The organism is Bacillus sp. EKM202B (assembly GCF_011066025.1).
In the GTDB taxonomy this organism is placed as follows: Bacteria; Bacillota; Bacilli; order Bacillales; family Bacillaceae_G; genus Bacillus_A; species Bacillus_A toyonensis.
In genome coordinates this window covers 173,014-230,684 of sequence record NZ_JAAMNK010000008.1, presented here as the reverse complement: position 1 = coordinate 230,684, position 57,671 = coordinate 173,014, and the positions used below count along the sequence as shown (strand labels likewise).

Below are 57,671 nucleotides of genomic sequence, written 5' to 3'. Positions count from 1 at the left end.
CCATGAAGTAAAACTTGTGAAAGAAAAGGAATCTTGGAAAATAGATTGGACGCCAGATTTCATTTTCCCAGGTATGAAAAAAGATTACAAAGTACGTATGCAAATAGAACAAGGAAAACGCGGAGAAATATACGATCGAAATGGAAAAGGGCTTGCAACGAACGGTAAAGCGTCTGAGGTTGGAATTATTCCAGAGAAACTAGGTGAAACAGCAGCGCAAACGAAAGAAATAGTAGCACAATTACTTGATATGTCTACAGAAGAGGTTGAACAAAAGCTCACAGCGAAATGGATAAAACCAGACTCCTTTGTACCAATTGGCATTTTAAAAGAGGGAACCAGACAGAATGATTATATTGAATTAGAAGGAGTTTCATCTCGCCCAATAAATATTCGTACGTATCCATTAGGAGAAGCAGCGGCACACTTAACAGGATATATAGGAAAGGTGAATGCAGAGGAGTTAAAATCGCTTCAAAAAAAAGGTTATCAAGCAGATGATTTAGTGGGTAAGACAGGTTTAGAAAAAGTATTAGAGAATAAATTGCGTGGTGAAAAGGGTGGACGCGTATTTATGGAAGATGAAAACGGGAAAGAGATTAAAAACGTAGCAAAAAAAGAAGCAAAAGAAGGGGAAAATGTTACGTTAACAATTGATGCTGCAATTCAAGAAAAAATCTTTAATGAGATGAAAAATGAAGCAGGATCTAGTGCAGCGGTCAATCCTAAAACGGGTGAAACAATCGCACTTGTAAGTAGCCCTGCTTATAATCCAAATATAATAGTTAGAGGAGCGTCAAAAGCCCAAAGAGAAGCATGGAATAACGACTCTAAACTGCCAATGATGAATCGCTTCACAAAAGCATTTGTACCAGGTTCTGTATTTAAAACGATTACAGGTGCAATTGGTTTGGAAACGAAAACATTAAATCCTAAAGAAGAATTTAAAATTCAAGGATTGAAGTGGACAAAAGATTCATCGTGGGGAAATTATTATGTAACACGTGTGAAGGAAGCTAGTCCAATTGATTTTGAAAAGGCAATGAAGTACTCTGATAATATTTATTTTGCTCAACAAGCTTTGAAAATGGGGAAAGAACAGTATGTAAATGAATTTAAGAAGTACGGATTTCATGAAAAATTACCAATCGAATACGAATTTCCTATTTCAACAATTGCAAAAGATGGGATAAAAAATGATATTCAACTAGCAGACACAGGATATGGACAAGGACAAGTATTAATGACGCCACTTCATTTAGCATTAACATATGCACCGATTGTGAATGAAGGGAATATTCCGTTGCCTCATCTGTTAAAAGAAGCAAAAGTAGCGGGGAATTGGAAAGAAAACGTGGTCTCTAAAAAGAATCAAGAGATAGTAAAGAGTGCATTAATAAAAGTTATTAATGACCCTGACGGCGCTGGGAGAATTGCTAAGGTTGATGGTGTAACTCTTGCTGGTAAAACCGGTACAGCAGAACTGAAGGAGTCGAAAGAAGCAGACGGAAAAGAACTTGGATGGTTTGCAGCGTTTGATGCAAATGCGCCAGACATGATTGTTACCATGATGATTGAAGATGTAAAAGGAAGAGGGGGCAGTAATGTTCCAGGCGAAAAAGTAAAACATGTTTTTCAGAAATAACACTAGATTATAAGGTGAAATCTTTTACTATATATATTATATGTATGCTTAACTCAATAGTATAAATTGGGCAAAACAAAGAACAATTAAGTTTTAAAAAAAGCATTCTCCCTACTTGAGAATGCTTTTTCTATGTTATTGTGGTTCTAAAAAGTTGATATCTTATCATTTTCATTATTTAAATCAAATTCTATTGTTTCAAAAGTGATTTTTGAAATAGTATTTGCAAGTACGGGCTGAATATAGAGTCTGTCATCGAAGAGAATGTAAAGGTGATTATGTAATAAAATGTATTGCATACCTTTACATTTTTCAGGAGAATTCTTCTATCAAAAAAAGATAAACAATGGAACAAATGAAACTTGTATCATGTCTATATATTGAAACCATATTAAAAGTGAGGGCAGTTTTATGTTTATTCAAATAAGTTTGAGGTGTGGAAATGGAACAGAAGTTTATTGGAAAATGTAATCATGATGAGCTTGACTATGTTATTAAAGACTATTGGCAAGATGTATGGAATTATTCATTTATTATTACGAAAGATCCACACTTATCAGATGACATCACACAAGATGTCTTTATAAAGGTTTTTAAACATTGGCATTCGTTTCGAAAGGAGTCATCTATTAAAACGTGGATATTAAAAATTACAAGAAATACAGCGATAAACTATTTGAAATCCTCTTATTTTAAAAGGATATCTTTAGTGGGATTTTTTAGTGACGACAAGCAGTCTTCCTCGGCAGAACAAGAGTTTTTTAAGCAAGAGGAACTAAATGAACTGTGGGATGTTGTATTAAAATTACCTAAAAAACACCGTGAAATACTAATACTGGACACGAAATATGAATTATCTTATGAAGAAATGGCTGAAACATTAGGTGTATCAATTGGAACAGTCAAATCTAGATTAAGCCGAGCGAGAAGCAAAGTTTCAAAACTAATAGGGGAGGGTAGTAGTGATGAACAGTAAAAAAAATCCTGACTGGTATAGTAAATTGAAAAAAGGCCCAATGGAGCATCGGAAAGATGAAGAAGAATTTATTTATAAAATAAAGCAATCGGTATATCAAAATAGTGAAGTAGATTCTGTAACAAATAAGAGACCATTTCGTAAAAAAGCATTGTCTGTTGCAGTTGTTTTGGTTTGTACTATGTTATTTTTTATTGTTCAACAACCTTGGCTTGATGACAATAAATCACCGGTACAAAGTAGTACTCAAATTAAGCCGAAAACAAAAGATGAGTCTGCTCAAGATCCATCATTAAAACAATTTATGAATGATTTATATCAAAGCACAAATTCAAAAAATGAAAATGATTTGTATAGAGCATTAAATGATGAAGTTCTATTTAAAGGGAAGAGTTATAAGAAGGATGAATTGAAGTTTGATGAAGACATTTTTCATGAGTTGCAAGTCGCTCTTACAATGGGGGGAGAATTTGCAAATGATACAAAAAAAGTATACAAAGTACCAAGTGGTTTGACAGAAAGTAACCAACCAAAGCAAGCGCATTTTATATATGCAACTATTACTGGAAATAAAACAAAAATTTTTGCTGAACCAAAACGAGAATCACAAGTTTTATATGAAGTATCTAATGAAATGGTAAAAGCTTGGATTCCAGAAAAAGTGCAAAATGATGGATATATAAAAATATCGACAATTAACGGCAATACTGGATATGTGCAAAAAGAGTATGTTTTAACTGATATTAAGTATTCATTTATGTTCGAAAAGAATGATAATGGTGAATGGAAAATAATAAATATAGATTCTATTTGGTAAAAGAGGAAGGTTCACTTTAATGAACCTTCCTCTTTGCTATTATTTTCTTTTTGAAGTGTATGCCAAGAATCTAAAATTTCTGATGTCACGAGAGCAGCGATGTTTTTTTCTGAATTACTACCAGGAATAACGACAGAAATGGCGATTTGTGGATCTTCAGTAGGAGCATATGCAATGAAAAGAGAATGATTTATCATTTTTTCTTGCTCATTCGGAAAACCTGTAATACCCGTTTTACCTGCGACATGAAAGGGTAAGTTTTTAATCTCCTCTATATTTTGACTCATTCCGCCTTGCACGACACTCCAAAACTTCATAGGATAACGATTTGAGCTTTCTAAAATTGGTTTAAACTTTTTTGTTTCCTTACCGTCTGGACTCATAATAGCACTTACGATTTGAGGTTTATATTTATCACCTTTACTCGCCAAAGTTGCTGCATATTGAGCGAGTTGAAGAGGGGTATGCACTTCATTTCCTCCCCAAGAGGCATTTAATAAAGCGGAGATTCCATTTTCAAACTTATTAGATGGATGGAATTCATATTGTCCGTCTTCTTCAAAGGGTAAATCAATCCCGGTTTTAGAACGTAGGCCGAATTGCATTAAATAATCTGTCCATATATGTGCCACTTTTTCTATATTCCCATTATTTTGGTTGAATAAGGGCAGAGCTACTTTTGCTGTCATAAATGTATTAGATGAATTAATGATAGCCTGCCTCGGTGTAATTGCACCTGTTGGCGTTCCAGGTGCATTCGTAATGTTATTTTGATTATCATACTGAAAAGTACCCTTATCTAAATAAGTATCTTCAGGTTGAAAAAGCTTTTCGTTTAATCCAATTAAAATAGTAAGAGGCTTTATAGTAGAGGCCATATTTACATAAGATTCACCGTACTTTAATTTTTGAATTGCTTTATTTTGCGAAAGTGATTTAATGTTTTCATTTTTAGATGATACATGTGTATGTAATGTATTTGGATTAAAAACTGCCGAGTTGGCCATAGTTAAAATTGCGCCAGTTTTTACATCGGTTACTACAACATAACCAGCTTTAGCAGCAGGTGTTTTCTTAATTTGAGATCTTAATGCTTCTTCTGTTTTTTGCTGCAATTCAGTGTCTAAAGCTAGCTGGACATCTTTTCCTTTTTGTACTTTTGGAATGTTCCATAAGAACTTTTTATTATTCATTTTAAAAATCAGAGTTTTTCCGGGTTTTCCTTTTAAATCATTTTCATATTGAAGCTCAATCCCACTTTTCCCAACAGGTCCATACTTAGAATTAAGGTCATTTTTTACATACCCAATTAGCTGTGAACCAATTTCGTGTTTAGGATAATATCGAATCCATTCATCTTTAATTATTACATTATCGGGTTTGTTCTTGTTTATGAATGTAAGTTCACTCTCATTTATGTCAGAGTATAACGGTATATCATTCATAGTCTGCTTTTTACAAGATTGTTGTAAGTGTGATTTTACGTCCTCTGCAGAAATGTCATGTTGAAACTCGTTTGAAAATTGATTAAAAAAAGCTAATGTGTTTGATGTATCTTGATTTGATAGCTTTTCATCATTAGAAGTGCAATATAGAGACTTAACTTTCTTATTTGTAGCTAGTATTACACCATTTTGATCAAAAATTTTTCCTCTTTCAGCTGAAGAAGTTGCGATAGTAATTGAAATGAAGTTGATTTTTACTAAAAGTAGTAAAATCAAACCTACAATAGAAAGAACCGCAAAAAATCTCCATCTTTTTGTATGTAACATATAACCCTCCCTTATGTAGCCTATTTCATCTTATAGTTAATTATTTTTTTTGTAAATGTGGAACAATTTTATTATTTAGGTTGTCTATTAAGTATTACAGCATGAAGAAAGGAATAATTAGTATGAAAAGTTACTAGCAAGTCTATGTGTAAGCTTAATATGAGTCATTATACAGTTTAGCATTTCTAATGCAAGTGATAAAAAAAGATAGAAAACAGGAAAGGAGATGTATCAATTACGCGGCTAAACGAAAGGGACTTGACGCTTACAAGGATGTATAAAAAAAGATAAGGCACTATTTATAACTGAATGGTGGTTTCTAATATATAGGGAACGTATTTATTTACTAAGTATTAGTGAGGAGTTCCGGAAGAATTATATGGAGGGTTTATGAAAAAACAAAAAGAAAAGAAGCTGCAGACATATATATCTATACGATTGAATATAATGTTCCTTTGCATATTTCTACTATTCTCAGCCATTATTATGCAGCTAGGAAAAGTACAAATCGTTGAGGGAGAGGCTTATAAGAACCAAGTGGAAAGCAGTCAAAATGAAACAACTAGTATACCCGTTCCACGTGGACAAATTCTAGATCGAGAAGGGAAAGCAGTCGTTAATAATAAATCTCTTCGCACAATTACGTATACAAGGGTGAAGGGGATTACGAGTGAAGATATTTTAAAAACAGCAAAAGACTTGGCGAAAGTACTTGAAATGCCTGAACAAGATATAAGTAAGTTAACCGAAATCGATAAAAAAGATTTCTGGATGCAGTTGAATAAGAAACGTGCAGAGACAAAGATTACTAAAAAAGATATAGAAAAGTTTAAAGAAAAGGGAATAGAGGGAAAAGAGTTAGATAAAAAAATTGATGACTTAAGACGAAGTCGCGTTACAGAAGTAGAATTGGCAGAATTAACAGCACAAGATTTAAAAGTGTTAGCTATTAAAAGTAAAATGAGTTCAGGTTATCAACTGACACCACAAATTATTAAAAAAGATGTAACAGATGAAGAGTATGCACGGATAAGTGAAAAGCTTGTGGAGTTCCCAGGAGTAGATGCAACGGTTGATTGGGAACGTAATTATGTAAATGGTAATTTATTTCGTTCCGTGTTAGGTAATATTACAAGCAGTGAAGAAGGATTACCGAAAGAAAACTTAGATTCTTATTTGGTACGTGGATATAACCGTAATGATCGTGTAGGAAAAAGCTATATTGAACAACGATATGAAGATGCATTACACGGTACAAAAGAAGAAGTGAAAAACATTACTGATAAATCCGGAAATATTGTTAGCACAGAAATAATCTCTAAAGGAAAAAGTGGTAATAGTTTAACATTAACGATTGATATGGAATTACAAAAAAAAGTGGAAGAAAGTATAGAGAAAAACTTGAGAGCTTTTAAGAGTTCAGAGCCACTGTTGGACCGAGCTTTTGTCGTCATGACGAATCCAAATAATGGACAGATTTTATCTATGGCAGGCAAAAAGATTGTAGAAAAAGAAGGGAAAATAGAGATTGAGGATTTGGCTTTAGGTAACATGACAACTTCGTATGAGCTAGGGTCAGCTGTAAAAGGTGCTACTTTATTAACTGGATATGAGACAGGGGCAATACATCCAGGAGATCAATTTTATGACGCGCCCATGAAATTTAAAGGTACACAAGCTAAGAAATCATGGAATGTATCTGGATTTGGTAATATTAATGATTTAAGAGCTTTACAAGTATCTTCGAATGTATACATGTTCCAAACGGCCTTACAAATCGCAGGGGTTAATTACGTACCAAATGGTACGTTGGATATTAAACAAGAAGCATTTGATACGATGCGCTATTATTTTAAACAATTTGGTTTAGGTGTCCCAACAGGTATTGATTTACCGAATGAAATAACCGGACAAACGAGAACGGTAGATAGTCAACCTGGGTTTTTACTAGATTTTTCTATCGGTCAGTATGATACGTATACGCCATTGCAATTGGCACAATATATTTCAACAATTGCGAATGGCGGTTATAGAATGCAACCTCAAATTGTACAAGAAATACGAGAACAATCAATAAAAGAAGAAGAGGTTGGCAAAGTTATACGCTCTATAGAGCCTGTCGTATTAAATCGAGTTGATATGAAGACAGAACATATTGATCGGATAAAAGAGGGGTTTAGATGGGTATTCCAAGAAGGTGATGGAACTGGCGTGAAACATTTCAAAAATGCTCCATATAAACCAGCAGGAAAGACAGGGACAGCTCAAACTGTATATGGAGGAGATGATCCAATTGGTAGAAATGCAAAAGGAGAACGTATGGAATGTTACAATTTAACATTAGTTGGATATGCTCCATATGATAATCCAGAAGTAGCATTTTCTATAGTAGTCCCATGGCTTCATGATGATAAAAGTGGAATTAATTCTATAATTGGAAAGGAAGTTTTAGATGTATACTTTGATTTAAAAAAGCAACGTATACATGGTGAAGCTACTAATACAGATAGTTCTAAGCAAAATTAGAGTACTTTTCTCAGGGAAGAGACCCTGTTTATATAAAGCCATTTATAAGTAAAAAAATGAAATGTGAAATAAGAGATAGCGGCGATCATAGCTACTATCTCTTATTTGTTAATAACTCTCATACTAGCTATAAATTTTTTTCGGTTTATGGAACAAATTTGGTTCCGTGATTGTCTATTATGTGTACGTATAAAAAGGTGCTGAAAATTTGAAAGGAATGATGATTTTGAAAAACAAGAGGATGCTAAAAATAGGAATGTGCGTTGGTATATTAGGTTTAAGTGTTACAAGTCTAGAAGCTTTTACAGGAGGGGCATTGCAAGTTGAAGCGAAGGAAAAGACTGGACAAGTGAAACATAAAAATCAGGCGACGCATAAAGAGTTCTCTCAACTTGAGAAAAAATTTGATGCTCGATTAGGTGTATATGCGATTGATACTGGTACAAATCAAACAATCTCTTATCGACATAACGAAAGATTTGCCTTCGCATCAACCTACAAGGCTTTAGCGGCAGGAGTATTACTACAGCAAAACTCAATTGATACATTAAATGAAGTCATAAAATTTACGAAAGAAGACTTAGTGGATTATTCACCTGTTACAGAGAAACATGTAGATACTGGAATGAAACTAGGAGAAATTGCTGAGGCTGCTGTTCGTTCAAGTGATAATACTGCAGGGAACATTTTATTTCATAAAATAGGCGGACCTAAAGGATATGAAAAAGCGCTTAGACAGATCGGGGATCGGGTTACTATGTCTGATCGCTTTGAAACAGAATTAAACGAAGCTATTCCAGGAGACATTCGTGACACTAGTACAGCGAAAGCAATTGCTTCGAATCTTAAAGCTTTTACGGTCGGAAATGCACTTCCGGCTGAAAAACGTAAAATTCTTACAGAGTGGATGAAAGGAAATGCTACAGGAGACAAACTTATTCGTGCAGGCGTACCAACTGACTGGATAGTTGGAGATAAATCAGGAGCTGGAAGTTATGGTACACGAAATGATATTGCTATCGTATGGCCGCCAAATAGAGCACCTATTATCATCGCAATTTTATCTAGTAAAGATGAGAAAGAGGCTACCTATGATAATCAACTAATTGCAGAGGCAACTGAAGTGATAGTTAAGTCTCTTAAATGATAATTCCTCAATTCTTTATGTAACGTAATTGAAAATATGAACCTAGAAAGCGATTCTTTTCATGTGAAAAGAATCGCTTTTTTGTATTCCTATAATGAATAGTAAGTAAATAAGCAAATATTGTTATTTTATGATAATTTATCCGTTAAAAAGTGCATGAGGGGAGTTTTCTCCTGTGATGTTCGTAGTAACAAAAATATTATTTATACGATAATAATATTTTTGGCGTATGTATGCTAGTTACTCCTAGATGGATATGTAATTTTACATATCCATCTAAAAGACACATATGCGTCAATCACTATTAAATTATATTGAAATTATTTTCGGATGAGGGATTCATATAGGCTTTAGGGAATAAAAGGATTTTTATGTTTAATTATCATAGTATAATTATTTCACTTTATGAAATGAAATTTGATTTAACTTTTTTAAATATAATATTTTATAATTTGAATAATAAATATCTGAAAAATCAAATTTAATAAAAGCGATTTTCTGGTTTACTTATGAAAAACATAGTGTTTAAAATGAGGGGGAAGTAAGGTCCTTATATTCTTTCAAAAATAAATAAAAAACGAGATGTAATTACTTTTTTGAAAAAATCTCTAACCTCAAGTATGTGTGAAGAAATCCTAACGTTATGTTGTACAACATTTACGATTAAAACTGTAAAAAACAATAGTGAAGAGGTGTACGGAATGAAGAATAAAATTATGACAGGATTTTTAATAACATCAATCGTTACTGGAGCGACTATTCCTATGAATACTCTCGCAACGCCAACCGTTCAGGCAGAAACGAAACAAGAAAATATAGATATATCCTCAGCATTACGAAAAATAGGTGCACACTCCAAATTAACACAAACCTTTATAGATGGAGCCTTAGCAAATCCGAATGTGCAACTTGAAGAAGTTCCATCTTTAAATACAACTCAATTTCTAATTAAACAAGATATGAAAGAGTGGTCATCAGAACTATATCCAAAATTAATTCTACTAAATTCAAAAAGTAAAGGATTTGCAACCAAATTTAATAGCTATTATCCAACATTAAAAGGATTTGTAGATAATAAGGAAGATAAAGAAGGGTTTTTAGATAGACTGGAAGTTCTTCAAGATATGACTATAACAAACCAAGAAAACGTGCAACGTCAGATTAATGAGTTAACAGATCTTAAACTACAGGTAGATAAGAAACTGAAAAATCTTGATACAGATGTGGTAAAAGCACAAAGTGTACTTAGTTTAGAGGGAACAGGAAAAATAGACAAATTAAAAAATGAAATGCTAAATACAAAAAAATCAATTCGAAATGATTTACAGCAAATAGCATTATTACCAGGAGCTTTAAATGAACAAGGGCTAAAGGTATTCCAAGAAATTTATAGTCTATCAAAAGATATCATTGAACCGGCTGCTCAAACCGCAGTAGTGGCGTATAACAAAGGAAAAGAAATAAACAATGCTATTGTAGAAGCAGAGAAGAAAGCAGAGCAGGAAGCAACAGAAAAGGGAAAATCAGCTATAGAAATTGAAGCTGCAAAAAAGAAGCACGTGAAGCGATAGAGAAAAGTAAAAAAGGTGAAATTGCTGCAGCTGCAGTTACAAAAACGAAAGAGTATGATCTTATGAAAGTGATTGATCCCGAAAAAATTAAAAAAACATATAGTACCTTTGCCGAAATTAATAAACTAACAGCAGAGCAAAGAGCATATTTAAATGATTTAGAGAAACAAAATCAGAAATTATATGAATTAACAACTAAATTAACAGTAGCAGATTTACAAAAATCAATGATTCTTTTCATGCAAAATGATTTGCATACATTTGCTAATCAAGTAGATGGGGAAATTGAGCTAATGAAACGTTATAAAGAGGATTTGAATTTAATAAGTAATAGTATTACAAAATTATCGACTGAAGTTGATACTAATAACACTCAGTCTCAAAAAGATACATTAAGACGACTAAAAAATGTAACAAATCAACTCGAAGAACAAGTTTATAAATTTTAATATTAAGAAATTAAATTTAATAAAAAATTATAATGCAACTGAAAATAAGGAGGAGAATCAAATAATGAAATTTCCATTTAAGGTCATAACTTTGGCCACGTTAGCAACGGTTATAACTGCTACGAATGGTAGTACTATTCATGCACTTGCACAAGAACAGACAGCACAAGAACAGAAAATAGAAAATTATGCGTTAGGACCTGAAGGGTTAAAGAAAGTGTTGGCTGAAACAGGCTCTCATATTCTTGTAATGGATTTGTACGCAAAAACAATGATTAAGCAACCGAATGTAAATTTATCCAACATTGAATTAGGTTCAGGAGGGGGAGAATTAATCAAAAACATTCACCTGAATCAGGAACTGTCACGAATCAATGCAAATTACTGGTTAGATACAGCGAAGCCAAACATTCAAAAGACAGCACGTAATATTGTAAATTATGATGAACAATTTCAAAATTATTACGACACACTAGTAGATACTGTAAAAAAGAAAGATAAGGCAGGCCTCAAAGAAGGAATAGGGGATTTAATCGGTACAATTCATACAAATTCAAATGAAGTTACGGAAGTTATTAAGATGTTAGAAGCTTTTAAAACAAAGTTGTATACAAATACTGTAGATTTTAAAAATAATGTTGGAGGTCCAGATGGACAGGGGGGATTAACGGCTATATTAGCGGGAAAACAAGCGTTAGTCCCACAACTTCAGGCCGAAATTGAGAATTTACGTTCTACGCAGAAAGCACATTTTGATAATGTATTAGCCTGGTCAATTGGTGGTGGATTAGGAGCAGCTATTTTAGTTATTGGAACGATTGCAGGAGCGGTAGTAATTGTTGTGACTGGTGGCACAGCGACACCAGCTGTTGTTGGTGGTCTAGCAGCTCTAGGGGCAGCTGGTATTGGTTTAGGAACAGCAGCTGGTGTTGAGGCATCGAATCATATGAACTCCTATAATGAAATTTCGAATAAAATTGGAGAATTAAGTATGAAAGCGGATCTAGCTAACCAAGCAGTTATTTCACTTACTAATACAAAAGACACTTTAACATATTTGTATCAAACAGTTGATCAAGCAATTATGTCTCTAACAAGTATTCAGCAACAATGGAATACAATGGGAGCAAATTATAAAGATTTATATGATAATATCGATCAAATGCAAGAACATAAACTTTCGTTAATACCTGACGATTTAAAGGCTGCAAAACAAAGTTGGAATGATATTCATAAGGATGCAGAATTCATTTCAAAAGACATTGCATTTAAACAAGAAAAAACAAACTAAAAATATATATGTATAGGAGGAATTAAAGTGAATAATAATTTTCCATATAAACTACTTGCTGTATCGACGTTTTTAACTCTGACAACAACTACTGTAGTTTCTCCAGTAGCAGCTTTTGCAAGTGAAAGTAAAATAGAACAAACGAGTGCTGAAGATATATCTCTTTCTGTAAACAGCGAAAAGATGAAAAAGGCTTTGCAAGATGCTGGGATATTTGCAAAATCCATAAATGATTACTCTTATTTGTTAATTAATAATCCAGATGTTAACTTTGAAGGAATTGATATTAAAGGATATACAAATCTACCTAGACAAATTCTACAAGATCAAAAGAATGCTAGAGAGCATGCTTCAAAATGGGATTCACACATAAAAAAACAACTTTTAGATACACTGACGGGGATTGTAGAGTATGATACTAAATTCGACAATTATTACGATACATTAGTAGAAGCGATTAATGAAGGAGATGCAGATACATTAAAAGAAGGCATTACAGATTTACAAGGTGAGATTAAACAAAATCAAGCATATACACAGAATTTAATACAAGAACTAGCTAAGTTAAGAGATAGTATTGGAGAAGATGTTCGAGCATTTGGAGGTCATAAATATATCTTGCAATCGATTTTAAAAAACCAAGCATCTGGAATAGATGAAGATGAAAAACGCCTAAATGATGTTTTAGAGCAAGTAAGACATTTTAAACAAGTAGAATCAGATGGAATAATAACTGTATCAGTTCCTTCAATCCCTACATGGATTGCTGGCGGTATTATGATAGGGGTAGCAAGAGATAATTTAGGTACGTTAGAGCCGTTGTTAGCACAATTACGTCAGACTATAGACTATAAAGTAACGTTAAACCGCGTAGTTGGTGTTGCGTATAATAATATTAATGAAATGCACGATGCAATTGGATCCGCTATTAATGCTCTTACCTATATGTCTGCACAATGGCATGATTTAGATTCTCAATATTCAGGAGTGCTTAGTCATATTGACAAAGCGTCCCAAAAAGCAGATCAAAATAAATTTAAATTCTTAAAACCAAATCTGAATGCAGCGAAAGACAGTTGGAAAACATTAAAAGCAGATGCGTTTACATTAAAAGAAGGTATAAAAACATTAAAAATGGATCCTGTTTCTTCAAAAAAATAGGGGAATACGGTTTTTGTTTCAATGGCATTTATACAGTCATAAAATGATTTTTTGTTCTTTATAAATTGAAAAGACAGAGGTGTAATTGGGCCTCTGTCTTCTATTTTTATTGAAATATTTCTTAGTGTAGTGAAGGCTCTTACATTAAGAGTAAATAAATATATGTATAACTCTATCCTATATGTAAAAAGTAGTTATACAAGTTTAAACTTTTAAGGTAAATGATTTTTATGAATTTTTCCATAAATAATAATCTATGATTAGTAAGCTTTATATTCTTATTTTACTAATTGAATACTTTTATACAATTAGATGGAAGTTAACAATACTGAATCAAAACATAATAGGTTGTTATTGATGAGTTTATCGCAAAGTTGTTATTTTATGTGTCATCAAATAACATTTATAAACAATTAGAAATAAAGAAAAGGAGATTAGTATGAGAAAAAATAGAGTATTAGATACAACATAAATAGCGTAAATAATTTTTGGTGTAAAAAAATAATAAATAAAATAATAATCCTTACATGCACTAAGGAAAAATGAGGGAGATAATATGGGGAATAATTCAAAATATAAAACTAGAAAAATACTTGCAGCTACTGCTACAGTAACTATGCTTGCGACTGGAATGATTTCTTCATCGGATGTCTTTGCAGAGGAAAGGCAGCAGCAAAAAAAAATATCAACATCACTGCAAGAAGAAAAATCAGTTAAATTAGAAAATAGAACATATACAGTCCCAGGAAAAGGGGATGTTGAGGCACTAAAACAACAGGAAAGAAAAAGTATGGCATTTAGCCCATATGAACCAACTGGTTTATATGCAAAGCCAAATGAACAAATAACGATAAATGTAGAAGGAAATCAAAATATTCAAGCATACATTGGAACGTATTCGTATGATGCTTCTTGGAGAGAAGATTCTAAAATAAAATCATTTACATTAAAACCTGGTATAAACACAATCCAATCTCCAAATGGGGGGATGATTTATTTTTATAATAAACAACAAGGTGGCACTATTCGAACAACAGTCACAACAGGTGGAACGACTACTCCTTTCTTTGAACTAGGCAAGCATACGAAACAAAATTTAATAAACATGCTGGACCAATATCCAAATGCACATGCAGTGGAGTTAAAAGGAGAACGTGTATTAATTACGGCCAGCCCGGCACGTGTTAAGAAATATTTGTTAGGTTCTAATACAGATCCTGTACAACTCTTAAAAAAGATGGATGAAGCTACTCGAATTCAAGACAAAGTGGCTGGATTATCTGAAGAACAAGTAGATAAACATTATATTCATTACGTAGAAGAAAATCATTCTCCTGATTATTATATGTATGCAACTTCTTATCGAACCGCATATGTAGGAGACGCAATCCAATACGTGTTAGATATTAATAAATTTATAAAAGATGGTTGGGGTCCATGGCATGAGGCAGGGCATTTGAGACAGCAATCACCTTGGAAGTTTTATAATATGACAGAAGTACAAAATAATATTTACAGCCTTTCTGTAGAAAAAGCATTTACATCTAATCAACCTTTTAGATTACAACAAGAGGGTGCTTATACTAAGGCATTTCAATACTTAGAACAATCTAATAAAAATTATGATGAAATTAGTGATGCTTTTGTTAAGCTTGTTATGCTTTGGCAACTACAGTTAGCATATGGAGAGGATTTCTATCCTAAATTGCATCAATTGTATAGAGACATGCCTTCAAATGAACTTCCACAAACTGATGAAACTAAAAAACAATTATTTATGATTTCAGCATCAAAAGTAGCTAAACAAAATTTGATTCCTTTCTTTGAGAAGTGGGGATTACGTCCAAATAACGATACCATTCAAAAAGTGACTGCATTAGGATATCCAGTTTTAACAGCAGAAATTTGGAAGGGTACGGATTCTAATCCAATTAAACCAGATATGCCTAATGGAATTAATATTTTAGAAGGAAAACAGTTTGCATGGTCACTAAAAGGAATTAGTGATTTCGAGTTTGCTAAAATCAATTTCAATAAGTCGACAGAAGAAATGCAAGTTGACTTAAAAACAGGCGTACCACATCATTATTTTAATGAAACATATGCGAGTATTAAAGTACAAAATGCATCAGGGAAAGTAGTATACAAGAAAGACATTTATGGAAACAAACAACAAAGTGCTGAATCGCAAAAAGTCCCAGTCAAAATAGGAGATTATATTGAGTTAACACATCTAGAAGGTGTGCATAGAGCTACTCTCATAAATGTAGATAATAGTAAACAAGAGAGCTTTGGAAAAAAAGCAATGTATGAAGTTACAAAAGAGGGCTTGAAAAAAGTAGAAAAAATGCCAGAAGTAACAATTTTAGATGGAAATCAATTTGCATGGTCACTAAAAGGAATTAGTGATTTGGAGTTTGCTAAAATCAATTTTAATAAGTCGACAGAAGAAATGCAAGTTGACTTAAAAGCAGGCATACCGCATCATTATTTTAATGAAACATATGCGAGTATTAAAGTACAAAATGCAACAGGAAAAGTAGTATACAAGAAAGACATTTATGGAAACAAACAACAAAATGCTGAATCGCAAAAAGTTCCAGTCAAAGTAGGAGATTATATTGAGTTAACACATTTAGAAGGTGTGCATAGAGCTACTTTCACAAATGTAGACAACAGTAAACAAGAAAGCTTTGGAAAAAAAGTTATGTACGAAGTTACAAAAGAAGGCATGAAGAAAGTAGAAAAAATGCCAGAAACAACGGTTTTAGACGGAAATCAATTTGGTTGGTCTTTAAAAGGATATAGTGATAGAGAAATCGCAAAAGTAGATTATAATAGGGCAACTGAGAAAATGCAGGTGAAGTTAGAAGCAGGCGTACCACATTCTTACTTTAATAATACGTATGCAAGTATTAAAGTACAAAATTCATCCGGTAGTATTGTGTACAATAAGGAAATAGTGGGAAATAGACAACAAACTGCCGAAAGCCAAACCGTGCCCGTAAAAGTGGGAGATTACATTGAGTTTACCCATATAGAAGGGGAAGCAGTAAAGGAAAAGACACGCGCTACACTTATTAACCTTGAGAATAATAAACAAGAATATATAGGCAAAAAAAGAACCTATCAAGTTACTTCAACGGGATTAAACAAAATAGATTAACATGAAGAACATTTAAATTATTAGTAAGAAGCCAAATAGTCGTTCATTATGAACGGCTATTTGGCTTTTGGAGCACTTTAAGTTTAAGTGTAAGCAATAGAATAAATATAATGCTTATACTGGCATGGATGATGTTGTTATTAATTGGAGGATTATTTCCAAAAAAACGAAGTAGTACAAAGAAAACGCTAAAGTTTGAAGCTGTTTATTATAAACGAAAAGGGAATTAAACGGATAGTTGGTTTAAATAAATATAAAACTAGTTAAGTTTGGATAGATACATAGGGTAAACTGAATTTATAAGAGGAAAAATAGCTAAAAATTATGTTGGAGAATAGAGCAATGTCTAGGAGCTATAAATTTGAGAAAAAAGAAACAGAATAATAAGGTAAATGAAAGAACTTATTCATGAAATTGATGAAAATGCCTTTGTCACTGTATATGATGTTGCGGAAGTAAAAGGAGGAAACTTTAAAAAGCAAGATATCCATTAAGGGTATTAACAAAGTTAAATATTTTATACATAGTTGATTATTGAAAAAGATGAAACCCACATTTAGATAGAAATCTGATACGTAATAAGGGGGACAACAGTAAGGCATAAGGGCAGTACTTTTTGTTTTTTAATAATTGATTATTATTTTTTGTAACTTTTTATGGATATGATATCTGATAATAATTAGTTATTGATATAGAAAAGCAAGAAATTTGAAATAATCTAAGGGGATAAGTAATAAAATTTCATTGATAACAGAATAGGATATTTAAACTAACAATGATTTATTAAAGCCACATTAAACGAAAACATTATGCACAAATATGTTGATGTGTATCTATTATATCAAGGTACATAAAACAAAAACTAAGATGTTCGTACGAACTCGAAAAGCTGAAATTCCTTAATTTAGGAATTTCGGCTTTGATATTATGTCATGGAGTTACAATTGGAATGGAATCTGGCATATATACTGCACTAGAGTTAAAAGTTCTTCAGTTCCTTAAATTAGAAACTTGTACTTGAATAGGCTAGTCTAATTTCTAATGGTCCCAGTATCTTTTATTTTGACGTGTGTCTTTACATTTATTTTAGCCTCTGCTAACGCTTGCAACCAATCTCCTTTTCGTTTTTTCCACTCTTTATATTGAAAAGCTCTAGCATATAGGGATAATCCGATTGGATCAATTTTATTCTGCTGTATTTCATTCAACATATTTTGTAAATTCTTATTAATTTCTTTTTGAATAGCACTTTCTAAATTATTTATATTTTTTTTATTATCATAATGCTCCTTAATTAAATTCACATTGGTTTTTTCTATTAAAGCTACATTAGCATTTATATGGAGATTAAATACAAACTTTCCGTTTTGAAAATTAACATCCACCTTCCGTGTCGCATTTTGTACCAAGATAGAAGTGTTTGGTTTTTTGTTGGATTTTTTAGGAGGAAGCACAAGGTGTAGTATCATTCGGCCGCTATTTTTCGACTTATTTATAAGATTGAAAAATTTAACGTCTTTTTTAGGGATATGAGTTAAATATTTTCCTTGTCGATTTAAAAATGCAATGCCTACTGTGTCGATTTCATTCTTTGTTTTCTTGATAATCGGAACAGTTTGTGTCATTCCTTCTTCATTTCGTTCTCTCATTAATTGTTGAATTGTAGAAGAGACGGATTGATTATTTTGAATTGAAGATTCAATTACACCATTTATATAAGATGGCAGTGATGGTTTACTAGGCTTATGAACTTTAAAAATTTCTTCTGTAGGTCCATCTACAAGTACTACTTTAGCATTAATGGTAGCGTAAGGATCACGGTAAGAAGAATCAAGTTCCTGTAACCAATTTGATTCTTGTGCTAATTTTTTCCCAATTAAAATAATTTCAGCTTTTGAGGCTGTCATATAGCCCGTTAACTTCGTATCTATCTTACTGAATCCATTATATACAGTGGATGCCTGTGTCCAATGCTCTATAGTACTTTGTTGCTGTTTATGATGAAAGAGTGGGATGCTTGTGCCAACTTTTATGTCTCCATTAGGGGTTCTATCCAAGCCAATTAATAGGATTAATGAAACCTTCTCAAGAGGAATTCTCTGACTACAACCAATCAAATATACACAACAAATTACAATCCATATCCATTTTCGAATCAAAGTTGTTTCCTCCTAGTAACCCAAGCAAAAAGAATGCTGTAAGCGAAAAATAAGATTGGTAATAGAATAAAGAAAATGATATTTAAGATATCCATAAGAGAATATATAAATAAATATTGATCCACATTTGGATTTAGAAAAATAAATAAGCCGACTATTAATACCATAAAACCAACCAACGCCCAATTGCGAGCGTTTTTTTGAAGTGAAATGGTCACAGACTCAAAACTGAAAAATAAATATGGATATATTGTAGTGGAAAATACAATTAAATAGTAAGCGATATATATAATTTCTAATCGTTCTATGAAAGAAAAACGAACTCCTTTTAACAGATGAAATACTGGCCAAATTACGTCTTTTATCCCCTCAGGACTAAAGTATATATAAGAAAGAATAGTCACATAGAGATAGAAAAACATGGTTCCAGTATTCGCTATTAGTAGTCCCTTTATAGCTTGTTGTTTTTTTTGTAAGAACGGATATATATAATATGCAATTTCTAAGCCGGCATAAGGGGTAATGGTTTCTTTTGTTGCCTTTACAATAGGGTATAAGCCATCTTTAAAAATAGGTAGTAGATGTAAAGGAGCATACATACTCTTTAATGAAAAAAGAAGAAATAGTGGCATCCAAGTAGTGAAGAAGAAAACAAGCATAGAATAACTAGTAAGGGCCCTTAACCCACTTAGGGCTAAAATAATAAAAGGCAATAGTAATAATATGGTGATTTGATAAGCAGGAGTGGAAGGGAATATCCACACTTTTACAATATCAGTTGCCTTTAATAAAGTATTAAAGCCAGCAAAAAATAGATAAAAAGCATATAAAAGAAAAAAAATTGTCCCTAGCCATTTACCAAAGTATGTTTTTAAAATCTGTGAGAAATTTTTGTTAGGATTTTTTTGTAACATTAATATAATAAATACGCCAATTATAGAAGTAGTTATCCAACCCAGAATGATAGAAATCCAGCCATCTGTGCCAGCGGTAGTAGCAAGTGGGCTCGGCATAATTAACATACCTGAGGCTAGTTGCAGTGAATGAATGAAAACAATAAATTCAAATAAAGTTATGTTTTGGAATTTAAGATTCCCCATGCGAACCACCTTCTTTTTTCTTTTTTTGTTTCGGCTGTCCAGTACTCGAGCGGGTGGTGATCATAGAAATAGGAAATCTTACAAAGGAATCTTTTAACTCTTGGAGACGAAATGGTGCTATTGGCAATCCGTATGGTGAACCATAGGAAGTTAGTGAAACAAAATGAGCAAATAAGAGCATTAATCCACTAACAATACCTACAATGCCATAAAAGTATGCCAATAACATCATTGGAAAACGAATAAGGCGTATAGAACTTGATAAATCGTAATTAGAAACAATAAATGATGCAATGGCTGTAATAGATACGATAATAACCATAACGTTACTCACAAGACCAGCTTGAACAGCCGCCTGCCCAATTACAATTCCTCCAACGATCCCAATAGTTTGTCCAATTGGTTGTGGTAAGCGAATACCAGCTTCACGTAGCATTTCAAGTGTAATTTCCATTATAAATGCTTCCAGCAGGGGAGAAAAAGGGACTTTGACTCTTGACGTTGCAATAGAAGTGTATAAATCTAAAGGAATGATTTCAAAGTGAAAAGAGACGATAGCAATATAAATTGCGGGTAAAAAAATCGCTATAATAAAACCAGCAAATCGTAATAAACGAAAAAACGATGCAATGAGCCAATGAATATTATAATCATCGGGGGTTTGAAAAAATGCAATTAAATTCATTGGAACAATCATTGCACCAGGGGATCTATCCATTAAGACTGCTACTTTTCCATCAAGGATATGATTTGAAATCGCGTCTGGGCGTTCGCTTAAATAGGCCTGTGGAAAAGGAGTCCAATTTTGATCTTTTGTATAATTAGATAGTTCTCCAATGCTCAATACCGCATCCGTTTTAATATTACAGATTCTAGTTTCTATTTCTTGGACTACGTCTACGCTTGCTACATCACCTAAGTAAATTAAATAGACTAAAGAAGTGGCTCGTTCTCCAATCGTCAGCTTTTTGATTTTTAACTCTGTAGAAGGAATATATCGACGAATTAGGCCTATATTTTTTGTGGCATTCTCAATAAAACCATCATGTGAGCCTTTAATAGTAACTTCTGAAATCGGTTCTTGAATGGATCTCTCTGCCCAGCCTTTTGTATTTATTAGAAGTGACCGCTTTTCTCCCTCCATAAACAGTACACATTGACCCTCAAGTAATCCTTCTTTAATTTCATTCCATGTATATACTATTTTGGTATGAGTAGCAATAATATTAGAATTAAATATTTGACTGTCTTCCTTTACTTCTTGTAATAATGGTGTAACAACATTGCTTTTTAATGCGACACCATCTGTAAGGCCTTCAAAATAATATAATAAAATATTCGTTTTTGTTTTTAATTGCAAAGGATGTTCAATCAAATCTGCACTAATATCAAAGATGTTATTTAGTGTATCTTTAAGTCTTTGTAAGTTACTCGTTTGGATCTTTTCAATGGATTTATCTGTCTTCGTTTCTAAGGTCTCTTCATTTAAGGACAAAATTGACACCTCTTTAATATATAACGATTAGTTGTATTTATTATTTTTATATGATTGAATTTTATTCACTAATTTAAACTGATTGGGAACAAGAATAACTAAATTTGATGTGCAATATTATAAATGCAATAATTGAGAGCCAAAAAGTAGATGTAATCTGTGTGGAAATCTAAGTATCAAGATAGAATTGAAATTTGAATCATTATAATAAAAAAGAACCTTCGATAGGTTCTTTTTTATAGTTGGTAAATATATTGTCAACAATAGATGGCGTTAAAGGAAGTAATTTAGATGCTTTTATGCTACTCAGCTGAATTTTGTAGGAAGAATTCTTTTTTCATACCTCAATGCTCAATAAAAAAGGACATTTCATTTATTTGGGTGTTCTAGTGTATTTGAATTTTGCGTGCTAATAAATTTTGTTTAGGGACAAAATGTGTTTTCTTAATTATCAGAAAAATTAGCGCAACAAAATTCTTATTGGTTATTTTGGTAAGTATCAAATATTTCTTTGGCCTTATTTTCTTGAAAGTACCGTACGTTTATATGTTTCTAAGGGAAAGAAATACTATCATTTTTATTACCATCTATTGTTTGATTAAGATGTTAACATGAAATTGAAACGTTTACAACCAGAAAATAAAGAAAAAATAGTAAAATACGACTTTTTTCGACAATTATTCTTTACTTATATAATATTTTTATAGGAAAAGGCATAGGGAAACGTACCTTTTCCTATAAAATGTATTGTTAGAATTAGAAATAACTAAAGTAGTAATAATAGCCTAAAATTAAAATGAAATTCTGTGATAAAGTTATAATTTTTATTTTTGGACCCCAAGTGTTTTAAACTTTAATCCATTTTGCGTTTCTCCCTTTTGTAACCAGCTTAATATGGCCAAATAATTGCAATGAATTTAAAGCTTTACTGATTGTACTCTCTGCAATGTCTGGATATGTGTTACGAATACTCTCCTTAGTAAAGGGTTGTTTTTGTTTAAGTATATAACCCTGAATTCTCTCAACTTTAGTATGTTTACATATAGAATCTAGAACTGTGTTATGAAGATCTTTGTAAGCCTCTAAAATAATAGTTAAAAACGTTTTTAACCAAAAGCTACTATTATGTTCCTCGCAATACCAATTCACAGAAGATTTATAAATCGAATTGTAATATTCAGATTCGTTTTTCTTAATATATTTATCCAAACATACATATTTTACAAATGTATGTCCACTCTTAATTAACAGCAATTGCATTAACATAAATGCCAGCCTACCATTACCTTGATTGAAAGGGACTATGCAATAAAAATTTAATATAAAACGAGCTATCAATAAAAGCGAATGGAGCCCCTTACTAGTATTTAATGAGTTGTATTGATCACATAATTGCTCCATAAACTGTGGAATAAGTTCATGCGGAAGAATGCGGTAACTATTCAAGTGCATTCCATGTTCTGGAATTCCTGGAATAATAAAAGGTTTTTCACGCCATTTGGCACTGTCCGAGGTAATGTAATGTATAAGTTGAAAATGCAATTCCTGTATAGTTGCTGGATTGATTAATAAAGTACAGGAATTTTTATGTACAAAAGAAAGTGTTTGATAATAACAAAAAATAGCATCTTCCGAAATATTTTGAGGTACTATATCATCTAAAATAAGTTCTTTTAATCTTTTATTAGGAACTTTTATATCCTCATAAATAGTAGTGAAATTTTTTATGTAATGTAGTGGTATAGTTTTTTCTAAACTATTAAATATGTCAGGGTTTTGTTCCTGATAAGCAGCTAATTTTCCTTTCAATTCGCTAATTTCACTTATTAAATGTATTAACCTCCTTTTTAATTCAATATTCTTATACTTATCATCAAAAAAGTCTCTCATTTTTGTTCCCCCTGTAACCCCTTAACACGTTGTTGCATACATCTGTCCATTCTAAAGGTATTTCACGACATTATTATAAAATAATGACATTTCCGTTCTGATTTTGAATATATTTCAGAATCTATAATTTTATTTAACAATTAAAATATGGAAATTATAAAGAAGAATCATTAGGATTCAATTTTAATAGGCATAATCCTAACATCAAATGTACAAATGTACAATAAAAAAATAAAAAATATAAAACTATCGACTCTTTTGAAAGATTATTTAAAAGAGTTTTAAGTAATTGTTGGTTTAGATGCACTTTAGTTTAGGAGTAAAGATTGAAGTGGTAATAAAGTTTTTCAAAGGTAATCAATAAGTAGATAAACTATTAATTTGTGACAATTATGTGCCTGATCTATTATTTGCTATTATGAGAATTCTAAAATTAAATCCTAACGAGCTGAATTTTCTATATTTAGCATATGGATTAGGAGAGACGTGTTGATGAAATGTATCATTTTATATAGAAAGATGTAACGTTTAACACTTGTATTGTAAAATATTTTGACATACGTTAATTTAAATATTAGGTACAGGAACATTTAATAAAAACTCAGTACTAAAGTACCCTTTAAACGTTTCACCCTAAAAACGTTTATTTTTTTATATTTCAAGCACACTGAAGTTTACCCTTTGTTTCTGTACCTTATTAGATAAAAATAATATAATAAATTAGTGGTATTTGATAGGAAATGTCTATAAATGTATTACAAGAAATTATGTTAAGATGAATATTTTAAGTTATTTTATGGATAGTTAAGGTTTAGTTTGAATTAGTAGGGGGATATGTCTAAGATTAAACGATCTATGTGCATTAACCATATAAATCAAACCATATTATTTATGGTGTTTTTTAAGGTTCAGCAACTATGTGTCAACTTAACATTGGTAATGTCGTATTTGTATGTTGTATAACAGAAGTGTGAAGTCTGGAAGAAACTGATATAATCGGTGTCTTCCAGACTTTTTTTACTTTTTGGTAACATAAAAAGTTAAATTTTTCCTACATGAGATAATTCTCTAAAATAATATTTGAATTTTTTGTGAAATTAAACGAAGTTTTTATTCTTCTTTTAATACATAATGTTACAAAATAGAGTTATTGTATTTACTTTATTTTTATAAGAGATTAAAAATATTAATAAATGTACCAATTTATGAGAGATATTAATATATTAATTAGCGATTTGTTCGTTTATCCCTATATTGCTATTATATTAGCATAAACAATATATTGGGGGGACAATAATGAATTTGAAATTAATATCTAAATTAGAAAGATTAAGAAAAAGTAAAAAAGGAATTGGTGCTTTTGTTCTGGCTGCAGGGGTGACGGCAATTACAATGGTTCCTCAAAGTGCGTATGCACATGGGTTTGTTGAAAAGCCAAGTAGTCGTGCTGCTTTATGTAGTCAGAATTATGGGGCATTAAACTTAAATTGTGGAAATGTAATGTACGAACCTCAAAGTCTAGAAGCACCTAAAGGATTCCCAGATGGTGGACCGATTGATGGAAAAATTGCTTCGGCAGGAGGATTGTTTGGAGGAACTCTTGACCAACAAACATCAAGTCGCTGGTTCAAAAACACAATTAAGGGTGGAGCAAATACATTTACATGGAAATATACAGCGGCACATTCTACAAGCAAATGGCATTATTACATTACAAAAAAGGGATGGGATCCTAATAAACCATTAACACGTGCTGAATTAGAACCAATTGGAACTGTGAAACATGACGGCTCGGCCGCATCAAATAATTTAACACATACAATTAATGTACCAACTGATCGTAATGGTTATCATGTTATTTTAGCTGTATGGGATGTAGCAGATACGTCAAATGCGTTTTATAATGTAATTGATGTAAATTTAGTAAATAATGAAACTCCTGATACAGTAGCTCCAAGTCAACCAACTGGATTAAATGCGTCTAAAGTTGCTGCCAATAGTGTTGAAATAACATGGAAGGCCTCTACTGATAATATAGGTGTAAAAGAATATCAAGTGTTACGCAATGGAGAAGTAATTGATACGGTACCAGGTACAACTTTTATTGATAAAAAACTAAAAGCAGATACGGAATATACCTATACAATAAAGGCATTAGACACTGCTGGAAACATATCAAAAGAAAGTGAAAAACTAAAAGTTAAGACAACAAATGAAACTCCAGATATAGAGGCTCCGACTCAACCGAAAGGATTACATAGTATGGGTACAACAGCGACAACTGTTGATTTGATGTGGAGTCCATCTGAAGATAATGTAGGTGTTGACCATTATATTGTATATAGAGAAAGCGCTGGGGTTATGAATAAAATTGGGACAGCGGATAATACATCCTTTATGGATAAAAATTTGAAGGCTAATACATCGTACAAATATGTAGTGACGGCGGTTGATTTAGCTGGAAATGAATCTAGTAGAAGTGATGTTTTGAATGTAACTACAAAGTCAGAGGATTCCACATATGAAAAATGGGATGCAAGAAAAGCATATACTAAAGGTGATAGAGTAGTATATGAGGGAAAAGTATATGAAGCGGTTCAAGATCATCAAGGAAATGGCGACTCAAATTGGATTTTTGCCCTATCGCTTTGGAAGCCAGTTATGAATAAATGATAAGCGGGAAAAGGTAGTTAACATTTTTGCACTTCTTTTTGAAAAGTAAGGGTCGTTTTAAGTATGGATTATCTAATGGTTTAAATGATATGTGAATAAATTTAATCACTTAATGTTTACGAAATGAAATCAAAAAAGAATCCCAATGGTATTCCATCAAAAAGGAATTCAGTTGGGATTCTTTATTTTCTAATTTGTAATAGCGTATATTTTCACTGTAAATTTGTTAGTGGCACCAATTGGACTTGCAATATAATATTTAGTATTCGTGTAAGCTTCGGTCCTAGATCCATGTGAAATATTTTTCCAACGAGTAGAATCTGTACCTAGGGAAACATCAATCATTACATTGAAAGAAATAGTAGAAGGATGATCTTTTTCTGAAGGCTCAATAATCCATTTTAATTCCTTAGTACCTACAGGTAAACTATCAATTTTAAAGTTTTGACTGGATCGATTTTGTTGTCCGGATAAAGGACTAGATTCGGATGAAATTTGCGAAATTAATAGTTCTTTTTCATTTGAATGTGTACCATTTAATTTAATGATACTATCAATTAAACCTGGTCCAGGAAAATCAGCTGCGATAATACCAGCATGTTTTATTTCACCTTGATGCAAGAGTTCGGTCCCAAGTGTATTCATCCCACCATAATATACTTGCCCATTTCTATCGCGAGGGAAATCACTCCACTCATTAGTGAAATTCGTTTGAATCAACTTAGGACTACTATCAGTATTTCTATTCTCTTTTCCGCTTGCAACAAACCAAGGATATACATTATTTAAAAATGCTGCTGCACCACCTGTACCACTAAAATGGTTGAGATATATTTTTCCGTTATTAAAGTTAGTATTTGCATTTTGTAGATGGCTTTTTACCGCATTCCATTTTCCATATATTTCGTCTGGACCACTTCCAATTTCAAATTTATCTTGTATATTCAAACTTTCGTAATCAATACCGTACAATTGAGAGGATGTAAAGTTTTGTAAGATTACAATTTTACCCCGGATATCTCCTAAAGTAGGGTTGTTTCTATCAGAAGTTTGTACGGAATTAGGATCCCAAAAATATGAAGCATTAACGTTTTTATATTTTAAAAATATCTCCTCAAATGATAGTGATCCACTTTCAGGAGTAGTTTCTTCTTTTAAGCGCATTAAAATTGTTTCTGTCGGATAATCTTTTAAAAATTGAATTGCCTCTTTTAATACATCTTCAAACATTGCTTTTTGATTTACAATCCCATGGTACATTGCAAAAGAATCTTTTACACGTTTAACACGCATATCTACATATCGAATTCCAGAATTTAATTGTTGAGGTAGACTCATAGTTTGATTTCTTGTCAAATTTTCATCAAGAAAACTTGCTCCATGTAAAGCCATTGTACCGTGAGTCCCTGGAATAGATATTTTACTTAGTTTTGTTGAATCTTCTACTTTCGACATCCACGATGGATTTTGATATACTATATTGGATTCATAGGAATAACCTGGATGACTATCAGCTAAAATAGGAGATGGTGTACTTAAACTTGCTAGTGTAAAACATGTGAGGATGCTAATTTTAAAGAAATTTATTATTTTTATTTTGTTCATTTTATCTCTCCTGACCTTTAAACAATAGATTAAGATGATTTTGTACTATATTTATTGTTTTCATTTTGAAGTAATGAAATTTTGTGTTTGAAAATAATTAAAAATAGGGGGAGTAACTTATTTGAGACTTTAATAATTTGTTGTTATGAATTGTACTTAATAACCAAACGGATTCTTAAAGAATCGAAGTATAGACTCGAAAAAACAACCTTTTATCGTATTGTATACAAACAAAACAGAAGCCTTAAAAAAGACTTCTATTCTGTGACATATAATGAATGATAAGGTGGTTAACAAATCAAGATAATGTGACTGAGTGGTAAAAATCTATTTATAGCTGTTTCAGAATCTCTTATAACAAGGTTACCTACGAAAAATGGGCTTCTGCAAGGCTAATAAAAATTAAAAAGTTCTACTCATTAAAACTTAAACTAACTACAGTTGCGATAGATTGGGCTGCATGTTCCCAGCTTCCATCTATAACTTTTCCAAGCTGCTGACCAAGTGCATTTAAATCATTTGGGTTAACTGGAATCCCATTATAGGCAGCAAGAATTGATAAAAGTGGAGCAGCAAATGGTGTCCAACCACCTCTATCAATATTAAATACAGGCTTATCTATTACCTTTCCATCTTGCACTGTAAACTCATAATAAAATTGATCATCTGGACGAAAACTTAAATGATGAGAAATTTGCCCTTTAACATATTTTTTTCCAGCACCTAGATTTACTACTTCTATTTCTTTTACGTTAAATTCATGCTCAAATACTTTTATTTTTTTGACTTCTGGGCCATTTAAGGCAGCATTAACGGCTGTTTCCAAATTATTTTGTGCAAATGGTTGAATACTCACTTGTGCCTCTTTTTGTTGGATAGGAGCCTCTTTTTCAGCAGCAAACACCGATGTAGTCGGTAGTGCACCTGTAGCTAATGTAGCTGTAAGTGCTGTTGTCATCATGATTTTTCTTTTCATTTTCATAGTTTTCCTTCCTCTCTTAAAGTTATGATATATAATCTTTTAAAGACTGACATGGTGCAATATATTATTTCATAATGCACGCAAAAAATAGTTTAAGAATTATGTGAAACTATGTCAGGAAATTAAAGTTAATTATATATTCATTTACAATGATATCTATCTACACATTTTTTTCAATTTTCCGATAAATCAAACGTTAATTACTTCTTAAGAGTCAATTTAGCACTGTGTTTATCGATACAAATCCTATAAACACATTAAATTCATAGTGAAAATAATATATTTGATATTAAATGTCTTACATAATGCGATAAAATTTCACAATTTTTTATCATTATATACAGAAAAAGGTAACGGGAAATAAGCGATATGTAATACTTATCATAGGTGTGAATTATGTGAATCTACCCATTGTAACAGCTAAGATGTTAGATCTTGTCTTTCTTAAAAATATTACTTATCTGAATTCGTGAAAAGTATTTTTAATGGATTAGTTTTATCTTCATTTTTTCCTTCTACACAGAAGTATTGTTAGTTGAAATTTATCGAAATTCCTCTGTTTTTAAAGATTATCGTAATCGGGAAAAATATAAAAGAAAGTGCGGTGTTTGTGAGTTTCGATATGTTTGCGGGGGATCACGTTCTAGAGCATATGCGCGATAACAGGAGAGTATATGGACAGTGAACCTTTCTGTGTATACATTCCAAAATCCTTGCGAAAACAGAAAAAGAGTGTATAAAAACGGGACATGAGTAAGAGTTTACTCATGTCCCGTTTTTTTGGTTTTATAATTTGATGTAATGACATATATTATTGTTTATTTCATTATTATTTCTTTTTATATAGGTTTATCCCACTATTTTGGACAGTAACCCTCTTACCTTAGAGTTAAAAAAAGGAGAAAGAGTTGCGATTAAAAACTAACTGACCAAAGTCACAACTTATAACAAAAAGGTTAAAAAATAGAATGCAGTGATTTCACTCACAGCTTTTGTTTTCAACACAGTTTATCTTTAAAGGAAAGAGTGGTTTGAAAAATATTTCATTCCACTTTTCGAGAGTGGTAATTTCATGATTGGTGGGGAGAGGAATTATCACTGGAGGAGCTATCCCGTTGATAAAAGTTTTACATTATAGATTTAATGTTATGTATCCTTTTTATTAACGTTGTTAATAAAAAAATCAAGTGTGAGGTGTTGGTAAAATGAAGTTGATTATTCCAAAACAGCATGGAGCTTGGGGCATGCTGTTAATTCCGTTTGTTTTGGGTATTTTAATGGGCAAATGGACATGGTATCATATACCTCTTTTTTTAGCATGGTTATTTGTATATTTGGCTACATATCCTTTGTTAATGTATGTAAAACAGCCAAGAAAGAAAGGCTACTTACAATGCTTCTTTACGTATTTGAGTGTGACTTGTGTATGTGCAATCATTGCTCTTTTCTATGAGTGGCGTATAGTGTTTTTTTCTATTATTATGATTCCATTTTTTTTCATCAATATTTACTTTTCTAGCCAGAAAAAAGAAAGAGCTTTACTAAATGATATATGTGCTATTCTTCTATTTTGTATAGGAGGGATCATTAGTTATTATTTCACAATGAAAACAGTTGATAAAAACATATTTATGATAGTAACTATATCTTTTTTATATTTTATAGGAAGTACATTCTATGTGAAAACGATGATTCGAGAAAAAAAGAATCTAACGTATCGCTTTGTTTCATGGGGGTATCATACTATCCTTGTGATCGCTAGTTTAATTGCATCACCGTGGGTTAGCATTATATTTATACCAAGTTTGATACGTTCTATAGTTCTTTATGGTAGAAATATCTCTATTTTAAAAGTGGGCATTTTAGAGACTATAAATTCTATTTACTTTTTCATTACAACAATATTAATTTTTAAATACTTTATTTTATAAAGGTTAATAGTTTCTTGCAGTTATTATATTAAAGAAGCAATTTAGAGTGTCTGGAATTAAATCAAGGTTGCATCCAATTTTCTTCCTTAAAATAACTTTTATTCAGATACAAAAAGGAGTGTTTAATTAATGACATTTTATCAAGTATTATCACCTTATTATAATGAAATTTTTCCAGCAAATGAAAAACAAATAAATTTTATTACCTCTTATTTAGAAAAGGGACACTCTGTGCTTGATGTTGGGGCAGGAACAGGGAATGTAGCCGAAGCGTTGGTCAAAAGAGGTATGACCGTGACTGCGATGGAACCCGAGAAGAAGATGGCAGCTAAAATTTGTGAGAAAGCTAAAATCCACGAAAGGAAATTCTATGTAAATACATTTGGAATGCAACAAATAGACAATGTATCTGGGTTATTTGAGGGTATTTATTGTATTGGGAATACTCTTGTTCATTTAGATAATATTGAAGAAATTAAAGATTTTATTCGAAAATCTTTAGAAAAACTAAAAACAGGTGGGAAGTTTATTATTCAAATTGTAAATTATGAAAGAATATTGATTCAAAAACAGTTCATATTTCCTGAAATTCAGAAGGAGCAGTTCTTGTTTAAACGAGATTATAAAATTGAGGGAGAAAAAGTAATATTTACTGCAACATTGAATGTAGATGGTAAAGAATTTTCAAATAGTATTTCGCTGTATCCAATTACAAAGAATCAATTACTACCTATAATAAAAGAGTGCGGTTTTCAGTCAGTAGAGATTTACGCTAATTTTGAAAAACAAATGTATTCAGCTGATGGTCCCGCTCTAGTAATTGTGGCTATAAAATAAATATTTATGGAGGAATACCTTAGTCTTATTTTTGCTAAGGTATTTTTTATTGATTTTAAAAAATGTGATTCTAGTCCTCTTTTTATTGTAGCAAGATTTATATAATCTAACTGTACATCAAATATATTTGAGGAGGAATAAAATTATATGAACAAAGAAATTAAGCTAACCGAGGATATATATTGGGTAGGGAAAGTTGATAATAGAGAGGTTCCGTTTCATCGCTTAATCTTAGCGAAAGGAACGACTTATAATGCATATCTTCTAAAAACTGAAAAGCCAACAGTGATTGATACAGTTGATTTAGAATTTGGAAGGGAATTTGTAGAATCTTTAAGTAAATTAATTGATCCAGAAGAAATTCAGTATATTGTAGTGAATCATACTGAACCCGATCATTCAGGAGGTTTGGCAGCATTAGCATCAAGAGCTATAAATGCTACAATCGTATGCACGGAAATTGCAGTACCGGAAATACAAGAAATGTATAAGCTGCATCATCGGAAGTTTTTAATTGTAAAAGATGGTGATACGTTAGATATTGGTGGAAAGACATTAAAATTTAAAGAAACTCCATATCTTCATACAGAAGAGACGATGATTACCTACTGCGTGGAGGATAAGATTTTATTCCCGTGCGATATTTTTAGTACGCATGTAGCAAATGACGAGATTTTCAGTGATGAAGTGAATGTAAATATTACAGAAGACTTCATTGGCTATTATAATGCTATTATTCATCCGCATAGAAGATATGTAAGGACATTAATAAAAGCCTTAAAAGATTTAGACGTACAAATGATTGCACCGTCTCATGGATACATTATTCGTCAGGATATTCAAAAATATATTGATTTATATGCGAAAATGAGTAGCGATACAACAAAGGATAAGAAAGTAACAATTGTTTATACAACAATTAAAAACAATACAAAAAAAATAGCAAATATAATTAAAGAAACTTTCGAAACTGATAACATTCAAGTAACAGTATTTAATGCAGATAAAGCAGAAAGAAATGAAATTATGAGAAGTATTCAAGAAGCAGATGCAGTCTTCATTGGATCTTCAACTAAATATGCAGATATGATTGGGAACTTAGAAGAAGTTTTAAAAGAAATGACAGAAATGAATTTAGAAGGGAAGATTGCAGCTTCATTTGGTTCTTATGGCTGGAGTGGAGAAGCAATCGAGGTAGTACAAGATTATCTAAATGAAACAAATATGAATGTACAAAGTACTTCAAAGGTTATTAAATCTACAGGTATGACTCATGTTGAATTTCCTATTCGTATCAGATTCTCTCCAAAAGATGAGGAGAAAGTAAATAAAATCAAACATGCTACAACATTTGTCACAGATTTATTATTGAGTTCTATTTAATAGAAAAATGGATGTGAAAACATGAAAAAGAATTTTATTATTATAGGAAGCGGAGTAGCTGCTGTGAATGCTGCTAAAACTATTAGAGAAAACGATAAGGATTCAAATGTATTTATTTTTGGTGAAGAACCTTCATTACCTTACAAAAGAATTAAGTTGTCCAAAGACTTATATTCAGATTTACACAGTGAAAAAGTGTTGATTAAAAAGAAAAAATGGTATCAAGCTAATAATATATTAGTTCTCACGAATACAAAGATATTGAAAATTGATACAGACCAGAAAACCATTGTAACATCAAATAATGAAGAATTTTCTTATCATAAACTATTAATTTGTACGGGAGCAAATAATAGAAAATTAGAGGTAGATGGAATTGAAAAACAAAATATTTTTTCTATTAGGGATATAGAAGAAGCAGACGAGTTAAAAAAATGCCTAGAAGATAAAGAGAATGTGGTCAACATTGGTGGAGGTGTACAAGGACTAGAAACTGCTTGGTCCATTCTAAAAGCTGGTAAAAGGGTTTCCATTGTAGAGGTGGCGTCTACATTAATGGGAAAACAATTAGATGAAAAATCTTCTCTAATCTTAAGACAAAAAATTGAAAGTGCTGGAGTTAAAGTATACTTAAATACTACAATAGATTCTATTCTAGGAAAGGAATCAGTAACCGGGATAAAGCTAAATGGTAATCATCAAATCGATTGTGATAGTATTGTGTATTCAATTGGTGTCACGCCTAACACCTTACTTGTGAATAATACTCCTATTCAATTAAATAAAGGTATTCTTGTTAATGAGAAGATGGCAACGAATATAGATGCTGTTTTTGCTGCGGGAGATGTGGCAGAGGTAAATGGTGAGATTGAAGGACTATGGGGAACGGCAATGGAACAAGGGAGAATAGCAGGAAGTAATATGGTATCAAATCCTGCCATTTACAAAAAAGAAATTGCAATGACTATTTTTAATGCATTCGATGTATCTTTATTTTCAATTGGATGCGTGAATGAAAACCAATGTGATACAACAATTGTTGAAAAAGATGATAAGGAGAAGTATACAAGGTTATTTATTAAAGATAATAAAATAGTGGGTGTTATTTCATTGGAAGGAGTTACTGCATCGATGCCTTACAAATTTGCGATTGAAAAACAAGTATCATTACAAAAAATTGATCTACAAAATACAACTATAAGTGAAATAATGAACAAAGTAAATATGGAAATAAAATCTTAATATAATAATAGAAAGAAGGCTTTATCATGAAAAAATATATCTGTTTACCATGTGGTTATATCTATGATCCAAAAATCGGAGATCCAGATGAAGACATCAAACCGGGAACGAGTTTTGATGATTTACCAGAAGACTGGGTGTGTCCTGTATGTGGAGAAGATACTGAAAAATTTGCACCAATAGAAGAATAGAACGAAAAGTAACGGGAAAGAAATTAGATTTCTCGTTACTTTTCTATATTTAGAAAAGTGTACGACGTGATTTCAATCACTAATTTATTGTTTAGGAAACGGTATACTATATTTAATAATTTTATTCAATATGTTGTGAGAGAAGAAAGAGGAAATGAGGAAATATGCCAAAAAATTGCTATGAAAAAAATATAGTATTACCTTGTCCTAGAAAAGTACTAATTTTTAATTCCTTATCTGATGAGGAAATTTTAAAAATAGGCTCAATGTCAAAACATAAAAAATTTAAAAAAGGTCAATTGTTAATTCAAGAAGGAGAGAGATCTGACACTTTATTTATTATTAATCAGGGACGAGTAAAGTTATCTAAATTAACTTTACAAGGAAAAGAGCAAATCTTGCATATATTAATGAGTGGTGAATGTTTCTGTGAATTAAACATATTTAATCATGAGGAAAAGAGCAATTTTAGTGCATATGCGATGGAAGATACGAAAATTTGCATGTTAACCAAATATGATATGGATAACATTATGGAAAGAAATCCAAGTATTGCATTAAAATTATTAAAGACTGTTACTAAAAGATTAGCGCAAACAGAGAATTTGGCACACAATCTAGCAACAAATGACCCTGAAGTTAGAATAGCCTATATAATTCTAGAATTTTGTGAGAAATATGGAAAGAAAACAGATAAAGGAATACTTATAAATCTACCGTTAACACGAGAAGAAATAGCAAGTTATATAGGAATGACAAGAGAAACAATCAGCCGTAAATTTAGTAAGTTTGAAGAGTTGGGACTCATTACATCAATTGGAAATAAAAAATTGATTGTCAGAAATATAGAAAACTTTAGAAGATATGTAGAATAGAAAAATTATATAACTAGTGAAGCCAATATAAGAGTTTAAAATGCAAGTGAAAACAAAAAAGCATAACTTTGCAGAAAATGCAGGTGTATGCTTTTTTTGTGCCATTCGTTTTTTAATAGTTACAGTATTTCACTATACTATGATTGAGGGACTGAAAAAAACAATAAAGACGTTCTCAAATGCATATATTAACATTTATGACAAAGGTACATAAAAGAGTAGGTAATTGAGCAGCAGGTTTTGTACAGAAATATTTTCCAATAGTTTTACAGTGTCGAACTGGATTACGTTCCGCTATAGCAGTTAGTATTTTACAAAAAGTTGGTATAAAGGAAGTAGTTAATCTAAAGGGAGGATTTCTTGCGTGGAAAAAAGCAGGACTGCCTTATACTACATATAATCTCAGTGTGTAGTAAAATGTTTTTTATTGGATTATCTCATAAGTAGGAATAATGTTATTGTTTGTGTTATTGCAAGACAATAAGGATCATGGTTTATATGGAAGTATATAAAAACAAAATACATCGATGGTGGTTAGTAGAGGATTAGGAAATAGTATCATTCCGCAAAGGATTTTTAATAGGCCAGAAATTGTAGTCGCCCAGTTAAATTAAATTGGGCGACTTTTGGTGTACAGAATGAGTAAAGGTGCTTTATTTATTTTGAACAAGTTTACATTACAATTTTGTTAAAAATTCTCTACGTTACATAAAGTAACAAAATTTGACCTGAAGAGTTTGTTATAGTGTAAATAATCAAAAAACTTAAAAATTGTCGAGTGAAAAGTGTGATAAGGAATTTATGTAAAAAACTTAAAGGGGTGTACACATGCATAAAGAATATGAAATTGAAGAGTATACGGCGATTGAGGAACAAATACATTATTATTGTCAATGTTTATTAGTGAGCCATCCTGAGCAAATTATAAAATACTTAGAAAAAAGATTAGAAAAATATGCAGAAACATTGCAATATGCACATTTATATCCCGATACAGTTATTTTACCGTTACAGCAATTAGTTATCGAATATTCTTTAGACCTTGCTAGAATTAGGAAGTATATGAATTTAGAAACATAAAGTGAAATGCATAGTTTAAATGAAACAGAGTCGACTTTAAGAAATTATATTCTAATGTCGACTCTGTTTCATTGTTTAATATTGTTGATTGAAAATAAATACTAATCAATGAAGATTGACATATAATGACGCAAGAGTAAAATAAAAGTGAGTACTCACTCATTTTATAGAAAAGAGGGATAATACGTGCAAAAACCTTCAATTGTTTTACAGAATGTATCGAAAAGTTTTGGGAAAAAAGAAGTTTTACACGATCTTTCATTACAAATTGAAAAAGCAGAGATATTTGGTTTAGTTGGGCCTTCAGGATCAGGGAAAACGACGCTTATTAAATTGATTGCAGGTATTAATCAGGCATCTAAAGGTAATGTATTTGTATACAACATTAACATGCCAAATTTAAATGAGATGAAAAGAATTGGCTATATGGCTCAAGCTGATGCATTATACGAAGAACTATCAGCATATGAAAATGCAGATTTTATTGCAACGATGTATGGATTAAAGGGAAAGCATAAAAAGGAAAGAATCAAAGAGGTTTTTGACCTTGTACAATTATCACAACATATGAAAAAGCAAGTACAGCATTTTTCAGGTGGGATGAAAAAGCGTCTTTCATTAGCAATAGCACTTCTTCATGAACCTGAAATATTAATTTTAGATGAGCCAACAGTGGGGATAGATCCGCTTCTTAGAAAAACAATCTGGGGAAAATTTTATGAACTTAAAAAGAAAGGCACAACTATTATTGTAACGACGCACGTTATGGATGAAGCAGAGTTTTGTGAGCGTCTAGGGTTGATTAGAGAAGGGAACTTAGTTGCGGTTGGAACGCCAGAGGAATTGAAAAAACGTGTATCATCAGGACGAATTGAAGATGTCTTTTTGTTAGAAGAGGGGGTTGAATCGTGAGAGTTAATGGTGTAATCATTCGTATTATTCGTCAATTTTTTCGAGATAAACGTTCGTTAGCCATGATGTTTGGGGCACCAATGTTATTACTTTGGCTATTGTCTTTAGTATTTACACAAAAAGATTATAAACCACATATTGCTGTAGTTGATGTGCCCGCTTCTATAGTAAAAGTGATGAAAAATCAAGAAGCCTCAATTTATGAATATAGGAAAGAGAAAGCGATTTCTGAGTTGGAAAAACAAAAGATCGATGCAGTAATTCATTTAGAGAATGGAAAAATAAATCTTTTGTTAGAAGGCAGTGATTCGTCGAAAAACCGTGCTGTACTCCAAGTATTGCAAAAGAGCACAGAGAAGAATGATGTATCGATTATGAAACCTGAAGTGAATTATTTACATGGCTCTAAAGACTTTACGATGTTTGATGGGCTCGGTCCCGTGTTAATTGGATTCTTTACATTTTTCTTTGTATTCATTTTGTCAGGAGTTTCTTTCGTAAGAGAACGTTTAAGTGGTACATTAGAGCGATTATTGTCCACACCAGTTAGACGATGGGAAATAGTTGTTGGATATATAATTGGTTTTGGAATTTTTGCATTCATACAATCTGTTATAATTGTAAGTTTTTCAGTCTATGTTTTAGATTTATATGTAGCAGGTTCTATATGGCTAACGCTACTTATTACATGTATGCTCTCTTTAACGGCACTAACATTAGGGACGTTTTTATCAGCATACGCAAATAATGAATTTCAAATGATCCAGTTTATACCGCTAGTTATTGTGCCACAAATCTTCTTTTCTGGCTTGTTTCCAATTGAATCTATGAATAAGTGGCTACAAATGTTAGGGAAATTATTTCCACTCACATACGGCGCTGATGCAATGAGGCAAGTGATGATTCGAAATCAAGGATTTACAGAAATTGCATTGGATCTTACTGTATTACTACTTTTTTCACTATTATTTGCAGTAGGGAATGTATTTGCTTTAAAGAAACATCGCAAAATATAATAATGACAAAAAGGAGCTTTGTACATGAAGAAGGATTGGCTTGAGGAATTGATTGCTGCAACTAATACTGATAATCGAAATGAACGTCAAATGCGTATTTTAGAAGCAGCTGTTGATATGTTTGGAGAAAAAGGATATGCTTCAACTTCAACAAGTGAAATTGCAAAGCGTGCTGGTGTAGCGGAAGGAACGATTTTCCGCTACTATAAGACGAAAAAAGATTTATTGTTAGCGGTCGTAATGCCAACTTTAACAAAGTTTGCTGCACCATTTTTCGTACAAGCTTTTGCGAAAGAGATATTTAAAACTGATTATGAATCGTATGAAGGGCTTTTAAGGGTAGTCATTCATAATCGATTTGAATTTGCCAAAAAGCACTTTCCAATGATTAAAATATTAATTCAAGAAGTGCCGTTTCAGCCAGAGTTAAAAAGTGAAATACAACAATTAGTAGAAACAGAACTGCTTTCACATTTTAAAAAGTTAATTGTAAAGTTTCAAGAAGAAGGGGGAATTATTGAGATGCCACCACCTTCCGTGTTACGGCTTACATTATCAGCTGTTTTAGGATTTCTATTAACTCGGTTTTTATTATTACCTGAAGAGAATTGGGATGATAAATTGGAAATTGAAAATACGATTCAATTTATTTTGTACGGACTAACGCCACGGAGGTAATGAAATGCGACAATTTGCAAAACCTACAATCGTCGTAAGTAAATGTTTAGAATTTGATGCTTGTCGTTATAATGGAGAAATGATTCCGGATGTAACAATACGAAATTTGCAGCCATTTGTTACATTTATACCTGTTTGTCCAGAAGTCGAGATTGGATTGGGAATTCCTCGTGAAACGATACGAATCGTAGAAGAAAATGGTGTGAATAAACTTGTGCAACCGTCGACAAGAGAAGACGTTACTGAAAAAATGGAGCAATTTTCAAATAGATTTTTACAAACGATATCCGATGTGGATGGATTTATTTTAAAGAATCGCTCGCCAAGTTGTGGTACGCGTGATGTGAAAATTTATTCTGGTTTTGAAAAAGCGCCAGCAAAAGGAAAGGGACCAGGCTTATTTGGCGGAGCAGTATTAAAAAAATTTTCGCACCTTCCAATTGAAGAAGAAGGTAGATTGTCGAATTTTATTATTAGAGAACATTTCTTTACAAGGTTATTTACAATCGCATATTACAAAATGATTAAACATAATAAAAATATGAAAGACCTTGTATCGTTTCAGTCGGACAATAAATATTTATTTATGGCATATAATCAGGTAAAACAAAAAGAATTAGGGCGTATTATTGCAAATCAAAAAAATGAAACGATTGAAATTGTATTTGATAATTATGAGAAGACTTTATATGAATTATTTTTGCGCGCGCCCCGCTATACATCGAATGTAAATGTATGTGAACATATTTTCGGATATTTTAAAACGAAATTAAAAAAACAAGAAAAAGATCATTTTTTAGAACTGATACAAAAGTATGCAGAAAAGAAAATACCACTTAGTAGTTTGCTTACAATTTTAAAATCATGGGCCATTCGGTTTGATGAAAAGTATTTATTAAGACAAACATATTTTGAGCCATATCCTGAAGCGTTAGTAGAAATTTCTGATTCGGGAAAAGGTAGAGATTATTAAACAATAAATTACATAATTCGACATGAAACTTCCTATGTTGTTGTAGAACAATGTAGGAATTTTTTTGTGCATTAGTACAGAATCTGTTTTAAAATTAAGTTATGACAGAATTGTAGCAATTGTCTAACTAATATTCTTGTCTTTTAAGAAGTAATGTTTGTAGTAGAAACTCGCACGCTGTCGAAACTCAATATTCGATAAGGGGTGTGTAGCGGAATGGAATTTACTCTAACTCGCGAAAAACAAATGATTAAAGAAATGGTACGTGACTTTGCTGAAAAGGAAATCGCACCGAAAGCTGTGTATTATGACAAAACTGCAGAGTTTCCATATGAAACATTTCAAAAAATGGGCGAACTAGGATTATTAGGCATCCCATTCCCAGAAGAGTATGGAGGTTCAGGTGGCGATACAGTATCGTACGCGCTAGCAGTTGAAGAAATTGGTCGTGCTTGTGGTGGTACAGGCTTAAGCTACGCTGCAACAATTTCATTAGGTGCTTCTCCAATTTATTATTTCGGTACAGAAGAACAAAAACAAAAATATTTAGTTCCAATGGCATCAGGTAAAACGTTAGGCGCTTTCGGATTAACGGAGCCAAACGCTGGATCAGATGCAGGAGGCACACAAACGAAAGCTGTATTAGATGGTGATGAGTATGTAATCAGTGGTGAAAAGTGCTGGATTACAAACGCAGAGTATGCAAATACAATTATTGTAACCGCTATCAACGGTGTTGAAGAGAATGGTAGAAAACGTATTTCTGCATTTATCGTACCGACTACAAGTGAAGGATTAACGATCTCAAGTCCTTACGATAAGATGGGTGTTCGCGCTTCTAATACTTGTGAAATCGTACTTGATGGTGTGCGTGTACCGAAAGAAAATATTCTTGGTGATGTTAATAAAGGATTTAAACAATTCTTATATACACTTGATGGAGGACGTATTTCAATTGCAGCATTAGCAGTAGGTATTGCACAATCTGCATTTGAACGTGCATTGCAATATGCGAAAGAACGTCAACAATTTGGAAAAACAATTTCTAATTTCCAAGCGATTCAATTTAAATTAGCGGATATGGCGACTGAAGTAGAGTTAGCACGTAATTTAGTACATAAAGCAGCTTGGTTAAAAGATAACGATAAACCTTTCGGTAAAGAAGCGGCTATGGCAAAACTATTTGCATCTGAAGCAGCTAGTCGTATTGCGAATCATGCAGTACAAATTCATGGCGGTTATGGCTATATGCGTGAATATGAAGTTGAAAGACATATTCGTGATGCAAAACTGTTAGAAATTGGTGAAGGAACTTCTGAAATTCAACGTCTCGTAATTGCTAGACATTTAGGATGTAGATAAAAAGGAGGAATCACTATGTTTCAAAAAATATTAATTGCCAATCGCGGGGAAATCGCAGTTCGCATTATGAAAACTTGTCAAAAACTTGGAATTCGTACCGTCGCTATTTATTCTGAGGCTGATGAAAATGCCCTTCATGTAAAAATGGCAAATGAAGCTTATCTAGTAGGTGGTCCACGAGTTCAAGAAAGCTATTTAAACCTTGAAAAAATTATTGAAATAGCTAAGAAGACAAATGTTGAAGCAATCCATCCGGGGTACGGATTATTATCAGAGAATCCATCTTTTCCGATTCGCTGTAAAGAAGAAGGAATCGTATTTATTGGTCCTTCAGAAGAAATCATTACGAAGATGGGAAGTAAAATTGAGTCACGTATAGCAATGCAAGCAGCAGATGTACCAGTAGTTCCAGGTATTACTACAAATATTGAAACTGCTGAAGAGGCAATTGAAATTGCAAAACAAATTGGTTATCCATTAATGCTTAAGGCATCCGCGGGCGGCGGAGGCATTGGAATGCAGTTGATGGAAACTGAGCAAACGCTCACCAAAGCATTTGAAAGTAACAAAACAAGGGCACAAAATTTCTTCGGTAATGGAGAAATGTATTTAGAGCGTTATATTGCAGACGCGCATCATATTGAAATTCAGCTTTTAGCAGATACACATGGTAACACAGTGTACTTATGGGAACGTGAATGTTCCGTACAGCGCCGAAATCAAAAAGTAATCGAAGAAGCACCTTCACCTTTTTTAGATGAAGGTACACGAAAAGCAATGGGAGAAGTGGCTGTACAAGCTGCTAAAGCTCTTGGATATACAAATGCAGGTACAGTTGAGTTTCTTGTAGATGATCAGAAAAATTTCTATTTCTTAGAAATGAATACGAGATTACAAGTAGAGCATCCCGTTACAGAAGAAATTACGGGGTTAGATCTTGTAGAACAACAACTTCTTATCGCAAGTGGAGAGAAACTATCATTTACTCAGGATGATGTAAAACGTAGTGGTCATGCCATTGAAGCACGTATATATGCAGAAGATCCGAAAACATTCTTCCCGTCACCTGGGAAAATTACAGATTTAACATTACCATCAAATATACGTATGGATCACTTTTTAGAGAATCATGTAACAATTACACCGTTTTATGATCCAATGATTGCGAAAGTCATTGCTCATGGTGAAACTCGTGAAGAGGCAATTTCAAAATTAGAAAATGCTTTAGAAGAGTTAAAAATTGAAGGTATTAAAACAAATACACCGATGCTACTGCAAGTGCTCGGAGACGATGTGTTCAAAAGTGGTATTTATACAACGGGTTTCGTAACGAAACAGCTTGTTAAAAAATAAGATTTATGAATATTAAGGGGGAAAAATGATGACGAAAGTATATGCATCGATGGCAGGAAATGTTTGGAAGATAGTTGTAGGAGTAGGAGATACAGTAGAGGAAGAGCAGGATGTCGTCATTTTGGAATCTATGAAAATGGAAATTCCAATCATTTCAGAAGAAGCTGGCACAGTTATGAAAATTAATGTGCAAGAAGGCGATTTTGTAAATGAAGGAGATGTATTACTAGAAATTGAATAGGGAGATATAGGGGGAAGCGAATTGAAACTACCTAATTTTGCTGTCATTAAAGAAGTAGGGCCACGTGATGGCTTACAGAATGAAAAAAAGATTGTTGGCACAAAAGATAAAGTAAAATGGATTCAACTACTTACAGAAGCCGGATTGTCGTACGTTGAAGTTTCCTCATTCGTTCACCCAAAATGGGTTCCTGCCTTAGCGGATGCAAATGATGTCTTTTCTGAGCTAAAAAGGGATCCCAATGTTACATATGCTGCGCTTGTTCCAAATCAAAATGGTTTGGAACGAGCTTTTTTGCAAAATGTAGATGAGGTGAATGTTTTTTTATCAGCGAGTGAATCTCATAATAAAAGTAATATTAATAAATCAATTAAAGAAGCATTAACTGTTATTGAAGATATAACAAAACAGGCAATATTCGAAGGGAAAAAGGTTAGAGGTTATGTTTCTACTGTATTTGGATGTCCGTATGAGGGAGATATAAGTGCCACAGCAGTTGATGAAATATGTAATCAACTATTTTCATACGGCATTTATGAAGTTTCTCTCGGTGACACGATTGGTGTAGCGAATCCATTACAAGTAGAACAAGTATTAGAACATCTATTAAAGAAGTATGATGCTTCGCAGTTTGCAATGCATTTTCATAATACGTATGGGATGGCACTTGCAAATGTAGTGAAGTCTTTAGAACACGGTATTACAACGTTTGATAGTTCTTGTGGTGGACTCGGGGGATGTCCATATGCACCGGGAGCATCAGGAAATGTTGCAACTGATGATTTAGTGCATATGCTCCATAAGTTAGGTGTCCAAACAAATATAGACGAAGAAAAGTTATGGAGAGCTAGTCAATTTATTCAAAGTAAGTTAAATATCCAATTACCGAGTCATGTGTATAGAGCGCTTCAACATAAAACGATAAGTAGGTGAGAAGATGCTACAATTACAAAATATTTCAGTTGACTATGTAACACCGCATGTTGTAAAGGTTTCGTTATATCGTGAAAGACAAGCAAATTCTTTATCTTTAGCGTTATTAGAAGAATTGCAAATAATATTAACGGAAATAAGTGAAGAGTCAAATACACGTGTAGTTATTTTAACAGGGGCTGGTGAAAAAGCGTTTTGTGCTGGCGCAGATTTAAAAGAACGAGCTGGTATGAATGAAGAGCAAGTTCGCCATGCGGTTGGTATGATTCGTACTACTATGGAAATGGTGGAACAATTACCACAACCAGTTATTGCAGCTATTAATGGAATTGCTCTTGGTGGTGGTACGGAATTGAGTTTAGCCTGTGACTTTAGAATCGCTTCTGAAAATGCAAGCCTTGGTCTGACTGAAACTACCCTTGCAATTATACCTGGAGCAGGTGGTACGCAGCGTTTACCGAGATTAATTGGTGTTGGGAGAGCGAAAGAATTAATTTATACAGGAAGACGTATATCGGCGCAAGAAGCGAAAGAATATGGTTTTGTAGAATTCGTCGTACCAGCTGATTTACTAGAAGAGAAAGCGATTGAAATTGCAAATCAAATTGCTAGTAATGGTCCTATTGCAGTTCGATTAGCAAAAGAAGCAATTTCTAATGGTGTTCAAGTAGATTTACATACCGGATTACAAATGGAAAAACAGGCGTACGAGGGTGTAATCCATACGGAAGATAGATTAGAAGGATTACAGGCATTTAAGGAAAAACGCAAACCGATGTATAAGGGGGAGTAAATGTGTTAGATCAAAAACAACAATCAAATAATTTTGAAGAACGAGTTGAAACGATTAAACAAGGTGGAGCACCGAAATATCATGAACAAAACAAAGCAAAAGGAAAACTATTTGTTCGAGATCGTTTAGCTCTTCTATTTGATAATGGCGAATATGTAGAAGATGCATTATTTGCAAATTGTGAGCAAACAGGGTTACCGGCTGATGGTGTTGTAACTGCAACTGGTAAAATACATGGGCGTACTGCGTGCGTAATGGCAAATGATTCAACTGTGAAAGCCGGATCATGGGGAGCTCGTACAGTTGAAAAGATTTTACGTATTCAAGAAACGGCTGAAAAGTTACGTGTTCCATTATTTTATTTAGTTGACTCTGCTGGAGCGCGTATTACAGATCAAGTAGAAATGTTCCCAGGGCGCCGCGGTGCGGGAAGAATCTTTTATAACCAAGTGAAATTATCAGGTAAAGTTCCGCAAATTTGTTTATTATTTGGTCCTTCTGCTGCTGGTGGTGCATATATTCCAGCTTTTTGTGACGTTGTTATGATGGTGGAAGGTAATGCATCTATGTATTTAGGATCTCCACGTATGGCTGAAATGGTTATCGGTGAGAAGGTAACTTTAGAAGAAATGGGCGGGGCTCGTATGCATTGCTCAGTATCAGGATGCGGAGACGTTTTATGTAAGACAGAAGAAGATGCAATTACACAGGCTAGACAATACATTTCATATTTTCCAAGCAACTACTTAGAAAAGACTCCATTGATGACACCTCAAGAACCGAAACAGTTCGATAAAACGTTAGAACAAATCATTCCAGAAAATCAAAATGCTCCTTTCAATATGAAAGATCTGATTAACAGAATTATAGATGACGGCTCATTCTTTGAAGTGAAAAAATTATTTGCTCAAGAACTCATTACAGGTTTAGCACGCATTGATGGTAAGCCAATAGGTATTATTGCAAATCAGCCGCGTATGAAAGGTGGCGTTTTATTCCACGATTCAGCTGATAAAGCAGCGAAGTTTATTAATTTATGCGATGCATACCATATTCCATTATTATTCCTTGCAGATGTACCAGGATTTATGATTGGTACGAAAGTAGAGCGCGCTGGTATTATTCGTCACGGTGCAAAAATGATTTCTGCAATGAGTGAAGCAACTGTACCGAAAATTTCTATCATTGTTCGAAAAGCATATGGAGCTGGTTTATATGCAATGGCAGGTCCGGCATTTGAACCAGATTGCTGCTTAGCATTACCGACAGCTTCTATTGCTGTAATGGGTCCAGAAGCAGCAGTCAATGCTGTATATGCAAATAAAATTGCGGCTTTACCAGAAGAAGAGCGTGCAAGCTTCATTGCTGAAAAACGTGAAGAGTATAAGAAAGATATTGATATTTATCATTTAGCATCAGAGATGGTGATTGATGGTATTGTTCATCCAAACAATTTACGTGAAGAGTTAAAAGGGCGTTTCGAAATGTATATGAGTAAATATCAAGTATTTACGGATCGTAAACATCCTGTATATCCAGTTTAAAAGCCCTATTTAGGGCTTTCTTGCTCAAAAAGTCAAGGAGGGGAAAACATTGAAACAAGCAGTTTGGTTTCCAACAGAAGAGTATAAGGAAAAAACACGTTTATATGGTTGGATGAAATCATTGGGATATGAAGACTATGAAACTTTTTATAATAAATCTATTGAGGAAACAGCTTGGTTTTGGGGAGAGGCAGAAAAAGCAGTTGGCTATCAATGGATGAAACCTTATACAGAAGTGTTAGATTTAGAAAATGGTACGCCATTTGCACAGTGGTATAATGGTGGAACATGTAACGTTGTAGAATCAGCTTTATCCCGCTGGATTGCGGATGAAGTGACAAGAAAACAGCCAGCACTTCAGTACGAAGGGGAAAATGGAACTTCAAAATCATTTACATATGAAGAGCTTGACAATTGGGTAAGCCGTGTTGCTAATGGTTTGAAACAAGCGGGTATTGAGAAGGGCGATCGTGTAACAATTTATATGCCGATGATTCCGGAAACAGTTGTTGCGATGCTAGCTGTAATGAAAATCGGAGCAATTATTTCACCAATATTTTCGGGATTTGCTTCGGATGCAGTTATGACACGCGTACAAGCAGCTGGTTCAAAAATGATTATTACCGCAGATGGATTTTCACGCCGCGGGAAAATTGTTTCTTTAAAGGATGAAGTAGATAAAGCTTGTGAACATTGCCCGACTGTTGAAAAGGTGGTAATTCTTCGTCATGCAGGAAATGATTTTACACCGCATCATTATGACTTTTCATGGAGTACACTAGAAAAAGAAAAACCATTCATACATGCCGATGAAATGCATAGTGATGATCCTTTAATGCTCATATATACATCAGGAACGACTGGTAAGCCAAAAGGAACGGTACACACGCATGCAGGATTTCCTTTGAAAGCAGCTTTTGATGCAGGATTTGGAATGAATATTAAACAAGGTGATCGTGTATTATGGGTAACTGATATGGGCTGGATGATGGGGCCATTTTTATTATTCGGTTCACTCATAAATGGTGCAACGATGGTTATGTACGAAGGTGTTCCAGACTTTCCAGAAGCAGATCGCTTATGGGAGACGGTTGATAAATATGAAATTACTCATCTCGGTATTTCGCCAACGTTAATCCGTGCATTAATGGCAAAAGGTGATGAGTATGTGAATAAACATTCTTTAAAGAGTTTAGAAGTATTCGCATCAACAGGAGAACCTTGGAATCCTGATCCATGGATGTGGCTGTTTGAAACAGTTGGAAAAGGAAAAGTGCCAATCTGTAACTATTCAGGCGGAACTGAAATTTCTGGTGGGATTTTCGGTAATGTTCTGATTAAGCCAATCGCACCAATTAGTTTTAACGCATCGTTACCAGGTATGGCTGCGGTTGTACTTGATGATCAAGGTAAACCAATCCGTGATGAAGTTGGAGAATTATGTTTAGAGAAACCTTGGGTTGGAATGACGAAAAGTTTCTGGGAAGACGATGAGCGTTATGTGAACACATATTGGTCACGATTTGAAAATAAATGGGTTCATGGTGACTGGGTTATTTATGATGGTGAACAATATATCATTACAGGGCGTTCAGATGATACGCTAAATATTGCTGGTAAACGTATTGGGCCTGCTGAATATGAGTCTATTCTTGTGAAACATATTAATGTAATAGAAGCAGCTTCCATTGGTGTACCTGACGATGTAAAAGGTGAGGTGTGTCATTGCTTTGTAGTATTACGAGATGGTGTAATATTTACAGCAGAATTAAAGAAAGAATTAATGAGTTTAGTAAATTCTCATATCGGAAAAGCATTATGTCCAAAGGATATCCACGTTGTAGAGGATTTGCCAAAAACACGTAATTCTAAAGTAATGCGACGCGTCATCAAAGCGGCTTACTTAGGAAAAGAATTAGGAGATTTATCATCACTTGTAAATCCAGAAGTAGTTCCACATATTCAGGGGCTACAGTCTAGTAAATTATAAATGTAGGAATGAGCTCTATGTAAATGGAGCTCATTTTTCATGTTTATAAAAAGAGAAGAAGTAAATTTGAAGTAGTAAAATTCTACTTGTATTATTACGACGTATGTTTGTTTTATAGTTTTTATCAAAATAGGATTGTGGCATGTCTATTCATTGGAGTGATTGAATTTTGTTAAGGATGAAAATTTAGTGAAGCGAAAAGTAATGAATAAAAGGAGAAATCCCTGGGGGACAGGGATTCACTAAGGGAGATAGTATTGTCGTGCAATGTCGAAATTTGGCGTATTCGACAAATTAATATTATCACGAATTTTCAGGAGATTGTGATAGGGAATGTGTCAAAAATGTGTACGTATTTCCTATTTAAGTGTTATGTAAATAGGAAAAGGGAAAAAATTAAGTTCACTCGTTCTTAAGAATTTTTCCCCTTAAAATTTAGTATTTGTTCGTTATTCTATATACGTCTTAATTTGGTAAATCTTCAACATGTAAAGATTGAGTATTGCCCTTTTTGTTTGAATTATGTGCCTGCTGAGATGTTTCTTGCATTTGCTCTTGGGCTTTACTAGGAGTATTCAGCGCATCAGATGATACATGATCAAGTTGTTGACTTAATAAATCTTTTTTATCCATGTTGTGTAGCTCCTTTTTGAACTTTGATATAAAAACGAAGTGTTTTTAAATAGTTACGTGGGTATTATGTATCTTTGAATGGAATTATATACACAAACTACATTGAGAAGTTAACTACTTTTAAAAATTACCTGTGATGACAAGCTGAAGAAATATAAAGATCATTAGTGATTAATAAAAGCGTTATTTTAGTAGGGTGTTTCGAAATTTCATTTAAAAAGAACATCCCCATGATAAAAAAGAGCACTGTAAATCAGTGCTCATCTTATCAGAAACTGCTTAGTCCTTAAAAACAAAACCATTACGGACAATTCACAATGGTAATAGTGACGCTAGCCATTGTTCCAGGAGAATCAAGAAGTGAAGCAGTAACGGTTACTGTTCCAGGCCCATTAGCGGCTAGAAATACAGCGGTAAAGTTACCTGAAGCATTGGTAATGACAGCAAGAGGAACCATGAAAGCAAGAGAAGGGTTACTAAATGAAAAACTGACCACTACCCCTGGAGTAGGACTACCGTTTACTAATACTTGCCCCGAAAAAAATAAAGTATTATTTCCTTGAGTGGATACACATGCTGTGGTTTCGTTAGAAGTCAAGGTAATAGATGCAGGTCCAGCAGGAAGATTAAATCCAGTTGGTCCGGTTGGTCCGGTTGGTCCAGTTGAAGCAGTAGCTCCTGTAGAACCTGTGGGACCAGTAGGGAATTGAAAGGGTTGAACAGGTGGAAGTGTAGGTCCAATAGAACCGGGATTATGTGCAACAAAAGATAAAAACTCGTCCATAATTTATCACCTCTAAAAATTGTATTACTATTAGTAAATGTACTGACAGAGCAAACTGAAATGGACAAGCGGTTGTATTTTAATAAATTAAACAAAATAGTTATTTGATAGAAAGAGAGAGTAGTATGATTCCTTTAGAAATTAAATATAAAAAGGCGATTATCTTCAAATCGCCTTTTGGGTAATGCAGTGTAATTTTATTCAGTTATTTGAAATATAGTTTCATTCGGTTTAGAAAATCCATACAATTTCCTTGCGAATTTTAAAATTTCTTCTTCACTACTTGTTAAAGCTTTAACATCATTCTTAAGGGAATGGCCATCCTTCTTTACAGAAGATAATTTTTGTTGTTCCGTATTCAGCGTGATTTGTTTTTCTTTAATCATTTCTTGTTGGTTATTCAGAGAATATTGAAGGACAAAAATTATAGGTACCATAATAGCCAAAGTAGTTATAATACGGCGTCTTGTTTTTTTCTATTGCCTTGTTGTGTATTAGGGTTCACTTGCTGTGAGGGTATATTAGGACTTGATTGGTGTGATGATACTTTTGGGATGTTTCCCATTAAAATGCCTCCATTACTGATTGTAGAATTTAAACCGTTTAAAAGTATTATAAATGTTTAATGGGAATTTTAGAAGATATTTTAATATAGTTGCATATCGTAAAGTTTAAACAAAATCCTTATTTACATAAAAGAAACACCGATTGTCTGCGAGGCTCCTAAGGATAATCATCAAGTAATGAAGTACTCGACTAATTAACGATATCACGAATTTTTGGGTAAAAACACTGAAAAATCCGTTTAAATTAATAGGAGTATCATTTGAAATAAAAACGCTATTTTAATAGGGAAGGGAATAATGATGATTCCATGGGATAAGCGAGTATACATTGTATCAAGGTGATCATTTTATTACAGAGGGGACAATTGTAGAGGTTAGTGAAAAGGCAAATAAATCATTATATTGGCTCCAGTGCATGATAGCTCCAAGTTATGAAAAAGTGTGCGGGAATAGTATAAAGCGACTTCGGTTGATTCGGATAGATAATGACGAAGAATGAGATGATTAAGGATAGGTATTGAATATGCCATATTTGTATGAATAAAGAGCAGAATATAGCCAATATATAGGTGCTGAAATTGTTCTAAAGGTAGGAATATCTGAAATATAAATAATTGAGGGGAGTGAACTAAAAATGGAAACTAGCACTTTTTTAGGATTGTTTTGGGGATGGATCACGGTTATCGTATCGGGAATACTTTTCGTACGCCCATCGGTATTACGTGAATTGAAAAAATTAGTGGTTGAAGACAGAGGGTTTGGTATTATGTACGGTTTTTTATCGATTTTCCTAGGGCTAGGCACTGTAATCTTACATAATGTATGGGCATTCAACTGGCAGGGGTTCCTAACGGTTATTGCATGGCTTGCATTATTAAAGGGAATTTACATAATTGCATATCCTGAACCCTCCAAGAAAACTGATTTTGAATTAAGGATACTATCTACACGTATAGCGCTCGCTATCATTGGCGCCTTGGCTTTATGGATGCTTATAGTAATTTATATAAAATAATCTTTTTCTAATGAGAAATATACTAAAATATGAGAAAAGGCTATAATAATAATTATAAATTTAGTCCTACTGGAAGAATCCGTGGACATCAAACTAAAAAGGGAGTTGTTATATTACTCTGTAGTTTGGTGGCCACTTTTTTATTTTTTATTAACAAAATAGATCAGGGTTATTTTTATAAATGACGCAATTAACTTCCGAATTAAAACTGACCGGAAAGAAATGTATGTTTGTTCGGGAGGGGTGTTAAAGAAATTATTACAACTGTGTAAGGTTAATGTAATATTAATCGATAGTAAATCAAGATACTTAAGTGTATTTTTAATAGGATTTGAAAGTACTGTTTTTAACATATTGGGTTAAATAAAATTTAATTAGGAAGTGTAATACAATGATTGAGATTAAATCTATGATTTATTCGTACAAACTAAAAAGAAGAATAGCTAAAGATTTATATGGCAGCAGAGATGAGTTGACGATGTTATTAAATGAATTTAATAATATGAAAAGTAAACTGAAGTCTGACAAAAAGAAAAATAATATGTTATCTCGTTTACAATTAATGTACCAAAATATGAAATTAGACAAGCAGTATTCTCTTCCGTTTGCTCTTAATAGTAGGTTATTGGAGCGATTAGAAGATGAATCTATTCAAACAACTGAAGAATGTGTATCATGTCTACACGTAATGTTAGAAATAAATTATGAGAAAATAAAACATTATGGATCTAATACAAGTAGGTCATTTGTTCCTTTATCACAATCTTCCATTTGTCTTGCTGATTTTGTTTGTTTGACAGGATTTGTTTTATTAGGCTTACTAGGAACAATTACATTTGGAGGGATAATGTAATCTTTTTATTCACTTACATAAAAGACCACCCATTTAAGGTGGATTTCTTAGTTACATAGAAGAGCTCATGCGATAGACAGGGAAGAATGACACGGATGCTAATTTCTAGTTGCTCATTGTTAATGCATTGTGTAACTAGAAAGATAAAATGTTATGATGCTATGAATAACAAGGAATTTAGCGTTTGGGCTAGTTACACAAAATATAAGATATGGGTAACTCATAGTAAACGTGAAATGATAAACCCTATGTTGTCGCAGCGATTAAGTGAGTATGCTGAGGGTTTGTTATTGATGCAAAATTAAGTGTTACAGGACTTAATGCACCATAGCAAAAGGAAAACTTACTACTGTAAATAAAGTGTATGTGAAATAATTACAAAGTCGATTTATAAGAGTCAGCTTATATTTCGACACTCCACTCAACTTGTAACTATAGATGGCAGTCTAAATCTTTATGTGTTAATATACAAAAAGCCGACTATACTCAGTCAGCTTTTTGTATATTATATTCTAGTATTTATCGATCCCAAAAGACATATTCTTTCCGTTAAGTTGACATTAAAATCTTACCAATGTTTTCTTTTACAATGACAACAAATAAAGAAACATTTACAACGACACTTATTTCGTTTAGAACTCCAATCATCATCACAATGATGCTTTTCTTTAGATTTCCACCAATCATCATTACAATGCTTTTCCTTAGAACTCCAATCATCATCACAATGATGCTTTTCTTTAGACTTCCACCAATCATCATCACAATGATGCTTTTCTTTAGACTTCCACCAGTCATCACAACAATGCTGTTTCTTAGAACTCCAGCAATCATTATTCCAGGACATTTTTTTATACCTCCCTTCAAATAGGATTACTATCATTCTATGTTTTAGTGAAGAAATGGCTTGTTTATAAACCTATTATTTTATCTTTATATGATAGAGTGCTTTCTACTACATATAGAATTCATAAAAACTATGCTAATTTCCAAGAGATAGTGGAGAGAATTACTGGTTATGACATTTATCAATAAACACATGTTGAAGAAAACATTCTGATTATAAATAATATCTAATTTTGGAGTACGTTTTTCTGAATGTATATTTCAAAACAGCAGAGAAAAAATATATTATATTACTGCAAACAAAGCCTATGTATATGTAAAGTAATAGGAAAAACAGCTAACTCTTAAAGGAGCTGGCTTATTAAAAGAAAAAAAGATTCATTTGATAAAGAGGTTATCTAAACTTTAAATTCAGCAGAATTAAATCCAAGTCCCCTCATTAAAGAAGCCGCTAACTGTTAAAGAATTGTTTTTATAATTAATAAAGAAAAAAATGTTTAGTACAATTGTTTGTTTTTTTCTTTCTATGTGTTTGCCTCGTACACTTTTAAGCTAGTGGACATACTTTACTAATAGAAAGGATTAGGGGGTGAGGTTTTGGGTTCTCGATTTAATAATTGTAAAAAGAAGTGTACATGTAAACAGGATGATTGTTGGGAGATATTCGAAGAGTGTAACAAAGAAAAGCATGAGAAATGTGATAATTCTTGTGTGCAAGGAATTAGAGATGAGCTTAAGAAATTAATTAATCGCACAGTTCAAATTAATACAGAGGGACGTACTTATGTAGGTACTGTTTCGTCTGTAAGTTGTGATGTAGTTAAGCTTGCAGCTATTCCTGGATCTGTTGCAGTAATTATCTCCATTTGCAAAATTGAAGCAATTTTCCCTCCTGTTACAACGATTACTGCAGAGTTTGATTTTAATGGTGTTGACGTAGCAAATAAAGCATAATTATGCTTTGTTTGTAAAGCCATTCTGATGAATGGCTTTATTTTAATTTCGTATAAAAGGAGAATATATTCTTTATATAGAAATAAGTTTGAGGCTATAAAGAGTGATGTACGAAAGGAGAATGAGAGTGATTAAATTAGTGCCCTTTAAAAGATCTGATTTCAAACAATTAATAAATTGGATTCATTCCGAACAATTTTTAATACAGTGGTCAGGAAATGCATTTACATATCCTTTAAACGAACAGCAATTAGAGAAATATATAGAAAGTGAAAATACACTCGCTTTCAAAGTAATAGATGAAAAGACTGAAGAAGTACTTGGTCATATTTCACTTGGTCAAATAGACGATATAAATAAGTCTGCGAGAATTGGAAAAGTGTTAGTTGGTAATACGAAAATGAGAGGGCGTTCAATAGGAAAACATATGATGAAAGCAGTACTTCATATTGCGTTTGAAGAATTAAAACTACATAGAGTAACTCTTGGCGTGTATGATTTTAATACGTCGGCCATTTCTTGTTATGAAAAAATAGGATTTGTAAAAGAAGGTTTATTAAGAGATTCAAAAAAAGTAGGAGAAACGTATTGGAATTTATGGGAAATGAGTATGCTAGAATATGAATGGAATAATAAAAAATAATAGCTTCTTATAATTTTATTATGTTAATTAAAAGGGATTGGTGGGAAATTATGAATAGAAAGACTATAGTAATCACAATTGCAGCTGTTTCAGGGGGAGGTAAAACTACTATTACAGAAAGTTTAACTCATGAGTTAACAAATTCAAAAGCGCTATTTCTTGATAGTTATAACTTTGATAACTGTCCTGCTGATATTTGTAAATGGATTGATGATGGAGCGAATTATGACGAGTGGGTACTTACACCATTAATTCATGATATTCAGCATCTTATACGAGATAGTAAATTAGACTATATTATTGTAGATTATCCTTTTGCATACTTAAATAGAGAAATGGGGCAGTTCATTGATGTAACTATATTTATTGACACACCTTTAGATATTGCAATGGCTAGAAGAATTTTACGAGATTTTAAAGAAGATACTATGAGTGAAATACATAATGATTTAAAACATTACATGGCACATGCGAGAAAAGCTTATTTAGAGGCAATTCATACTGTTAAACCGAATTCAGATATCGTATTGGATGGATCTTTTTCTGTAAGTGAAATAATTGATCATGTTGTTGAGGAACTTGACCGAAGAGAAGTGATTGTCAATGGTTAAATGTATAGAGGAATATGTACAAGTTGATGATTTTAAAATGTATACGAAAGTATTTCAAGGAAAAAAGCGGCAGCCTGTTATTATAATGGAATCAGGCTACGGGGATTATTCAAAGGCATGGGATTATATTGCTGAAAGACTGACGGAATTTGGGACGATACTTACATATGATCGAGCTGGATTAGGGAAAAGTGGGAAGAGTTCCAAGCAACGTATTAGTTCTGAAATGGTCAAAGATTTAAGAACATGTTTAAATCTTTTACAACTGAGGCCACCTTATATTTTTGTAGGGCATTCTTTTGGTGGTATAAATGCACGGTTATTTACGGTTTTTTATCCCGAGGATATGTTGGGAACAGTTTTGGTTGATTCGAAACCAGAAAATTATAAAGAAGTATTTTTGCCAATCATGTCTCCAGAATTTCAAGAAGCTTACTATAAACAATTTGCATATGAAAGTTCATATGAAGAGTTTATGTTTAGTCTAGGTGAAGCAGATAGACATTGTAAATCAATGAACGATATTCCCCTTGTCGTGCTAGCTGCTGGTAAAAAAGCTTTTTATTCGCAAGCTGCACAACTGAAATGGTTACAATTACAAAGAGAATTATTACAATTATCCAGTAAAAGTAAATTTATAATTGCAGAACATAGCGGTCACTATATTCAAAAGGATGAGCCACATTATATTATAGGTGCTGTTAAGTGGATACTTGGGGTAGGGGAGAGATAAATGTGTACACTGTATTTCAATATAACTGGCAAGTAAGAGAAGATTGGTTTAAGTGGTGTGAACAACTTACAGTGGAAGAATTACTTCGCAAACGTGTTGGTGGTGTTGGAAGTATATTAGAAACATTATTTCATATTGTAGATGTTGAGTATAGCTGGATTTGTGATTTGAAAGGAAAAGAAGTAGATGAGCCGCAATTTAAGGATTATCAATCTATTCAAAAAGTGAAAGCATTATCTCATTTGTATAATAAGGATTTAGAGGGATTTTTACAATCGTGGACAGAAGACTTAGAGAATAAAATATTAAAAGTTTCATGGACGGATAAAGAGTACAAGTATGGTGAAGTGTTACGACATGTTGTCGTACATGAAATTCATCATATAGGTCAGCTATCAATATGGGCAAGAGAGTTAAATCTTCAGCCCGTTTCAGCGAATTTAATTGGAAGAGGATTATAGACGTAAAAACCGACTTGTACTGTAAACGCAAGTCGGTTTTTATATGTAAGAAGATTTCTTAGTTGAAATCCTCGGATTTTCTTTGACGTAAATGTAAAAACATTAAAATTGTAATAATGAAAAAGATCATCATCGTTTGTATGATTAAATTTTTAAACTGTAGCAATATTGCCCAAGATGTAAGAGTATCTTTAAAAGCTTGGAGTGCAGAGTACGAGGAAGGTTCAAAACCGTACTGAAGTAATTTTTTTGTTTCAATAAAAGTAGTGTTTTCTTCATCGGATTCTAATATTACTGAAATAAGCCTAGTATCTCCTAGTTTTGCAGTACCGACAAAACTATTATTACCGTTAGTTGAAAAACTAGTTTGCAAGCCATCAACACCTTGGAATTTAATGTTTTCATTGAGGGAATAAATCATTTTATTTGTGTTGAAAACTTGAAAATTTTTGAAGGTAAATTGGTAAGAGGTTAGTTTCGTCATATTCAGTACATTAGGGAAATCTTTTACTAAATGCGTTGCTAGTTTAGCTGCATCTTTCGCTGTTGTATTCGATTGTTTATTTGTATCTTGATTAGCTCCAGTAGAGTTTAGAAAAGGAGATGGCTGTGATAACTGTAGCTGTTTTGCTTTTTCATTCATTAACGTTGTAAAGTTATCTTCATTGCCACCAATGTGTTCTGCCAGTGCGAGTGCAGAACGATTATTTCCTGTTAAAAGCAATGCATGAAGTAAATCACGAACCGTCGTTTTATCCTTTGCTGTTACTTGCATAGGAGTCGTTTCCGCTTGGAATAATTCGTTACTTATTTTTACGGATTCATCTAACTGTATTTTGCCGTTATTCAGTTGTTCCAATACGATATACTCTGTCATTAATTTAGACAAAGTAGCTGATTGTATAGGGGTTTCTTCATTTTTTTTATAAATAACTTCACCTGAATTAGCATCTATTAAAATAGCTGATTTAGCTTGAATAATTGGACCATTTACATAAAGATAAAAATATAAAACGATAAGTGCAGTAATAATAAAAGATAATAATAAAATTGTGAATTTTTTCAAGAATTGCATAAGCGATCCTCCTACTATGACATCAATAATAATATTGTAAAAAGGAATGCTTAATTAGGAAGAAAGAAAAGGTAAAGAATTTCTAAAGAATTATAAAAGATTATTAAACTTTGGATATTGATGGAAAATAAAAGGTTCAATTTCTTATCGTATTAGAAATTGAACCTAAAATTATGGTGTATTAATTTTTATATGGTAGTAGTTTTACAGTGAAAGTTGTTTTCTTGTCATCACTATATACTTCAATCGTTCCTTTATGCAGTTCGACAATACTTTTTGCAATTGCTAATCCGAGTCCTGATCCACCAGTGTGTGTTGAACGTGATTTTTCAACACGATAAAAACGTTCAAAAATATGAGGTAAATCTGTACTAGGAATAGGTTGTCCGTAATTTGTTATATCAATTGTAATCATATTATTGCTTTCATAAGCGGTAAGGTCAATATAACCACCTTCGTTTCCATAAGCGATAGCGTTTATAATAAGATTTTCAAATACACGCACTAATTTGTCTCCATCAGCTAATACCATGAGTTTTTGAGAGGGGAAAGAAGGACGGCATTGAATATTTGCTTCTTGCACTTGTATTCGGAATTGAACAGTTAATTGTCCAAGTAGCTCTACAATATCAATGGGAGCAGAATATAAACTTAACTCTTTATTTTGAACACGGGTGTATTCAAACAAGTCATTCATTAATGCATTTAGACGTGTTACTTTACCATAAATGACTTGTA

General features: G+C 32.7%; 46 protein-coding genes and 6 pseudogenes (2 of these 52 only partly in view). 39 read left to right on the top strand and 13 right to left on the bottom strand.

Translation table 11 applies throughout. From position 1 onward, the window contains the following. From G9F74_RS13255 to G9F74_RS13245, 3 genes are all read left to right on the top strand, one after another. Positions 1-1,645 carry the 3' portion of a penicillin-binding transpeptidase domain-containing protein gene (locus G9F74_RS13255; RefSeq protein ID WP_016108431.1) on the top strand. Its footprint begins 323 nt before the window's first position, so 1,645 of the gene's 1,968 nt are visible here — the last part of the coding sequence; the start codon falls outside the window, past its left edge; it ends in the stop codon at positions 1,643-1,645. Between the two features lie 442 nt (positions 1,646-2,087). After that, a complete protein-coding gene (locus tag G9F74_RS13250) occupies positions 2,088-2,621 on the top strand; it encodes an RNA polymerase sigma factor (protein ID WP_016108432.1) in 534 nt (177 codons plus the stop codon). After that, the gene (locus G9F74_RS13245) at positions 2,611-3,438 is read left to right on the top strand and encodes an SH3 domain-containing protein (protein ID WP_016108433.1); all 828 of its coding nucleotides are present in this window, start codon (positions 2,611-2,613) and stop codon (positions 3,436-3,438) included. The genes G9F74_RS13250 and G9F74_RS13245 overlap by 11 nt, the downstream gene beginning before the upstream one ends. An 11-nt stretch (positions 3,439-3,449) precedes the next feature. On the opposite strand, the gene G9F74_RS13240 is transcribed toward G9F74_RS13245, so the two are convergent. Next, positions 3,450-5,210: a peptidoglycan D,D-transpeptidase FtsI family protein gene (locus G9F74_RS13240; protein WP_016108434.1), complete on the bottom strand. Its 1,761-nt coding sequence runs from the start codon at positions 5,208-5,210 to the stop codon at positions 3,450-3,452. Between the two features lie 390 nt (positions 5,211-5,600). On the opposite strand from G9F74_RS13240, the gene G9F74_RS13235 reads away from it, so the two are divergent. The 7 genes and pseudogenes from G9F74_RS13235 to G9F74_RS13205 all read left to right on the top strand — a co-directional run. Continuing rightward, on the top strand, positions 5,601-7,736 hold the full coding sequence (locus G9F74_RS13235; protein ID WP_016108435.1) for a peptidoglycan D,D-transpeptidase FtsI family protein: 2,136 nt from the start codon (positions 5,601-5,603) through the stop codon (positions 7,734-7,736). Between the two features lie 220 nt (positions 7,737-7,956). Then, positions 7,957-8,883: a class A beta-lactamase Bla1 gene (gene bla, locus G9F74_RS13230; protein ID WP_033657364.1), complete on the top strand. Its 927-nt coding sequence runs from the start codon at positions 7,957-7,959 to the stop codon at positions 8,881-8,883. Positions 8,884-9,584: 701 nt separating this feature from the next. After that, positions 9,585-10,903, top strand: a pseudogene (gene hblC / locus G9F74_RS13225) (hemolysin BL lytic component L2). A gap of 61 nt (positions 10,904-10,964) precedes the next feature. After that, the gene (hblD, locus tag G9F74_RS13220; RefSeq protein ID WP_080119703.1) at positions 10,965-12,194 is read left to right on the top strand and encodes a hemolysin BL lytic component L1; all 1,230 of its coding nucleotides are present in this window, start codon (positions 10,965-10,967) and stop codon (positions 12,192-12,194) included. Positions 12,195-12,221: 27 nt separating this feature from the next. Beyond that, positions 12,222-13,355: a hemolysin BL binding component B gene (gene hblA, locus G9F74_RS13215; RefSeq protein ID WP_016108438.1), complete on the top strand. Its 1,134-nt coding sequence runs from the start codon at positions 12,222-12,224 to the stop codon at positions 13,353-13,355. 556 nt (positions 13,356-13,911) lie between these two features. Next, positions 13,912-16,521 (top strand): putative mucin/carbohydrate-binding domain-containing protein, encoded by a 2,610-nt coding sequence (locus G9F74_RS13210; RefSeq protein ID WP_016108439.1) that lies wholly within the window; start codon positions 13,912-13,914, stop codon positions 16,519-16,521. 392 nt (positions 16,522-16,913) lie between these two features. Then, positions 16,914-17,015, top strand: a pseudogene (locus G9F74_RS13205) (DUF2179 domain-containing protein); the annotation flags it as partial. A gap of 537 nt (positions 17,016-17,552) precedes the next feature. Here G9F74_RS13205 and G9F74_RS13200 read toward each other — a convergent pair. From G9F74_RS13200 to G9F74_RS13185, 4 genes are all read right to left on the bottom strand, one after another. Beyond that, a complete protein-coding gene (locus G9F74_RS13200) occupies positions 17,553-18,680 on the bottom strand; it encodes a Ger(x)C family spore germination protein (protein ID WP_000619989.1) in 1,128 nt (375 codons plus the stop codon). After that, positions 18,677-19,780: a GerAB/ArcD/ProY family transporter gene (locus G9F74_RS13195; RefSeq protein WP_000527375.1), complete on the bottom strand. Its 1,104-nt coding sequence runs from the start codon at positions 19,778-19,780 to the stop codon at positions 18,677-18,679. The genes G9F74_RS13200 and G9F74_RS13195 overlap by 4 nt, the downstream gene beginning before the upstream one ends. Further along, on the bottom strand, positions 19,767-21,275 hold the full coding sequence (locus G9F74_RS13190; protein ID WP_016108440.1) for a spore germination protein: 1,509 nt from the start codon (positions 21,273-21,275) through the stop codon (positions 19,767-19,769). Before G9F74_RS13190 ends, G9F74_RS13195 begins: the two co-directional genes overlap by 14 nt. Positions 21,276-22,121: 846 nt before the next feature. After that, on the bottom strand, positions 22,122-23,165 hold the full coding sequence (locus G9F74_RS13185; protein WP_001204202.1) for a Fic family protein: 1,044 nt from the start codon (positions 23,163-23,165) through the stop codon (positions 22,122-22,124). 1,296 nt (positions 23,166-24,461) lie between these two features. On the opposite strand from G9F74_RS13185, the gene G9F74_RS13180 reads away from it, so the two are divergent. Then, positions 24,462-25,838 carry a lytic polysaccharide monooxygenase gene (locus G9F74_RS13180; RefSeq protein ID WP_001049730.1) on the top strand — a complete coding sequence of 459 codons (1,377 nt, stop codon included), beginning with the start codon at positions 24,462-24,464 and terminating at the stop codon, positions 25,836-25,838. 189 nt (positions 25,839-26,027) lie between these two features. Here the strand turns inward: G9F74_RS13180 and G9F74_RS13175 are convergent, their stop codons facing one another. Together G9F74_RS13175 and G9F74_RS13170 are read right to left on the bottom strand one after the other, a co-directional pair. After that, the gene (locus tag G9F74_RS13175; protein ID WP_016108441.1) at positions 26,028-27,443 is read right to left on the bottom strand and encodes a phosphatidylinositol-specific phospholipase C; all 1,416 of its coding nucleotides are present in this window, start codon (positions 27,441-27,443) and stop codon (positions 26,028-26,030) included. Positions 27,444-27,855: 412 nt separating this feature from the next. After that, a complete protein-coding gene (locus G9F74_RS13170) occupies positions 27,856-28,425 on the bottom strand; it encodes a hypothetical protein (protein ID WP_016108442.1) in 570 nt (189 codons plus the stop codon). 531 nt (positions 28,426-28,956) lie between these two features. Between G9F74_RS13170 and G9F74_RS13165 the strand changes: the two are divergent. The 21 genes and pseudogenes from G9F74_RS13165 to G9F74_RS13065 all read left to right on the top strand — a co-directional run. Next, a pseudogene (locus tag G9F74_RS13165) lies at positions 28,957-29,182 on the top strand (radical SAM/SPASM domain-containing protein); the annotation flags it as partial. Between the two features lie 448 nt (positions 29,183-29,630). Then, a complete protein-coding gene (locus G9F74_RS13160; RefSeq protein ID WP_016108443.1) occupies positions 29,631-30,356 on the top strand; it encodes a YwiC-like family protein in 726 nt (241 codons plus the stop codon). Between the two features lie 129 nt (positions 30,357-30,485). Continuing rightward, positions 30,486-31,193, top strand: a complete 708-nt coding sequence (locus G9F74_RS13155; RefSeq protein ID WP_016108444.1) for a class I SAM-dependent methyltransferase — start codon at positions 30,486-30,488, stop codon at positions 31,191-31,193. 147 nt (positions 31,194-31,340) lie between these two features. After that, positions 31,341-32,576 carry an FprA family A-type flavoprotein gene (locus G9F74_RS13150; RefSeq protein WP_016108445.1) on the top strand — a complete coding sequence of 412 codons (1,236 nt, stop codon included), beginning with the start codon at positions 31,341-31,343 and terminating at the stop codon, positions 32,574-32,576. Between the two features lie 21 nt (positions 32,577-32,597). Continuing rightward, positions 32,598-33,818, top strand: coding sequence for an NAD(P)/FAD-dependent oxidoreductase (locus tag G9F74_RS13145; protein ID WP_000739216.1), 1,221 nt, complete (start codon positions 32,598-32,600; stop codon positions 33,816-33,818). A 26-nt stretch (positions 33,819-33,844) separates the two neighbouring features. Then, complete coding sequence (gene rd, locus G9F74_RS13140) at positions 33,845-34,009, top strand: rubredoxin (RefSeq protein ID WP_000759863.1); 165 nt, start codon at positions 33,845-33,847, stop codon at positions 34,007-34,009. Between the two features lie 164 nt (positions 34,010-34,173). Continuing rightward, the gene (locus tag G9F74_RS13135; protein WP_016108446.1) at positions 34,174-34,884 is read left to right on the top strand and encodes a Crp/Fnr family transcriptional regulator; all 711 of its coding nucleotides are present in this window, start codon (positions 34,174-34,176) and stop codon (positions 34,882-34,884) included. Between the two features lie 242 nt (positions 34,885-35,126). Beyond that, positions 35,127-35,297, top strand: a pseudogene (locus G9F74_RS13130) (rhodanese-like domain-containing protein); the annotation flags it as partial. Between the two features lie 99 nt (positions 35,298-35,396). Beyond that, positions 35,397-35,498 (top strand): annotated as a pseudogene (locus G9F74_RS13125) (metallophosphoesterase); the annotation flags it as partial. Positions 35,499-35,712: 214 nt separating this feature from the next. After that, on the top strand, positions 35,713-35,964 hold the full coding sequence (locus tag G9F74_RS13120) for a hypothetical protein (RefSeq protein ID WP_000548627.1): 252 nt from the start codon (positions 35,713-35,715) through the stop codon (positions 35,962-35,964). Positions 35,965-36,150: 186 nt separating this feature from the next. Then, the gene (locus G9F74_RS13115) at positions 36,151-36,876 is read left to right on the top strand and encodes an ABC transporter ATP-binding protein (protein ID WP_016108448.1); all 726 of its coding nucleotides are present in this window, start codon (positions 36,151-36,153) and stop codon (positions 36,874-36,876) included. Next, positions 36,873-37,892: an ABC transporter permease gene (locus G9F74_RS13110; RefSeq protein ID WP_016108449.1), complete on the top strand. Its 1,020-nt coding sequence runs from the start codon at positions 36,873-36,875 to the stop codon at positions 37,890-37,892. Before G9F74_RS13115 ends, G9F74_RS13110 begins: the two co-directional genes overlap by 4 nt. A 24-nt stretch (positions 37,893-37,916) precedes the next feature. Then, positions 37,917-38,570, top strand: a complete 654-nt coding sequence (locus tag G9F74_RS13105) for a TetR/AcrR family transcriptional regulator (RefSeq protein ID WP_016108450.1) — start codon at positions 37,917-37,919, stop codon at positions 38,568-38,570. 4 nt (positions 38,571-38,574) lie between these two features. Then, positions 38,575-39,543, top strand: a complete 969-nt coding sequence (locus G9F74_RS13100; RefSeq protein WP_016108451.1) for a YbgA family protein — start codon at positions 38,575-38,577, stop codon at positions 39,541-39,543. A gap of 216 nt (positions 39,544-39,759) precedes the next feature. Beyond that, positions 39,760-40,905, top strand: coding sequence for an acyl-CoA dehydrogenase (locus G9F74_RS13095; protein ID WP_000397277.1), 1,146 nt, complete (start codon positions 39,760-39,762; stop codon positions 40,903-40,905). 15 nt (positions 40,906-40,920) lie between these two features. Then, positions 40,921-42,258, top strand: a complete 1,338-nt coding sequence (locus G9F74_RS13090) for an acetyl-CoA carboxylase biotin carboxylase subunit (RefSeq protein WP_000486760.1) — start codon at positions 40,921-40,923, stop codon at positions 42,256-42,258. A gap of 25 nt (positions 42,259-42,283) precedes the next feature. After that, positions 42,284-42,499, top strand: a complete 216-nt coding sequence (locus tag G9F74_RS13085; RefSeq protein ID WP_001987345.1) for an acetyl-CoA carboxylase biotin carboxyl carrier protein subunit — start codon at positions 42,284-42,286, stop codon at positions 42,497-42,499. 21 nt (positions 42,500-42,520) lie between these two features. Continuing rightward, positions 42,521-43,432, top strand: a complete 912-nt coding sequence (gene mvaB, locus G9F74_RS13080) for a hydroxymethylglutaryl-CoA lyase (protein WP_000775420.1) — start codon at positions 42,521-42,523, stop codon at positions 43,430-43,432. A gap of 4 nt (positions 43,433-43,436) precedes the next feature. Then, on the top strand, positions 43,437-44,225 hold the full coding sequence (locus tag G9F74_RS13075) for an enoyl-CoA hydratase (RefSeq protein WP_016108452.1): 789 nt from the start codon (positions 43,437-43,439) through the stop codon (positions 44,223-44,225). A gap of 2 nt (positions 44,226-44,227) precedes the next feature. Beyond that, positions 44,228-45,769: an acyl-CoA carboxylase subunit beta gene (locus tag G9F74_RS13070; RefSeq protein ID WP_000886736.1), complete on the top strand. Its 1,542-nt coding sequence runs from the start codon at positions 44,228-44,230 to the stop codon at positions 45,767-45,769. A gap of 49 nt (positions 45,770-45,818) precedes the next feature. After that, on the top strand, positions 45,819-47,759 hold the full coding sequence (locus tag G9F74_RS13065; protein WP_016108453.1) for an AMP-binding protein: 1,941 nt from the start codon (positions 45,819-45,821) through the stop codon (positions 47,757-47,759). Positions 47,760-48,224: 465 nt separating this feature from the next. On the opposite strand, the gene G9F74_RS13060 is transcribed toward G9F74_RS13065, so the two are convergent. From G9F74_RS13060 to G9F74_RS13050, 3 genes and pseudogenes are all read right to left on the bottom strand, one after another. Continuing rightward, a complete protein-coding gene (locus G9F74_RS13060; RefSeq protein WP_000358201.1) occupies positions 48,225-48,392 on the bottom strand; it encodes a hypothetical protein in 168 nt (55 codons plus the stop codon). Between the two features lie 301 nt (positions 48,393-48,693). Next, a complete protein-coding gene (locus tag G9F74_RS30420) occupies positions 48,694-49,176 on the bottom strand; it encodes an exosporium leader peptide-containing protein (RefSeq protein ID WP_016108454.1) in 483 nt (160 codons plus the stop codon). Between the two features lie 197 nt (positions 49,177-49,373). Beyond that, positions 49,374-49,741, bottom strand: a pseudogene (locus tag G9F74_RS13050) (FtsB family cell division protein). 635 nt (positions 49,742-50,376) lie between these two features. Here G9F74_RS13050 and G9F74_RS13045 point away from each other — a divergent pair. Next, the gene (locus G9F74_RS13045) at positions 50,377-50,757 is read left to right on the top strand and encodes a hypothetical protein (protein WP_000450239.1); all 381 of its coding nucleotides are present in this window, start codon (positions 50,377-50,379) and stop codon (positions 50,755-50,757) included. Between the two features lie 391 nt (positions 50,758-51,148). Further along, positions 51,149-51,610 carry a hypothetical protein gene (locus tag G9F74_RS13040; protein ID WP_000569861.1) on the top strand — a complete coding sequence of 154 codons (462 nt, stop codon included), beginning with the start codon at positions 51,149-51,151 and terminating at the stop codon, positions 51,608-51,610. A 568-nt stretch (positions 51,611-52,178) separates the two neighbouring features. Here G9F74_RS13040 and G9F74_RS13035 read toward each other — a convergent pair. Further along, entirely contained in the window at positions 52,179-52,457 is a 279-nt protein-coding gene (locus G9F74_RS13035) for a hypothetical protein (RefSeq protein WP_080119704.1), read from the bottom strand. A 596-nt stretch (positions 52,458-53,053) separates the two neighbouring features. Between G9F74_RS13035 and G9F74_RS13030 the strand changes: the two genes are divergently transcribed. The 5 genes from G9F74_RS13030 (at position 53,054) to G9F74_RS13010 (ending at position 55,858) form a co-directional block, all read left to right on the top strand. Continuing rightward, positions 53,054-53,410, top strand: a complete 357-nt coding sequence (locus G9F74_RS13030; RefSeq protein ID WP_016108458.1) for a hypothetical protein — start codon at positions 53,054-53,056, stop codon at positions 53,408-53,410. A gap of 103 nt (positions 53,411-53,513) precedes the next feature. Then, positions 53,514-54,053 (top strand): GNAT family N-acetyltransferase, encoded by a 540-nt coding sequence (locus tag G9F74_RS13025; protein WP_131202478.1) that lies wholly within the window; start codon positions 53,514-53,516, stop codon positions 54,051-54,053. 50 nt (positions 54,054-54,103) lie between these two features. After that, the gene (locus G9F74_RS13020) at positions 54,104-54,664 is read left to right on the top strand and encodes a nucleoside/nucleotide kinase family protein (protein ID WP_016108460.1); all 561 of its coding nucleotides are present in this window, start codon (positions 54,104-54,106) and stop codon (positions 54,662-54,664) included. Beyond that, the gene (locus G9F74_RS13015) at positions 54,657-55,397 is read left to right on the top strand and encodes an alpha/beta fold hydrolase (protein ID WP_016108461.1); all 741 of its coding nucleotides are present in this window, start codon (positions 54,657-54,659) and stop codon (positions 55,395-55,397) included. Before G9F74_RS13020 ends, G9F74_RS13015 begins: the two co-directional genes overlap by 8 nt. A 2-nt stretch (positions 55,398-55,399) precedes the next feature. After that, the gene (locus G9F74_RS13010; RefSeq protein ID WP_000288861.1) at positions 55,400-55,858 is read left to right on the top strand and encodes a DinB family protein; all 459 of its coding nucleotides are present in this window, start codon (positions 55,400-55,402) and stop codon (positions 55,856-55,858) included. Between the two features lie 58 nt (positions 55,859-55,916). Here the strand turns inward: G9F74_RS13010 and G9F74_RS13005 are convergent, their stop codons facing one another. Beyond that, entirely contained in the window at positions 55,917-56,933 is a 1,017-nt protein-coding gene (locus G9F74_RS13005; RefSeq protein WP_016108462.1) for a D-alanyl-D-alanine carboxypeptidase family protein, read from the bottom strand. 181 nt (positions 56,934-57,114) lie between these two features. After that, positions 57,115-57,671, bottom strand: partial view of a sensor histidine kinase gene (locus G9F74_RS13000; RefSeq protein ID WP_016108463.1) — the 3' end only. It continues 601 nt past the right edge of the window; only the last 557 of its 1,158 coding nucleotides appear in the window; its start codon lies off the right edge, out of view; the stop codon is at positions 57,115-57,117.

Bases quoted from the DNA above. Each gene is read 5' to 3' on its own strand.
- G9F74_RS13175 (WP_016108441.1), bottom strand. From the start codon at position 27,443: ATGAACAAAATAAAAATAATAAATTTCTTTAAAATTAGCATCCTCACA.
- G9F74_RS13060 (WP_000358201.1), bottom strand. From the start codon at position 48,392: ATGGATAAAAAAGATTTATTAAGTCAACAACTTGATCATGTATCATCT.
- G9F74_RS13105 (WP_016108450.1), top strand. From the start codon at position 37,917: ATGAAGAAGGATTGGCTTGAGGAATTGATTGCTGCAACTAATACTGAT.
- G9F74_RS13235 (WP_016108435.1), top strand. From the start codon at position 5,601: ATGAAAAAACAAAAAGAAAAGAAGCTGCAGACATATATATCTATACGA.
- G9F74_RS13120 (WP_000548627.1), top strand. From the start codon at position 35,713: ATGCATAAAGAATATGAAATTGAAGAGTATACGGCGATTGAGGAACAA.
- G9F74_RS13085 (WP_001987345.1), top strand. From the start codon at position 42,284: ATGATGACGAAAGTATATGCATCGATGGCAGGAAATGTTTGGAAGATA.
- G9F74_RS30420 (WP_016108454.1), bottom strand. From the start codon at position 49,176: ATGGACGAGTTTTTATCTTTTGTTGCACATAATCCCGGTTCTATTGGA.
- G9F74_RS13100 (WP_016108451.1), top strand. From the start codon at position 38,575: ATGCGACAATTTGCAAAACCTACAATCGTCGTAAGTAAATGTTTAGAA.
- G9F74_RS13045 (WP_000450239.1), top strand. From the start codon at position 50,377: ATGGAAACTAGCACTTTTTTAGGATTGTTTTGGGGATGGATCACGGTT.
- G9F74_RS13015 (WP_016108461.1), top strand. From the start codon at position 54,657: ATGGTTAAATGTATAGAGGAATATGTACAAGTTGATGATTTTAAAATG.
- G9F74_RS13020 (WP_016108460.1), top strand. From the start codon at position 54,104: ATGAATAGAAAGACTATAGTAATCACAATTGCAGCTGTTTCAGGGGGA.
- G9F74_RS13195 (WP_000527375.1), bottom strand. From the start codon at position 19,780: ATGGGGAATCTTAAATTCCAAAACATAACTTTATTTGAATTTATTGTT.
- G9F74_RS13240 (WP_016108434.1), bottom strand. From the start codon at position 5,210: ATGTTACATACAAAAAGATGGAGATTTTTTGCGGTTCTTTCTATTGTA.
- rd (WP_000759863.1), top strand. From the start codon at position 33,845: ATGAAAAAATATATCTGTTTACCATGTGGTTATATCTATGATCCAAAA.
- G9F74_RS13185 (WP_001204202.1), bottom strand. From the start codon at position 23,165: ATGAGAGACTTTTTTGATGATAAGTATAAGAATATTGAATTAAAAAGG.
- G9F74_RS13040 (WP_000569861.1), top strand. From the start codon at position 51,149: ATGATTGAGATTAAATCTATGATTTATTCGTACAAACTAAAAAGAAGA.
- G9F74_RS13250 (WP_016108432.1), top strand. From the start codon at position 2,088: ATGGAACAGAAGTTTATTGGAAAATGTAATCATGATGAGCTTGACTAT.
- G9F74_RS13155 (WP_016108444.1), top strand. From the start codon at position 30,486: ATGACATTTTATCAAGTATTATCACCTTATTATAATGAAATTTTTCCA.
- G9F74_RS13210 (WP_016108439.1), top strand. From the start codon at position 13,912: ATGGGGAATAATTCAAAATATAAAACTAGAAAAATACTTGCAGCTACT.
- G9F74_RS13150 (WP_016108445.1), top strand. From the start codon at position 31,341: ATGAACAAAGAAATTAAGCTAACCGAGGATATATATTGGGTAGGGAAA.
- G9F74_RS13160 (WP_016108443.1), top strand. From the start codon at position 29,631: ATGAAGTTGATTATTCCAAAACAGCATGGAGCTTGGGGCATGCTGTTA.
- G9F74_RS13135 (WP_016108446.1), top strand. From the start codon at position 34,174: ATGCCAAAAAATTGCTATGAAAAAAATATAGTATTACCTTGTCCTAGA.
- G9F74_RS13180 (WP_001049730.1), top strand. From the start codon at position 24,462: ATGAATTTGAAATTAATATCTAAATTAGAAAGATTAAGAAAAAGTAAA.
- G9F74_RS13245 (WP_016108433.1), top strand. From the start codon at position 2,611: ATGAACAGTAAAAAAAATCCTGACTGGTATAGTAAATTGAAAAAAGGC.
- bla (WP_033657364.1), top strand. From the start codon at position 7,957: ATGATTTTGAAAAACAAGAGGATGCTAAAAATAGGAATGTGCGTTGGT.
- G9F74_RS13005 (WP_016108462.1), bottom strand. From the start codon at position 56,933: ATGCAATTCTTGAAAAAATTCACAATTTTATTATTATCTTTTATTATT.
- G9F74_RS13075 (WP_016108452.1), top strand. From the start codon at position 43,437: ATGCTACAATTACAAAATATTTCAGTTGACTATGTAACACCGCATGTT.
- G9F74_RS13035 (WP_080119704.1), bottom strand. From the start codon at position 52,457: ATGTCCTGGAATAATGATTGCTGGAGTTCTAAGAAACAGCATTGTTGT.
- G9F74_RS13090 (WP_000486760.1), top strand. From the start codon at position 40,921: ATGTTTCAAAAAATATTAATTGCCAATCGCGGGGAAATCGCAGTTCGC.
- G9F74_RS13170 (WP_016108442.1), bottom strand. From the start codon at position 28,425: ATGAAAATGAAAAGAAAAATCATGATGACAACAGCACTTACAGCTACA.
- G9F74_RS13145 (WP_000739216.1), top strand. From the start codon at position 32,598: ATGAAAAAGAATTTTATTATTATAGGAAGCGGAGTAGCTGCTGTGAAT.
- G9F74_RS13095 (WP_000397277.1), top strand. From the start codon at position 39,760: ATGGAATTTACTCTAACTCGCGAAAAACAAATGATTAAAGAAATGGTA.